The organism is Rhodococcus sp. Ni2 (assembly GCF_021352185.1).
In the GTDB taxonomy this organism is placed as follows: Bacteria; Actinomycetota; Actinomycetes; order Mycobacteriales; family Mycobacteriaceae; genus Rhodococcus_F; species Rhodococcus_F qingshengii.
In genome coordinates, this window is record NZ_WOXZ01000001.1 from 225,172 (window position 1) to 282,842 (window position 57,671).

General features: G+C 63.6%; 56 protein-coding genes (2 of these 56 only partly in view). 26 read left to right on the top strand and 30 right to left on the bottom strand.

Features of this window, described 5'->3' with window-relative positions; all coding sequences use genetic code 11:
- From GN300_RS00995 to GN300_RS01015, 5 genes are all read left to right on the top strand, one after another.
- A protein-coding gene (locus tag GN300_RS00995; RefSeq protein WP_003945111.1) for a hypothetical protein crosses the window boundary here: on the top strand, window positions 1-211 show its final stretch. The gene continues 539 nt to the left of window position 1, outside the view; only the last 211 of its 750 coding nucleotides appear in the window; its start codon lies beyond the left edge, outside the window; its stop codon occupies window positions 209-211.
- A 68-nt stretch (window positions 212-279) separates the two neighbouring features.
- Window positions 280-1,281 (top strand): ABC transporter ATP-binding protein, encoded by a 1,002-nt coding sequence (locus GN300_RS01000; RefSeq protein ID WP_063316846.1) that lies wholly within the window; start codon window positions 280-282, stop codon window positions 1,279-1,281.
- Window positions 1,278-2,051, top strand: coding sequence for an ABC transporter permease (locus tag GN300_RS01005; protein ID WP_007736136.1), 774 nt, complete (start codon window positions 1,278-1,280; stop codon window positions 2,049-2,051). Before GN300_RS01000 ends, GN300_RS01005 begins: the two co-directional genes overlap by 4 nt.
- 36 nt (window positions 2,052-2,087) lie before the next feature.
- A complete protein-coding gene (locus GN300_RS01010) occupies window positions 2,088-5,897 on the top strand; it encodes an ABC transporter ATP-binding protein (protein ID WP_063316845.1) in 3,810 nt (1,269 codons plus the stop codon).
- A gap of 175 nt (window positions 5,898-6,072) precedes the next feature.
- Window positions 6,073-9,834: a multifunctional oxoglutarate decarboxylase/oxoglutarate dehydrogenase thiamine pyrophosphate-binding subunit/dihydrolipoyllysine-residue succinyltransferase subunit gene (locus GN300_RS01015; protein WP_047268983.1), complete on the top strand. Its 3,762-nt coding sequence runs from the start codon at window positions 6,073-6,075 to the stop codon at window positions 9,832-9,834.
- Between the two features lie 72 nt (window positions 9,835-9,906).
- On the opposite strand, the gene GN300_RS01020 is transcribed toward GN300_RS01015, so the two are convergent.
- The gene (locus GN300_RS01020; RefSeq protein WP_007736130.1) at window positions 9,907-10,536 is read right to left on the bottom strand and encodes a TetR/AcrR family transcriptional regulator; all 630 of its coding nucleotides are present in this window, start codon (window positions 10,534-10,536) and stop codon (window positions 9,907-9,909) included.
- A 71-nt stretch (window positions 10,537-10,607) separates the two neighbouring features.
- Between GN300_RS01020 and GN300_RS01025 the strand changes: the two genes are divergently transcribed.
- The 3 genes from GN300_RS01025 (at window position 10,608) to GN300_RS01035 (ending at window position 14,014) form a co-directional block, all read left to right on the top strand.
- Window positions 10,608-12,182: an NAD(P)/FAD-dependent oxidoreductase gene (locus GN300_RS01025; protein ID WP_003945071.1), complete on the top strand. Its 1,575-nt coding sequence runs from the start codon at window positions 10,608-10,610 to the stop codon at window positions 12,180-12,182.
- Window positions 12,179-13,009 carry an SDR family oxidoreductase gene (locus tag GN300_RS01030; RefSeq protein WP_007736128.1) on the top strand — a complete coding sequence of 277 codons (831 nt, stop codon included), beginning with the start codon at window positions 12,179-12,181 and terminating at the stop codon, window positions 13,007-13,009. Before GN300_RS01025 ends, GN300_RS01030 begins: the two co-directional genes overlap by 4 nt.
- 63 nt (window positions 13,010-13,072) lie before the next feature.
- Window positions 13,073-14,014, top strand: a complete 942-nt coding sequence (locus tag GN300_RS01035; protein ID WP_063316844.1) for an alpha/beta hydrolase fold domain-containing protein — start codon at window positions 13,073-13,075, stop codon at window positions 14,012-14,014.
- A gap of 51 nt (window positions 14,015-14,065) precedes the next feature.
- Here the strand turns inward: GN300_RS01035 and GN300_RS01040 are convergent, their stop codons facing one another.
- Window positions 14,066-14,950: an ABC transporter substrate-binding protein gene (locus GN300_RS01040; protein WP_030536932.1), complete on the bottom strand. Its 885-nt coding sequence runs from the start codon at window positions 14,948-14,950 to the stop codon at window positions 14,066-14,068.
- 203 nt (window positions 14,951-15,153) lie between these two features.
- On the opposite strand from GN300_RS01040, the gene GN300_RS01045 reads away from it, so the two are divergent.
- The 4 genes from GN300_RS01045 to GN300_RS01060 are packed head-to-tail and all read left to right on the top strand — an operon-like array spanning window position 15,154 to window position 18,616.
- Window positions 15,154-16,092 (top strand): ABC transporter substrate-binding protein, encoded by a 939-nt coding sequence (locus tag GN300_RS01045; protein WP_003945094.1) that lies wholly within the window; start codon window positions 15,154-15,156, stop codon window positions 16,090-16,092.
- A 4-nt stretch (window positions 16,093-16,096) separates the two neighbouring features.
- Window positions 16,097-17,242: an ABC transporter ATP-binding protein gene (locus tag GN300_RS01050; RefSeq protein ID WP_003945084.1), complete on the top strand. Its 1,146-nt coding sequence runs from the start codon at window positions 16,097-16,099 to the stop codon at window positions 17,240-17,242.
- Window positions 17,243-17,246: 4 nt separating this feature from the next.
- Window positions 17,247-17,930: an ABC transporter permease gene (locus GN300_RS01055; protein WP_007736121.1), complete on the top strand. Its 684-nt coding sequence runs from the start codon at window positions 17,247-17,249 to the stop codon at window positions 17,928-17,930.
- Complete coding sequence (locus GN300_RS01060; protein ID WP_003945081.1) at window positions 17,927-18,616, top strand: ABC transporter permease; 690 nt, start codon at window positions 17,927-17,929, stop codon at window positions 18,614-18,616. The genes GN300_RS01055 and GN300_RS01060 overlap by 4 nt, the downstream gene beginning before the upstream one ends.
- A gap of 73 nt (window positions 18,617-18,689) precedes the next feature.
- On the opposite strand, the gene GN300_RS01065 is transcribed toward GN300_RS01060, so the two are convergent.
- From GN300_RS01065 to GN300_RS01080, 4 genes are all read right to left on the bottom strand, one after another.
- On the bottom strand, window positions 18,690-19,883 hold the full coding sequence (locus GN300_RS01065) for an NADP-dependent malic enzyme (RefSeq protein WP_003945072.1): 1,194 nt from the start codon (window positions 19,881-19,883) through the stop codon (window positions 18,690-18,692).
- Window positions 19,884-20,303: 420 nt separating this feature from the next.
- A complete protein-coding gene (locus tag GN300_RS01070; RefSeq protein WP_007736120.1) occupies window positions 20,304-20,696 on the bottom strand; it encodes a hypothetical protein in 393 nt (130 codons plus the stop codon).
- A gap of 3 nt (window positions 20,697-20,699) precedes the next feature.
- Window positions 20,700-21,314: a MarC family protein gene (locus GN300_RS01075; RefSeq protein WP_164490628.1), complete on the bottom strand. Its 615-nt coding sequence runs from the start codon at window positions 21,312-21,314 to the stop codon at window positions 20,700-20,702.
- Window positions 21,311-22,165, bottom strand: coding sequence for a PHP domain-containing protein (locus GN300_RS01080; RefSeq protein WP_042923377.1), 855 nt, complete (start codon window positions 22,163-22,165; stop codon window positions 21,311-21,313). Before GN300_RS01080 ends, GN300_RS01075 begins: the two co-directional genes overlap by 4 nt.
- A gap of 169 nt (window positions 22,166-22,334) precedes the next feature.
- On the opposite strand from GN300_RS01080, the gene GN300_RS01085 reads away from it, so the two are divergent.
- Together GN300_RS01085 and GN300_RS01090 are read left to right on the top strand one after the other, a co-directional pair.
- Complete coding sequence (locus GN300_RS01085; protein WP_007736118.1) at window positions 22,335-23,405, top strand: magnesium and cobalt transport protein CorA; 1,071 nt, start codon at window positions 22,335-22,337, stop codon at window positions 23,403-23,405.
- 134 nt (window positions 23,406-23,539) lie between these two features.
- Window positions 23,540-23,986 (top strand): SRPBCC family protein, encoded by a 447-nt coding sequence (locus tag GN300_RS01090; RefSeq protein WP_007736117.1) that lies wholly within the window; start codon window positions 23,540-23,542, stop codon window positions 23,984-23,986.
- Window positions 23,987-24,011: 25 nt separating this feature from the next.
- Here GN300_RS01090 and GN300_RS01095 read toward each other — a convergent pair whose 3' ends face one another.
- Complete coding sequence (locus GN300_RS01095) at window positions 24,012-24,596, bottom strand: suppressor of fused domain protein (RefSeq protein ID WP_007736116.1); 585 nt, start codon at window positions 24,594-24,596, stop codon at window positions 24,012-24,014.
- 71 nt (window positions 24,597-24,667) lie between these two features.
- Between GN300_RS01095 and GN300_RS01100 the strand changes: the two genes are divergently transcribed.
- Together GN300_RS01100 and GN300_RS01105 are read left to right on the top strand one after the other, a co-directional pair.
- Window positions 24,668-25,366: a metallophosphoesterase gene (locus tag GN300_RS01100; RefSeq protein WP_042923373.1), complete on the top strand. Its 699-nt coding sequence runs from the start codon at window positions 24,668-24,670 to the stop codon at window positions 25,364-25,366.
- Window positions 25,356-26,219 carry a hypothetical protein gene (locus tag GN300_RS01105; protein ID WP_063316843.1) on the top strand — a complete coding sequence of 288 codons (864 nt, stop codon included), beginning with the start codon at window positions 25,356-25,358 and terminating at the stop codon, window positions 26,217-26,219. Before GN300_RS01100 ends, GN300_RS01105 begins: the two co-directional genes overlap by 11 nt.
- Here the strand turns inward: GN300_RS01105 and GN300_RS01110 are convergent.
- Complete coding sequence (locus tag GN300_RS01110; RefSeq protein WP_063316842.1) at window positions 26,212-27,315, bottom strand: winged helix DNA-binding domain-containing protein; 1,104 nt, start codon at window positions 27,313-27,315, stop codon at window positions 26,212-26,214. The genes GN300_RS01105 and GN300_RS01110 overlap by 8 nt on opposite strands.
- Before the next feature lie 10 nt (window positions 27,316-27,325).
- Window positions 27,326-28,591 carry a sensor histidine kinase gene (locus tag GN300_RS01115; protein WP_063316871.1) on the bottom strand — a complete coding sequence of 422 codons (1,266 nt, stop codon included), beginning with the start codon at window positions 28,589-28,591 and terminating at the stop codon, window positions 27,326-27,328.
- Between the two features lie 126 nt (window positions 28,592-28,717).
- Between GN300_RS01115 and GN300_RS01120 the strand changes: the two genes are divergently transcribed.
- Window positions 28,718-28,954 carry a hypothetical protein gene (locus GN300_RS01120; RefSeq protein WP_007736112.1) on the top strand — a complete coding sequence of 79 codons (237 nt, stop codon included), beginning with the start codon at window positions 28,718-28,720 and terminating at the stop codon, window positions 28,952-28,954.
- A 3-nt stretch (window positions 28,955-28,957) separates the two neighbouring features.
- Here the strand turns inward: GN300_RS01120 and GN300_RS01125 are convergent, their stop codons facing one another.
- From GN300_RS01125 to GN300_RS01150, 6 genes are all read right to left on the bottom strand, one after another.
- A complete protein-coding gene (locus tag GN300_RS01125) occupies window positions 28,958-30,127 on the bottom strand; it encodes an ABC transporter ATP-binding protein (RefSeq protein ID WP_003945069.1) in 1,170 nt (389 codons plus the stop codon).
- 4 nt (window positions 30,128-30,131) lie between these two features.
- Entirely contained in the window at window positions 30,132-30,962 is an 831-nt protein-coding gene (locus GN300_RS01130; protein ID WP_003945075.1) for a carbohydrate ABC transporter permease, read from the bottom strand.
- A gap of 1 nt (window position 30,963) precedes the next feature.
- The gene (locus GN300_RS01135) at window positions 30,964-31,845 is read right to left on the bottom strand and encodes a carbohydrate ABC transporter permease (RefSeq protein WP_044480569.1); all 882 of its coding nucleotides are present in this window, start codon (window positions 31,843-31,845) and stop codon (window positions 30,964-30,966) included.
- 80 nt (window positions 31,846-31,925) lie between these two features.
- Window positions 31,926-33,263, bottom strand: a complete 1,338-nt coding sequence (locus tag GN300_RS01140; protein WP_030536939.1) for an ABC transporter substrate-binding protein — start codon at window positions 33,261-33,263, stop codon at window positions 31,926-31,928.
- A gap of 227 nt (window positions 33,264-33,490) precedes the next feature.
- Complete coding sequence (locus GN300_RS01145; protein WP_003945065.1) at window positions 33,491-33,985, bottom strand: general stress protein; 495 nt, start codon at window positions 33,983-33,985, stop codon at window positions 33,491-33,493.
- Window positions 33,986-34,092: 107 nt separating this feature from the next.
- Entirely contained in the window at window positions 34,093-35,055 is a 963-nt protein-coding gene (locus GN300_RS01150; RefSeq protein WP_003945087.1) for a CoA ester lyase, read from the bottom strand.
- Between the two features lie 72 nt (window positions 35,056-35,127).
- On the opposite strand from GN300_RS01150, the gene GN300_RS01155 reads away from it, so the two are divergent.
- From GN300_RS01155 to GN300_RS01175, 5 genes are all read left to right on the top strand, one after another.
- Window positions 35,128-36,414 (top strand): magnesium transporter MgtE N-terminal domain-containing protein, encoded by a 1,287-nt coding sequence (locus GN300_RS01155; protein WP_003945077.1) that lies wholly within the window; start codon window positions 35,128-35,130, stop codon window positions 36,412-36,414.
- Window positions 36,411-36,953: a DUF1003 domain-containing protein gene (locus GN300_RS01160; RefSeq protein ID WP_003945067.1), complete on the top strand. Its 543-nt coding sequence runs from the start codon at window positions 36,411-36,413 to the stop codon at window positions 36,951-36,953. The genes GN300_RS01155 and GN300_RS01160 overlap by 4 nt, the downstream gene beginning before the upstream one ends.
- 75 nt (window positions 36,954-37,028) lie before the next feature.
- Window positions 37,029-38,492: a lytic transglycosylase domain-containing protein gene (locus tag GN300_RS01165; RefSeq protein WP_225320098.1), complete on the top strand. Its 1,464-nt coding sequence runs from the start codon at window positions 37,029-37,031 to the stop codon at window positions 38,490-38,492.
- A 145-nt stretch (window positions 38,493-38,637) separates the two neighbouring features.
- Window positions 38,638-39,501 carry a lytic transglycosylase domain-containing protein gene (locus GN300_RS01170; RefSeq protein WP_003945171.1) on the top strand — a complete coding sequence of 288 codons (864 nt, stop codon included), beginning with the start codon at window positions 38,638-38,640 and terminating at the stop codon, window positions 39,499-39,501.
- Between the two features lie 24 nt (window positions 39,502-39,525).
- Window positions 39,526-40,662 (top strand): Mrp/NBP35 family ATP-binding protein, encoded by a 1,137-nt coding sequence (locus GN300_RS01175; RefSeq protein ID WP_003945178.1) that lies wholly within the window; start codon window positions 39,526-39,528, stop codon window positions 40,660-40,662.
- A gap of 64 nt (window positions 40,663-40,726) precedes the next feature.
- On the opposite strand, the gene tatB is transcribed toward GN300_RS01175, so the two are convergent.
- From tatB to sigE, 4 genes are all read right to left on the bottom strand, one after another.
- On the bottom strand, window positions 40,727-41,119 hold the full coding sequence (tatB, locus tag GN300_RS01180) for a Sec-independent protein translocase protein TatB (RefSeq protein WP_003945177.1): 393 nt from the start codon (window positions 41,117-41,119) through the stop codon (window positions 40,727-40,729).
- A 74-nt stretch (window positions 41,120-41,193) separates the two neighbouring features.
- The gene (locus tag GN300_RS01185) at window positions 41,194-42,672 is read right to left on the bottom strand and encodes a S1C family serine protease (protein ID WP_063316841.1); all 1,479 of its coding nucleotides are present in this window, start codon (window positions 42,670-42,672) and stop codon (window positions 41,194-41,196) included.
- Between the two features lie 75 nt (window positions 42,673-42,747).
- The gene (locus GN300_RS01190) at window positions 42,748-43,107 is read right to left on the bottom strand and encodes a hypothetical protein (protein WP_003945180.1); all 360 of its coding nucleotides are present in this window, start codon (window positions 43,105-43,107) and stop codon (window positions 42,748-42,750) included.
- A gap of 52 nt (window positions 43,108-43,159) precedes the next feature.
- Window positions 43,160-43,756: an RNA polymerase sigma factor SigE gene (gene sigE / locus GN300_RS01195; protein WP_029255812.1), complete on the bottom strand. Its 597-nt coding sequence runs from the start codon at window positions 43,754-43,756 to the stop codon at window positions 43,160-43,162.
- A 330-nt stretch (window positions 43,757-44,086) separates the two neighbouring features.
- Here sigE and GN300_RS01200 point away from each other — a divergent pair, with 330 nt between their 5' ends.
- Window positions 44,087-44,722, top strand: a complete 636-nt coding sequence (locus GN300_RS01200) for an O-methyltransferase (RefSeq protein ID WP_007736091.1) — start codon at window positions 44,087-44,089, stop codon at window positions 44,720-44,722.
- Here GN300_RS01200 and glgC read toward each other — a convergent pair.
- Window positions 44,719-45,933, bottom strand: a complete 1,215-nt coding sequence (glgC, locus tag GN300_RS01205; RefSeq protein ID WP_003945185.1) for a glucose-1-phosphate adenylyltransferase — start codon at window positions 45,931-45,933, stop codon at window positions 44,719-44,721. The genes GN300_RS01200 and glgC overlap by 4 nt on opposite strands.
- Before the next feature lie 132 nt (window positions 45,934-46,065).
- On the opposite strand from glgC, the gene glgA reads away from it, so the two are divergent.
- Complete coding sequence (glgA, locus tag GN300_RS01210; RefSeq protein ID WP_063316840.1) at window positions 46,066-47,238, top strand: glycogen synthase; 1,173 nt, start codon at window positions 46,066-46,068, stop codon at window positions 47,236-47,238.
- 6 nt (window positions 47,239-47,244) lie between these two features.
- On the opposite strand, the gene GN300_RS01215 is transcribed toward glgA, so the two are convergent.
- From GN300_RS01215 to dapE, 10 genes are all read right to left on the bottom strand, one after another.
- Complete coding sequence (locus GN300_RS01215; RefSeq protein WP_058228132.1) at window positions 47,245-48,084, bottom strand: putative RNA methyltransferase; 840 nt, start codon at window positions 48,082-48,084, stop codon at window positions 47,245-47,247.
- Window positions 48,085-48,201: 117 nt separating this feature from the next.
- Window positions 48,202-48,369: a DUF3117 domain-containing protein gene (locus tag GN300_RS01220; RefSeq protein ID WP_003945169.1), complete on the bottom strand. Its 168-nt coding sequence runs from the start codon at window positions 48,367-48,369 to the stop codon at window positions 48,202-48,204.
- A 151-nt stretch (window positions 48,370-48,520) separates the two neighbouring features.
- Complete coding sequence (locus tag GN300_RS01225; RefSeq protein WP_030536943.1) at window positions 48,521-49,090, bottom strand: DNA-3-methyladenine glycosylase I; 570 nt, start codon at window positions 49,088-49,090, stop codon at window positions 48,521-48,523.
- Window positions 49,090-49,467 (bottom strand): DivIVA domain-containing protein, encoded by a 378-nt coding sequence (locus GN300_RS01230; protein WP_003945181.1) that lies wholly within the window; start codon window positions 49,465-49,467, stop codon window positions 49,090-49,092. The genes GN300_RS01225 and GN300_RS01230 overlap by 1 nt, the downstream gene beginning before the upstream one ends.
- A gap of 32 nt (window positions 49,468-49,499) precedes the next feature.
- Complete coding sequence (locus GN300_RS01235; protein WP_003945188.1) at window positions 49,500-50,441, bottom strand: glucosyl-3-phosphoglycerate synthase; 942 nt, start codon at window positions 50,439-50,441, stop codon at window positions 49,500-49,502.
- Window positions 50,438-51,337, bottom strand: coding sequence for a dihydropteroate synthase (gene folP / locus GN300_RS01240; RefSeq protein WP_063316870.1), 900 nt, complete (start codon window positions 51,335-51,337; stop codon window positions 50,438-50,440). Before folP ends, GN300_RS01235 begins: the two co-directional genes overlap by 4 nt.
- 30 nt (window positions 51,338-51,367) lie before the next feature.
- Window positions 51,368-53,140, bottom strand: a complete 1,773-nt coding sequence (locus tag GN300_RS01245; protein WP_058037423.1) for a long-chain-acyl-CoA synthetase — start codon at window positions 53,138-53,140, stop codon at window positions 51,368-51,370.
- Between the two features lie 112 nt (window positions 53,141-53,252).
- Entirely contained in the window at window positions 53,253-53,810 is a 558-nt protein-coding gene (locus GN300_RS01250; RefSeq protein ID WP_063316839.1) for a TIGR00730 family Rossman fold protein, read from the bottom strand.
- On the bottom strand, window positions 53,804-54,607 hold the full coding sequence (locus GN300_RS01255) for a TIGR00730 family Rossman fold protein (RefSeq protein WP_003945176.1): 804 nt from the start codon (window positions 54,605-54,607) through the stop codon (window positions 53,804-53,806). Before GN300_RS01255 ends, GN300_RS01250 begins: the two co-directional genes overlap by 7 nt.
- Window positions 54,608-54,623: 16 nt before the next feature.
- Window positions 54,624-55,694: a succinyl-diaminopimelate desuccinylase gene (gene dapE, locus GN300_RS01260; RefSeq protein WP_030536946.1), complete on the bottom strand. Its 1,071-nt coding sequence runs from the start codon at window positions 55,692-55,694 to the stop codon at window positions 54,624-54,626.
- A gap of 49 nt (window positions 55,695-55,743) precedes the next feature.
- Here dapE and dapD point away from each other — a divergent pair, with 49 nt between their 5' ends.
- Window positions 55,744-56,697, top strand: coding sequence for a 2,3,4,5-tetrahydropyridine-2,6-dicarboxylate N-succinyltransferase (gene dapD, locus GN300_RS01265; RefSeq protein ID WP_019749368.1), 954 nt, complete (start codon window positions 55,744-55,746; stop codon window positions 56,695-56,697).
- Window positions 56,697-57,671: the 5' portion of an amino acid permease gene (locus GN300_RS01270; RefSeq protein WP_063316838.1), read on the top strand. Its footprint extends 408 nt past the window's final position; only the first 975 of its 1,383 coding nucleotides appear in the window; the start codon lies at window positions 56,697-56,699; its stop codon lies beyond the right edge, outside the window. Before dapD ends, GN300_RS01270 begins: the two co-directional genes overlap by 1 nt.

Consider the following 57,671-nt stretch of genomic DNA (forward strand, 5'->3'; position numbering starts at 1 on the left):
CGCACTGATCCTCGGCAAGCTCGTTCCGGCCGGAATCGGTGCGGTCATCGGCGGTGCGGGCAACCGTGCAATCGGCAAGGGCGTCGTCAAGAATGCGCGCGAAGCCTTCGGACCGGCACCGGCCAGGTGGACCGACCACCTGATCGTGATGCCTGCCGACGATGCCGCAGTGCTTCCCCAGACGGAGACACGCCGGGCCATCCGCAGATAGCCGTCCGGGCCGTAGGCTCGCATCACGTATTCGCCGCCGACCCGGGAGCAGCATTGACGAACACCGCAATGGGATCCTTCTCTGCCCCCATCGAGATTCGTGGGTTGACGAAGACGTTCAAGGTGGCGCGCGCGGTCAACGACCTGAGCTTCGACGTTCAGGCGGGCTCGATCACCGGGTTTCTCGGCCCGAACGGTTCGGGCAAGACGACCACGTTGCGGATGCTCCTCGGACTGGTGTCACCGACGTCGGGATCGGCCACGATCAACGGCACCCCGATGCGTTTGCTGCCCAACCCGGCTCGGACCGTCGGCGCAGTACTCGACGTCGGCAGTCTCCATCCGAAACGAACGGCGCTCGGACACCTCGAGATCTACGCGGCCGCTATCGGCATGCCGACTCAGCGCGCGGCGCAGGTGCTGGACATGGTCGGTCTGAGATCGGTCGGAGTCCACAAGACCGGCACCTTCTCGCTCGGAATGCGCCAACGCCTGATCCTTGCCACCGCGATGCTCGGTGATCCCGAGATCCTCGTGCTCGACGAACCCGCGAACGGACTCGACCCCGAGGGCATGGCGTGGCTTCGTCAGTTCCTGCAGACCTTCGCCGGTTCCGGCCGAACGGTTCTGATCTCGAGTCACGCGCTTCGTGAAGTGGAAGCGACCGTCGACAGCGTGGTCATCGTCAGCGCCGGCTCACTCGTCTACCAAGGGACCATGGACGAACTTCGCCGCTCGCAGCGCAGTCGACTGCTCGTCTCGTGTTCCAACCCAGCGCTCCTCGCCACGGCATTGGCCGCTCGCGGAATCATCGACGCCCAGATCACGCAGGACGGACGGCTCGCCGTGGGCGGCACCGACACGTCGGTGCTCCCACCGGTGGCATCCGCCGCCGGTGTCACGATCTTCGGCGTCGCAACCGAAGGCGCAGATCTCGAGCAACTGTTCCTCGCGATGACAACACCGCAGTACGCGGTTCCCCAGGTCGGATACCACCGCCCACCCGGTCCCGGTTCCGGACCGGGCTATTACGGCCCTGCCGCATACGGACCTTCCGGAGGACACCGATGACCACGCTCGTGCGCGCGGAGACACTCAAAGTTCTCACCCTGCGCTACTGGTGGGCACTGGCCATCGCACCGGTCGTCGTGGCCGTGCTGATTGCTGCCTCCACCAGGACGTTCGTCGAAGCCGTGGCCGATTCGGCAGACACCACCTTCGACGTCGATGTCGTGTCCACCGGCGTCAGCCTCGGTGTCTCCAACACGCTTGTCCTGGTGTTCGCGGCTGTCTTCGGAGCACTCACCGCCGGATCCGAATTCGGCTACAAAACTCTCACCACGACGTTCCTCACAGCTCGCGGCCGTGACGGAGTTCTCGGCGCAAAACTTGCCGTCGTCGCGGTATTCGCCGTCGGCTACGCGTTGGCGGTCGAAGTAGTCAGCATCGGCGCGATGTTGCTCTTCGGCCGGGACTTCAGCTTCACCACCGATCTCTTCGCCATCTGCGCCGCAGGCATTCTGGCGTGCGCTCTGTGGGCGCTGCTCGGCGCCGGGGTGGCACTGCTCACCGGTTCGTCGATGGCCGGTGCCCTCTCGGTCATCCTGTGGTTCGTCTTCGGTGAATGGATCGTCCGCGCAGTGCTGCTCGCGATGGATCTCGGCGGGGTCGGGGCCGCGCTTCCGGTGTCGGCCACGATCGGCACGATCATCAATGCGGCCCCGTCGATCGACGTCGATGCGTTTGCGTCCTGGCCGAGCGGCCCGATGATGCTGGCAGCTTGGGTGGTTCTGTTCTGCGGGCTCGGTTGGCTGCGGACCAGGACCCGCGACATCACCTGAAAAGGCTGTCTGGGGCCGGGTCTACCGTGGATCTCGATGAACACGATCAACACGGACAGTCCGGTAGCTGGAGAGGTCGATCGAGCTCCGGGCTGGATCCGCCGCTTGGCGCACGCATGCTGGTTGCACCGAAGAGTTGCCATCGGCGCGCTTCTGGTGACCGTCATCGCTTCGGCGATCGACATCTCGTTTCCTCTTCTGACCCGCTATGCGCTCGACGCCGCAAGCCAGGAGAACCCAGGCAAGGTGATCGGGTTCGTCGCGCTGGCGATCGCGCTGCTCGCGGTCGTCCGCTTCGCGTGCCAGTACGGCCGACGGATGCTTGCCGGCCGACTCTCGCTCGATGTTCAACACGACTTGCGGCTCGCCTTGCTCGGCTCGCTGCAACGCCTCGACGGACGCGGGCAGGATCAGATCCGCACAGGCCAGGTGGTATCCCGGTCCATCACCGATCTACAACTCGTCCAGGGTTTGCTCGCGATGGTGCCGATGTCCGCGGGTGCGCTCCTGCAATTCGTGCTCGCGATCGGCATCATGGCGTGGCTCTCGCCGCTGTTGACTCTCGTCGCTGTCGCCGTCATCCCCGCAGTAGGGCTGGTGGTGTTCCTGATGCGACCGATGCTCTTCGCCGCAACATGGTCCGCGCAGCAGCGGGCCGCCGACCTCGCCCAACATGTCGAGGAAACCGTCACGGGCGTGCGCGTCGTCAAGGGATTCGGGCAGGAACAACGAGCCGTCGACCAACTCGAAAAGCACAGCCGCACGTTGTATTCGGAGCGTCTTCGCGCCGCGTGGTTGAACGCGAAATTCGCGCCGACCATGGCCGCCTTGCCCCAGCTCGGGCAGGTGGGAGTGATCGCTCTCGGCGGGTATCTCGCACTGCACGACAAGATCACCGTGGGAACGTTTCTCGCGTTCGCCACCTACATCGTGACGATGACCGGAGTCACCCGAACTCTGTCGTCGGTCATCGTCATGGCGCAGCTGGCGCGCGCCGCTGTCGAGCGTGTCTACGACGTCATCAACGCTCAGCCGGACATCGCCGATCCAGACCATCCGGTGGACCTGCCCGACGGTCCTCTCGGAGTCACCTTCGACGACGTGGCATTCGGATTCGACACCGAACGCGACGTCCTGACCGGGCTGAACCTCCGCATAGAACCGGGCGAGACCGTCGCCGTCGTGGGGCCGGCCGCGTCGGGCAAGACCGCGTTGTCCTTGCTTCTCCCCCGGTTCTACGCCCCGACTTCGGGTGTAGTGACCGTCGATACCGCGGGCGAGACGTTCCCCATCGGCGAACTGCGCACAGAACAGCTTCGTGCCGCCGTCAGCCTGGTCTTCGACGAACCTTTCCTGTTCTCGGACACCATCGCCGCCAACATCGCACTGGGGCGCGAGGACGCCTCCGACGAGGACATCCGCGCCGCAGCTGCATTGGCACAGGCAGACACCTTCATCGAGGCACTCCCGGACGGATACGACACCGTTGTCGGTGAACGAGGTCTGACGCTGTCGGGCGGCCAGCGTCAGCGCATCGCGCTTGCCCGAGCCCTCCTCGTCGACCCGCGGATTTTGGTCCTCGACGACGCCACCTCCGCGGTCGATGCGGCAACCGAGGCTGCGATCTTCGACGCGTTCCGGGCCAGACGACGGCAAACCACGCTGATCCTCGCGCACCGGCGATCCACCTTGACGCTGGCAGATCGCGTCGCGGTTCTCGACGGCGGACGGATCATCGACTCCGGAACCGTGGACGAACTGGAAGCGCGATGTCCGCTCTTTCGCGCCCTGTTCTCCTCGCCGCCGGAACTACCGGCCGAACTCGACGACGTCGACTCCGATGCTTTCGGACGTGACCGCAGCGAGCCGACAACCGAGCAGTTGTGGCCGCAGGCACCGGAATCCGAAGCCGACAGCACAGCCGCTACCACGCAGGGTGCGGGCGGACCGATGGCCGGAGCGCTCAGCGGAATCGCGGTGACTCCGTCTCTGCGGGCAGCAGTCGACGCTCTCCCACCCGCACGCGAAGACCCCGGAATCGCTCCTGAGAGCCTGCGCGAATCGAATCCACAGTTCTCACTACGACAGATTTTGAGGCCGGTCCGCTGGGTTCTACTGGCGGTTGTCGTGTGCCTTGCCCTGGACTCCGCAGCGGCGATCGCATTTCCCTCCCTCGTCAGATACGCGATCGACCACGGAGTCGTGACCGCGGACAGCAGCACGCTCTGGATCGCGACGGCATTCGGCGCGCTCCTGGTCGCAGCGGACTGGGTCGTCGTCGCGGTCATGACGGTGCTCACCGCCCGGGCCGGCGAACGCGTGTTGTTCGGGCTCCGCGTACGCAGCTATGCACACCTGCAGCGCCTGGGTCTGGACTACTACGAACGGGAATTGTCCGGCCGCATCATGACGCGTATGACCACCGACGTCGACGCGCTCTCGTCGTTCATCCAAACCGGTATGTCGACGGCGATCGTGAGCGTCCTGACCGTCGGCGGAATTTCGATCGCCCTCCTTGCGACCGACGTGACGCTCGGCCTGGTGGCGCTGGCCGTCATCCCACCGCTCGTGGTTGCGACCGTGATCTTCCGCAAGATCTCCTCGGTTGCCTACAGCCAGTCCCGCGAACGGATCTCGCTCGTCAATGCCGACTTCCAGGAGAACATCGCCGGTCTGCGAGCAGCTCAGGCCTACCGCCGCGAAGAAGGTGCGGCGCGTAGGTTCGCAGAACGCTCCGAGAGCTACCGCCGATCGCGGATGCGGTCGCAGCGAGCCATTTCGATCTACTTCCCTTTCATTTCGTTCCTGTCCGACCTCGCGTTGGCCGCGGTCGTGTTCGTCGGTGCGCACCAGATCGCCAACGGATCGACTTCGCCCGGCGTACTGATCGCTTTCGTGCTCTACCTCGGTCTGCTGTTCGGACCGATTCAGCAACTCTCACAAGTGTTCGATGGTTACCAACAGGCAAACGTCGGATTGCAACGAATCGGCGACCTGCTGCGCACTCGCAGTTCGATCGAGACTGCCGACAGCGAGGATTTGATCGCGATCTCCGGACGACTCGACGGCGCCGTCCATCTCGACGGGGTCGGGTTCCGGTACTCGGGTGCGGACGTCGACGCCCTCTCCGATTTCGATCTGCAAATCCCGCCGGGCACGACCGTCGCTCTGGTCGGCCGAACCGGTGCCGGGAAGTCGACGGTCGTGAAGTTGCTCGCCCGCTTCTACGACCCGACGTCCGGATCGGTCGACGTGGACGGAACCGACATCCGGAACTTCCACCTCTCGCAGTACCGACGTCGCCTCGGCGTGGTCCCACAAGAAGCCCATCTGTTCACCGGCACGGTCGCCGACAACATCGCGTACGGCAGGCCGTCGGCGTCGCACGCGGAGATCGAGGAAGCGGCACGTTCCGTCGGCGCACTGAATTCGATAGCCGACATGCGTGGAGGCATGAATCATCCCGTCGGCGAGCGCGGCCAGGGGCTCTCGGCGGGCCAACGCCAACTGATCGCATTGGCCCGTGCCGAACTCGTCGACCCGGACCTTCTGCTCCTCGACGAGGCGACCGCGACGCTCGATCCCGCGACCGAACGAATGGTGCTCGAAGCAAGTCGGTCGGTCACCCGGAAACGGACTTCCGTCGTCGTAGCTCACCGCCTCGCGACAGCTGCCCGAGCGGACCTCGTTGTCGTAGTTGACCGGGGACGTATCGTTGAATACGGCCCGCACGATGTTCTGCGGTATGCCGGTGGTCACTACTCGGGACTCTGGGATGCATCGCAGGCGCGTGAGGGGAATAATCTGACGTCGAGAACTGTCATCGAAGGCAACCCCGTCGCGTGACAGTCGGCACGGATTTGTACCGCCGAGAGAAAGTGCGCGATCGCAAGATCACGTACTTCCGTGAGACAGCTCACAAATTGTGTGCCGCACAATTGCTCGTCACACGCTCGGGCTAATCTCATGTATATAGGCGCTCTGATCGGGTACCGAAATAGAAACGAGGCGAACACCTGCCGTGAGCAGCAGTTCTACATCCCAATTCGGACAGAACCAGTGGCTGGTTGACGAGATGTACCAACGCTTCCAGGACGATCCGTCGTCCGTGGATCCCAGTTGGCACGAATTCTTGACCGATTACTCGCCGGACTCGGCGAACACGGGAGGTGGAAACGGGACTGCCTCGAACGGCAACGCGGCTGCACCCGCCGCTGTTGTAGCTCCGCCTGCTGCTCCCAAGGCCACGCCTCCCGCCCCCAAGACCGCACCTCCTGCACCGGCTGCCAAGGCTGCCGCTCCGGCCCCCGCGAAGACGGCAGCGCCCGCCGCCAAGGCCGCCCCGGCCCAGCCCGCAGCAGCCAAGCCCGCGGCCGCTACTGCGAAGCCCGCCCCTGCCGGCGGAGCCGAGGAAACCAAGGTTCTCCGCGGCGCCGCAGCCGCAGTCGTCAAGAACATGTCGCTCTCGCTCGAGATCCCGACTGCAACCAGCGTGCGTGCCATCCCCGCGAAGCTGATGTTCGACAACCGCATCGTCATCAACAACCACCTCGCGCGTACCCGCGGCGGCAAGATCTCGTTCACCCACCTCTTGGGTTACGCGATCGTCCAGGCAGTCAACGCGTTCCCCAACATGAACCGGCACTTCGCCGAAATCGACGGCAAGCCGAACGCGGTCACGCCCGAGCACACCAATCTCGGACTCGCGATCGACCTTCCCGGAAAGGACGGCAACCGCTCACTGGTAGTTGCCGCCATCCGGAACACCGAGTCGATGAACTTCGTCCAGTTCCACGCGGCATACGAGGACATCGTCCGACGCGCCCGTGAAGGCAAGCTCACCGGCGAAGACTTCACCGGCGTCACCATTTCGCTGACCAACCCGGGCGGTATCGGCACGGTTCACTCCGTTCCTCGCCTGATGAAGGGCCAGGGCGCCATCATCGGTGCCGGCGCGATGGAATACCCCGCCGAGTTCCAGGGCGCCAGCGACGAGAAGCTGGCCGAGATGGGCGTCGGCAAGTTGATGACTCTCACCTCGACCTACGATCACCGCATCATCCAGGGTGCCGAGTCGGGCGATTTCCTGCGCACGATCCACAACCTGCTGATCAGCGACGAGTTCTACGACGAGATCTTCCACGCGCTCGGCAACCCGTACGAGCCGGTGCGGTGGCGCAAGGACGTGCCGGAAGGCGCTGTCGACAAGAACACCCGCGTTCTCGAACTGATCGCTGCATACCGTGACCGCGGCCACCTCATGGCCGACACGGACCCGTTGCAGTTCGTCAAGGACAAGTTCCACAGCCACCCCGACCTCGACGTCATCAGCCACGGCCTGACGCTGTGGGATCTGGACCGTGAGTTCAAGGTCGGCGGCTTCCACGGTCAAGAGAAGATGAAGCTGCGCGACGTGTTGAGCGTGCTGCGCGACGCGTACTGCCGCCACGTCGGCGTCGAGTACACGCACATCCTCGAGACGGATCAGCGTCAGTGGATCCAGGACCGCGTCGAGGGCCATCACGCCAAGCCTTCGGTCGCTCAGCAGAAGTACATCCTGAGCAAGCTCAACGCCGCCGAGGCCTTCGAGACGTTCCTGCAGACCAAGTACGTCGGCCAGAAGCGCTTCTCGCTCGAAGGCGCCGAAGCCGTCATCCCGATGATGGACGCCGTGATCGACCAGGCCGCCGAGCACCAGCTCGACGAGGTCGTCATCGGCATGCCGCACCGTGGCCGTCTCAACGTGCTTGCCAACATCGTCGGCAAGCCGTACTCCAAGATCTTCACGGAGTTCGAGGGCAACATGAACCCGGCAGCCGCTCACGGCTCCGGCGACGTGAAGTACCACTTGGGTGCCAGCGGAACGTACATCCAGATGTTCGGTGACAACGACATCGCTGTCTCCTTGACCGCAAACCCGTCGCACCTCGAGGCCGTCGACCCGGTTCTCGAAGGCCTGGTCCGCGCCAAGCAGGACATCCTCGACAAGGGTGAAGAAGGCTTCACCGTCCTGCCGCTCATGCTGCACGGTGACGCTGCATTCGCCGGTCAGGGCGTTGTCGCCGAGACGCTCAACCTCTCGCTGCTTCGCGGTTACCGCACCGGTGGCACCGTGCACATCGTCGTGAACAACCAGGTCGGCTTCACCACCGCTCCGGAACATTCACGCTCGTCCGAGTACTGCACCGACGTCGCGAAGATGATCGCCGCACCGGTCTTCCACGTCAACGGCGACGACCCCGAGGCTTGCGTCTGGGTTGCTCAGCTGGCCGTCGACTTCCGTGAGAAGTTCGGCAAGGACGTTGTCATCGACCTCATCTGCTACCGCCGTCGCGGTCACAACGAGGGCGACGACCCGTCGATGACCCAGCCGGCCATGTACGACGTCATCGACACCAAGCGCAGCGTTCGTAAGAGCTACACCGAGTCCCTCATCGGCCGCGGTGACATCTCGCTCAAGGAAGCCGAAGACGCACTTCGCGACTACCAGGGCCAGCTCGAACGGGTCTTCAACGAGGTCCGTGAACTCGAGAAGTTCCAGCCCGAACCGTCCGAGTCCGTCGAACTCGACCAGACTCCCCCGGCTCGCCTGACCACGGCTGTCGCTCCCGAGGTCCTCGAGCGCATCGGTGATGCGTTCGTCAACGTCCCCGACGGCTTCACCGTTCACCCGCGCGTCAAGCCGGTTGCCGAGAAGCGCCGCGAGATGGCCCGTGAGGGACATGTCGACTGGGCGTTCGCAGAATTGCTCGCGTTCGGCTCGTTGGCCGAGCAGGGTGCCTTGATCCGCCTCGCGGGTCAGGACTCCAAGCGAGGAACGTTCACGCAGCGTCACTCGGTCCTCATCGACCGCAAGACCGGCAACGAGTACAGCCCGATCGCCAAGATCGCTGCCGACGCCGAAAACGGCGGCAAGTTCATGGTCTACGACTCCGCACTCACCGAGTACGCAGGTCTGGGCTTCGAGTACGGCTACTCGGTCGGTAACCCCGACGCTCTGGTCCTGTGGGAAGCGCAGTTCGGTGACTTCGTCAACGGCGCGCAGACCATCATCGACGAGTTCATCTCTTCGGGTGAGGCCAAGTGGGGTCAGCTCTCCGACGTCGTGCTGCTCCTGCCGCACGGTCACGAGGGTCAGGGTCCGGACCACACCTCCGGTCGCATCGAGCGTTTCCTTCAGCTGTGTGCAGAAGGCTCGATGACCGTTGCGGTTCCGTCGACTCCGGCCAGCTACTTCCACCTGCTGCGTCGCCATCACCTCGACGGCATCCGCCGTCCGCTGGTGGTTTTCACGCCCAAGTCGATGCTGCGTAACAAGGCTGCCGTCAGCAACGTCGAGGACTTCACGACGGGCAAGTTCCGTTCGGTCTTCGAGGAGCCGGCATACGAGAGCGGCGAAAGCGCACGCGAATCGGTCAAGCGGGTTCTGCTGGTCAGCGGCAAGCTGTACTGGGAACTCCTGGCGAAGAAGCACAAGGACGAGCGTGACGACATCGCCATCGTGCGCATGGAGCAGCTCTACCCCGTGCCGAAGCGTCGCCTCAAGGAGACCCTGGACCGTTACCCGAATGCGGATCAGTTCCGTTGGGTCCAGGAAGAGCCCGCAAACCAGGGTGCGTGGCCGTTCCTCGGGCTGGCTCTGCCGGACCTTCTGCCGGAGACCTTGACCGGTATCAAGCGCATCTCGCGTCGTCCGATGTCCGCTCCCTCTTCGGGATCGAGCAAGGTCCACGCGGTGGAGCAGCAGGAGATCTTGGACGAGGCGTTCCTGCCGACCAACTGATCTCAGTAATTTGACAAGGGCCGGGCCCCACATTCCGCAAGGAGTGTGGGGCCCGGCCTTTCTGCGTTCACGTCAATTCGATTGCAGCAGACCCAGATCCGGCCCGGCATCGAAGCCGACGGCGGCCAGTGCCAACGCAGGTAACGACTGAACCGTCAGGTCGATCAGTTCCTCGCGGGTGATGGCGGGCGCTCGGAGCCAACTGATGGTGGCTTCCTCGACAAACGCGATCCAACCGCGAACGGCCAACTCCACCTGAGGTGTTCGAGTCAGGCCGATCTTCGGGAGCTGATCGAGGGTTCTCTTGGCCATGATGTCGCGAGTCTGCTCGAACACCTCACGCATCTGCGGATCCCCGCTGGCGGTCCCCCGGAGCAGCGAGACGTAGGTATTGCGGTTCTCGGTCACGTAGTCGACGTACGACGCCAGCACCGAGCGGAGGGTGAGCATCGGATCGTCCGACTCGCTCGGCTCGGTGCGCTGGAGCATCTGTTCACTGCTGTGTCGGACGATCGCCAGATGGAACTCGCTTTTCGACGCGAAGTAGTGGAACAGAAGCCCCCGCGAGACACCAGCCTGATCGGCGATGTCCTCGACGGAAATCTGTTCGAGCGGCCGTTCGGCCAGCATCCGCGCCCCGAGGTCGATGAGTTGCGCTCGGCGTTGCGCAGGGTCGAGCCGTGTTCGCTTTACTGCGTCCATGCCCAACAGACTACTGAATATTCGTCAATAAGCTATTGACCGTGACTCAATAAAGGCATATCGTTCCCTACATGAGTCTTCCAGTTACAGATACCTCAGCACCTGCCGCGGATACTCGCCACGTCGGCACACTGATCATCGGCAGTGGTTTCGCCGGTCTCGGTGCGGCGATCAAACTGGCACAGGCCGGCATCACGGACTACGTCGTTCTCGAGCGCGGCAACGACGTCGGCGGAACCTGGCGTGACAACAGCTACCCGGGCGCCGCGTGTGACGTGCCGTCGCATTTGTACTCGTACTCTTTTGCACTCAATCCGGAGTGGACGCGCTCCTTCTCCACTCAGCCCGAGATCTACAAGTACATCCAGTCGGTGGCCAACCGCCACAAGGTGCTCGACAAGCACATCTTCGACTGCGATGTTCTCTCCGCACGCTGGGACGAGGCGTCTGCTCGGTGGCACGTCAGCACCAACAAGGGCGAATTCGTCGCAAAGATCGTCGTCTCGGCCGTCGGCGCATTGTGTGAGCCTTCACTTCCGGACATCAAGGGCATCGACGGCTTCAAGGGCGAGATCTTCCACTCCTCGCGTTGGAACCACGACGCCGATCTGACCGGCAAGCGTGTGGCCGTCATCGGAACCGGCGCCTCGGCCATCCAGATCGTGCCGGCCATCGGCAAGAAGGTCTCGCATCTCGACGTGTACCAGCGCACGGCGCCGTGGATCCTGCCCCGCGCAGACCGCGAGTACACCAAGATCGAGCACCTCGCGTTCAAGTACCTCCCCGGCTTCCAGAAGTTGTGCCGCACCGGTATCTACTGGATGCGAGAGACGCAGGTCGTCGGCCTGGCCAAGGCGCCGGTCTTCATGAAGCCGCTGCAGTTCGCCGCCGAGCGTCACCTGAAGGCCCAGATCAAGGACAAGGATCTTCGCAAGAAGGTCATGCCCAACTTCCAGATCGGCTGCAAGCGCATGCTGATCTCGAACAACTACTTCCCCACCCTCGCCCAGGACAATGTCGACCTGGTGACCGAAGGCATCGAGGAGGTCACCGCCAACGGGATCGTTTCGAAGACCGGCACCACGCGTGAGATCGATGCCATCGTCGTGGCGACCGGATTCCACGTCACCGACTCCCCCACCTTCGCGGGAATCTTCGGCAAGGACGGACGCTCGCTCGCCGAGGTCTTCGAAGAGACCGGCATGCAGGGATACAAGGGCGCGGCAGTTGCCAACTTCCCCAACATGTTCTTCCTCGTCGGACCCAACACCGGCCTCGGACATTCATCGATGGTCTTCATGATCGAGTCGCAGATCAACTACCTGGTCGACGCGATCGCCACCATCGACAAGTACGACATCGGCACCATCGAGGTGCGCAAGGACAAGCAGGACAAGTACAACAAGGACCTGCAGGCAGCTATGTCCAAGAGCGTGTGGAACAACGGCGGTTGCGCCAGCTGGTACATGGACAAGCACGGAAACAACACCACCCTGTGGCCTGGCTTCACCTTCCAGTTCCGCAATGCCACCAAGCATTTCGACCTCGCGGCATACCGCAGCGTCGCCACCTCGGATCTTGGCGCCGTCGGCACCGCGACCACTTCACAGATCGACCTCGACGACGAGAAGGCAGTAGCACAATGAGTGATTTTGCAGGCAAGGTCGTAGTCATCACCGGAGCGGGATCGGGCATCGGTCGCGCACTAGCACTGAACCTGGCCGGCCAGGGCGCCAAGTTGGCAATCTCCGACGTGGACACCATCGGGCTCGCCGAGACAACGCGTCTGGTGGAAGCCATCGGCGCCGAGGTGAAGTCGGACCATCTCGACGTCACCCAGCGCGAAGCGGTTCTCGAGTACGCCGACGCGGTTGTCGCCCATTTCGGCAAGGTCAACCAGATCTACAACAACGCCGGAATCGCCTACCACGGCACTTTCGAGAAGTCCGAATTCAAGGACTTCGAACGTGTCATGGACGTCGACTTCTGGGGAGTTGTCAACGGCACCAAGGCATTCCTCCCCCACGTCATCGCATCCGGCGACGGGCACATCGTGAACGTGTCGAGCCTCTTCGGTCTGCTGTCGATGCCGGGTCAGAGCGCATACAACTCGGCCAAGTTCGCCGTTCGCGGTTTCACCGAGTCGCTTCGCCAGGAAATGCTGATCGCCAAGCACCCGGTGAAGGTGACCTGTGTGCACCCGGGCGGAATCAAGACCGCCATCGCACGCAACGCCACCGCAGGCCCGGGTGAAGATCTTGCGGTCTTCTCCGAGTTCTTCGACCGCAAGCTCGCGCGCACCACACCGGAGGACGCCGCCAAGACGATCGTCAACGGTGTTCGCAAGAGCAAGCCGCGAGTTCTCATCGGGATGGACGCAATCGCACTCGACGCCTGGGTTCGCCTCGTAGGATCGGGCTACCAGCGCATCGTCGCGATCGTCGCCGGCCGAATGATGCCCAAGTCCAGCTGAGTTCGTTTCACAGCGCAGTTCGTTTCACAGCGCAGTTCGCACAAAGAGTCAGGAGCCCTGCCGGTGAGCACGTTCACCCTTCCGCTGCCCGTGGTCGCATTCTTGTTGAAGCCGTACTTCCGTCTGGCTTTCAACTCGCGGCTGCCGTATCGGATTCAACGTCTGTTGCTCGAGGCCGGGGCACCGCTACAGCAGGTTCCAGCGGGCGCCGTCGTGCGCCCGCTGGAGCTGGCTTGCCGACCGGCAGAGAAGATCACCGTCGGCGCAACCGAGCGCCCCACCGCAGTTCTCTACCTGCATGGCGGGGCGTACACGCTGGGTTCGCTGTCCACACACCGTTCTCTCGCAGCTCATCTCGCCCGTGAGTCGTCCAGTGCGGTCTTCACCTTGGACTACCGTCTCGCGCCGGAGAATCCGTATCCCGCCGCTCTCGACGACGCGGTCTCAGCCTTCATGCAGTTGGTCACCGAGTTCGACTATTCGGAAGACCGCGTTGCCATCGCCGGCGATTCGGCCGGTGGCGGCCTGGCCGCGGCGACCGCTATCCGTCTGATCGAGCGTCACGGCGTGACCCCCGGCGCGCTTGCCCTGATCTCACCGTGGGTCGATCCCGGCGATCGGAGTGCTACCAAAAAGGCCGACCTGGTGGTCAACACAGCGTGGTCCTTCGACGCCGCCGACGCCTACCTTGCCGGAGGCGACCGTACTGATCCCGGCTACGCACCGATGCATGGCAAGCTCGACGGGTTGCCACCCACCAGGATTCACGTCGGTTCCGAGGAAGTCCTCTACCCGCAGATCATGACGTTCACCGACAAGCTCTCCGCTGCCGGCGTCGACGTGTCCCTGGTGGAGTACGCGCGACTGTGGCACGTGGCTCACGCACAGGCGTCACTGGTGAAGGAAGCAGCAGACGCCGTTTCCGACCTCGGCCAGTTCATCGCATCGAAACTGATTCGTGCCAAGGATGATTCGAGTTCAGCAGTGGGCTCGAACAGTCACTGACGGGTGGCCCACTCCGTCCATGTCACTGACGGGTGGCCCACTCCGTCCATGTCACTGACGGGTGTCCCACCAGGTGCGGGCGACTTCCGAGGCTGACGCCTTGCCGGTCCGCACCTGCTCGATCATTGCGGCGAGATCGGTGGTGGACAGTTCACCGGCAACGACGCTGAGCGCCTTGACAGCCGAATCTCCCAGTGCGCCCGCTCGAAAGAGCGGAACGACATTCTGCGCAGCCAGAACGTGATTCGAATCAGCGAGCACTGTGACGGCATCGGATTGTGCCAACGCCGACAGCGTCGTGGTTCCGAATACTTGTGCACCGGGTACGTCTGCCGGCGTTGCCTGATCGACACCGGCGAAGACACACTCGGCGCCCTCGGCCAACTGTTCCACTGCCCCGTCCTCGACGAATCTCGCGGAGACGAGCGGCCTCGCCGCGGCACACGAAGGAGCAAAGGCTTCTATCGTCTTCGCTCCCAACGACTGTGCGTATCCGGTGTCGAGTGCGAGGACCGCACGATCTTCGGCCATCGCATAGTCGGAGACCGAAAGACCCTCCGGCAGAGAGCGACTCAAGGCTTCGAAGACGTCGTCGGCCTTGCGGGCCGGGGATGACGGGTCGTAGTGATCGAGCAGCGCGCCAGTGAACTCGGGCACCAAAGTGACTCGCGCTGCGTCCAGAGCCTCGAGTGATTGGTTTCGGCCACCACCCACCGATTCGACGCGAGCCGACAGGCCGGAGGAGGAGAGCACCGTCGAATACACCTCGGCCAACACCGAACTCTCCACCGATGCGTCAGCAGCCACCACGATCTGGTCACGAGACTCCGCTTCGGCACCCTCTACCACCGAATCGCCGTTTGCGCATCCGCTGAGAATCGGCAGGACCATCAGTGCTGCAACAACAGTCGAATACTTCGTGCGTGTGCTCTTCACCGAAATCCTCACATCCAATCCCATGGATCGAAAACCGTGCCATGTCGGTACCTATCGTTACACTTGTCGGGCGATGCGCGGTAACCAGTCCTGACGCAGCCACTCGGTGGCGGCGCCGTCGAAGTCACTCGGGTGGCTTCGCCACAAGGGAATGGTTTCCGACGCCCGAAACACGGGACGCCCGAAAAACCGGAAGGACGCTCATGCGCACCTCACGATTTCGTTCCAACCGTTGGCTCGTAGCCGCGGCAACCGTTGTCTCTCTGACTGCACTGACAGCGTGCGGTAGCAGCGACGGTGACTCCAACAGCGATCCCAACGCGATCGTTGTCGGCTCCGCCAACTTCACCGAATCCGAGACGATCGCCAACATCTACGCCGAAGCACTGCGTGTCAACGGGTTCGATGTGTCCACGTCGTTCAACGTCGGCAGCCGCGAGGCGTACATTCCGGCACTCAAGGACGGGTCCATCAGTGTCATTCCGGATTACACGGGAAACCTCCTGCAGTACTTGGATCCCGACAGCACGGCCACCAGCTCCGCTGACGTCCTCGCTGCTCTTCCCGCAGCTCTCGGGTCGGAATTGGCAATTGCGACGCCTGCATCCGCCGAGGACAAGGACGCCGTCGTCGTCACGAAGGAAACCGCTGACAAGTGGAACCTGAAGACGATCGCCGATCTGGCTCCGCATTCCGCCGAGGTCAAGTTCGGTGCTCCGGCCGAGTTCCAGGAACGTCCAGCCGGATTGCCCGGTTTGAAGTCCAATTACGGCCTCGACATCTCGGCAGCCAACTTCGTTCCGATCGCCGACGGCGGTGGACCGGCAACCGTGAAGGCTCTCTCCTCCGGTGACATCACCGCGGCAAACATCTTCACGACGTCGGCCTCCATCCCGGAGAACAACTTCGTGGTTCTCGAAGACCCGAAGAACAATTTCCCGGCTCAGAACGTGGTGCCGGTGCTGCGCGCGTCGAAGTCTTCCGACAAGTTGAAGACAGTCCTCGATGCGGTGTCCGCCAAGCTCACCACCGAAGAGTTGTTGGCACTCAACGTCCAGGTGTCCGGCGACACCAAGACGGAGCCGGCAGCGGCGGCCAAGGCGTGGGTGACGGCGCAGGGCCTCGACAAGCCGGTCTCGTAGTCACGTGATCACCTTCGAGGGCGTCACCAAGCAGTATCCGGACGGCACCACCGCCGTCGACCGTCTCGATCTCACCATCGAGGCCGAGTCGTTCACGGTGTTCGTGGGGCCGTCCGGGTGCGGCAAGACGACGTCGATGCGCATGATCAACCGGATGATCACACCGACGTCGGGCAAGATCTTCGTCGACGGTCGTGACATCGCCCAGACCGACGCGGTGAAACTGCGTCTCGGTATCGGGTACGTCATCCAGAACGCCGGCCTGCTTCCGCACCGCACCGTGATCGACAACGTCGCAACGGTTCCGGTGCTGCGCGGTGAGTCCCGCCGCGCCGCCCGTAAAGCCGCGTTGGGTGTGCTCGAACGAGTCGGTCTGGACATCTCACTTGCCACCCGCTACCCCGGGCAACTCTCGGGTGGACAGCAACAGCGTGTGGGAGTTGCGCGTGCATTGGCGGCCGATCCGCCGATCCTGTTGATGGACGAGCCGTTCAGCGCCGTCGACCCCGTCGTGCGTGAGGATCTGCAGACCGAAATGCTCCGTCTGCAAAGCGAACTGAAGAAGACGATCGTCTTTGTCACCCACGACATCGACGAGGCAGTCAAACTCGGTGATCACATTGCCGTCTTCGGTCCCGGCGGGCGGCTTCAGCAGGTGGCGGCACCTCGCGACGTGTTGGCCGCTCCGGCAACGGATTTTGTCGCCGGATTCGTCGGACGCGATCGCGGCTATCGGGGATTGTCGTTCCGCGCTGCCGACGAGGTTCCGTTGCACCCTGTACGCACGGCCGTCGAGAACGAATTGAAGGCTCTACGTCTCGAATTGGGCGAATGGGTTCTCGTGGTCACGGACAACGGAACTCCGCAGGGATGGATCGACGTGACCGGCGTCGAAGGCCTGCGCTCGGGACGAACCCTTGCTCAGTCGACGTCTGCCGGTGGTTCGCTGTTCTCCCCCGGCGGCGACCTCCGCCAAGCACTCGATGCGGCGATCTCGTCGCCTTCCGGTATCGGCGTTGCCGTCGACGGCGAGGGCGCGGTCATCGGCGGGATCCTCGGTTCCGAAGTCGTTGCGAAATTGGCAGATCAGCGTCGACGCGAGGACGAGGAACGCAACCGCGTCGCCTTCACCGAGGGATTCGGGTCGTAGCGGCATGCGCTGGCTCATCGACAATTTCTCGACGGTCGTGGATTACTCGAAGACCCATCTGTATCTGGCACTGCTTCCTTTGCTGATCGGTCTCCTGATTGCCGTTCCGGTCGGAACAGCGATCCGCAACGTCAGATGGCTGCGCCGAATCACGTTGACCCTGGCGAGCATTGCGTTCACGATTCCGTCGCTCGCGCTGTTCGTCACCATCCCCCAGTTGTTCGGACTCAAGACCCTTGATCCTCTCAACGTCGTGATCGCACTCAGCGTGTATGCGACGGCACTGCTCATCCGGGCAGTACCCGAAGCACTCGACTCGGTGCCGGACAACGTCATCGACGCCTCCACCGCCGTCGGTTTCACACCACTACGACGCGCTCTGACGGTCGAGTTGCCATTGGCGCTGCCGGTGATGATCGCGAACATCAGAGTTATTGCCGTTACCAATATTTCGCTGGTGTCAGTCGGATCTCTGATCGGAATCGGCGGGCTTGGAGTCCTGTTCAAACAAGGCTACGACCGCGACTATCCCGACCAGATCGTTGCGGGCATCATCGCGATCGTCGTGCTGGCACTGGCGCTCGATCTGATCCTGTATCTGATCGGCCGATTCCTGACCCCGTGGACCAGAACGTCGACCTCGTCGAAGGTTCCCGCCGTCCTGTCAGCCGAGGGGGAACCCGTATGAGCATCTTCACCGGGGCCTGGGACTTCATCGTCGATCCCGGAAATTGGAGCGGCGACACCGGAATCGGCACCCGCATCCTCCAGCACCTCTGGTACAGCGTTCTGGCCGTGGCACTTTCGGCTGTGATCGCGGTGCCCATCGGATTACTCATCGGCCATCTGCGTCGCGGTGAGATCGTGGTCGTCAGTCTGGTCAACGCACTGCGGTCACTGCCCACTCTCGGCCTGCTGACCTTCCTCGTTCTTCTCATGGGTCTGGGAGTGATGCCGCCGATTCTCGCCCTCGTCATTCTTGGTATTCCCCCACTACTCGCCGGCACGTACGCCGGAATCGCCAGCGTCGACCGCGGCGTCGTCGAGGCCGCACGGGCGATGGGTATGACCGAACTCCAAGTGCTCTTCCGCGTCGAGATACCCAATGCGCTGCCATTGATTCTCGGCGGACTGCGTAACGCGACACTACAGGTGATTGCCACGGCAACGGTCGCCGCCTACGTCAACCTCGGCGGCCTCGGCCGGTACATCTTCGACGGTCTCGCGCTCTACAAGTACGACCGAGTGGTCGTCGGCGCAATCCTGGTCGCGGTTGTGGCTCTCGTCGTGGACGGCTTACTGGCGCTGGTGGTCTGGGCATCGGTTCCCGGGACCGGCAGGCTGCGCCGAACACCCGACCTCACTCGTCTGTAGCTCTCGGTACACACGAAAAAGCCCCGATCGGAACCTTGTGTGCGGGTTCCGATCGGGGCTTTCGTAGTCCCTCTTAGCTGGTCACGCCCTCAGCATGCGCTGCGGCCGCGACGGCTTCCGCTACTGCGGGTGCCACGCGAGGGTCGAGTGGGCTGGGGACGATTTTGTCCGCCGCCAACTCGTCGCCGACCACCGACAGGATTGCCTCGGCGGCAGCGAGCTTCATACCTTCGGTGATGCGACGGGCGCCGGCGTCGAGCGCGCCCTTGAAGACACCGGGGAAGGCAAGAACGTTGTTGATCTGGTTCGGGAAATCACTACGGCCCGTCGCCACGATCGCCGCGTACTTCGACGCGGTTTCGGGGTGAATCTCCGGGTCCGGGTTGGAGAGTGCGAACACGATCGACTCGGGAGCCATCGAAGCGATGAGCTCCTCGGGGATCTTGCCCGCCGAGACACCAAGGAACACGTCAGCACCTTCGAGAGCCTCGATGGCACCACCATGCAGGTCACGGGGATTGGTGCGGGCCGCGAGTTCTGCCTTCACGTCGTTGAGGTCGCTGCGCTCACCCGAGATGATGCCCTTCGAGTCCAGCACGATGACGTCGCTGATTCCGGCGGCGAGCAGGATGTTCGCGCAGGCAACACCCGCAGCGCCGGCGCCGGAGATGACGACCTTGAGTGTGGTGATGTCGCGGCTCTGGACCTTCACGGCGCCCTTGAGTGCCGCGAGGACCACGATGGCGGTTCCGTGCTGATCGTCGTGCATGACGGGGCAGTCGAGAGCTTCGATGACGCGCTTCTCGATCTCGAAGCAACGCGGCGCCGAGATGTCCTCGAGGTTGACCGCGCCGAAGCTCGGACGCAGTCGGATGAGTGTCTCGACGATCTCGTCGGGATCCTTGGTGTCGAGAACCAGCGGAATGGAGTTCAGTCCGGCAAAGTTCTTGAACAGCGCCGACTTGCCCTCCATGACGGGCAGCGACGCGCGAGGGCCGATGTCGCCGAGTCCGAGAACCGCGGTGCCGTCGCTGACCACGACGACGAGTCGGTTGGTCCACGTGTATCGATCGGCGAGGGTTTCGTCTGCAGCGATGGCGCGGCTCACCTGAGCAACACCCGGCGTGTAGGCGATCGAGAGGGCCCGCTGCGTATCGAGCGGTGCTGTGGTCTCGACCGAGAGCTTGCCACCGACGTGAGCGGCAAAGATTTCTTCGTCGGTCAACTCGACCTTGGGTACGTTGATGGCTTCAGTCACGAGGGACACGATGACACTCCTGATTAGTCCAGCCTCAAGCGGGGCTGGGTTACTGGGAAGTAATCCTTCGGACCGCTGCGAAACCACGTTCACAACGGTCAGAGATCATTTCTTCCGCGAACGACTACTGAGAAGAAGAGCATTCGGCGTGCGCGAGAAAGTGGGCCGCAATACATCCGAAGCGTCATGGTGTGGGGCGGGTGAGCCCTGGCGTATCCATGCAATCTAGGTTTCGGGAGAAATTCTGACGAAACCTGCACTTCGGGGCCGGGCTGTGGCGCCGCCTCGAAGTAACTCCAGTTTGCCACCAGAGTCGGATCACAATCAAATCCTCCAAGCGGTCGGATTCCTCACCACACTCGAAACCGAGCCGTCATCCCCACCGTGTCATCCCCACCCAGTCATCCCCACCGTGTCATCCCCACCCAGTCATCCCCACCACTGCGTCACCAACAACAGCCCCGCCACCACGAGCACGACCACCGATCCGGCAACCGCCGCGATACCCCGCCTGCGGTCGCACCAGATCTGCGCGGCGAGAGCAACCACCGAGGCCGCAATGTGCGCGGTGATCGACGTTGTTCCCGGACCTGGGAATCCGCGGTTGCCGCCCAGATATGCCGAACCGATGATCACGAGTGTCAAGACCACGATTCCGGCCGCCACGGTGCCGCTCAGGGCGCGTAGAGCGCGGACCAGCAGCCATTGTCGTTTGTCGGCGGGATAGTCGTAATCGTCTTCGTACTGATAGTCCTGATATTCCTGGTACTGGTAGTCGTCCTCGTACCTGTCGTTCCGGTCGTACCTGTCGTCGTATGTCATCTCTTACGCTCCCGCGACGAATCCGCGGACTGATTCCGCAATGAGTTGAACCGCGATGGCGGCGAGCAGAAGACCGGCGATGCGTGCCAGCAGACTGATGCCACCCTCGCCCAGTATCCGGATCAGTGCGGTCGAGAAGCGCAGGACCACGAACAGCACGAGGTGGATGGACAGAATCGCCAACGCGATCGCCAGATACGACGCCGCTTCACCGTCGGCCTGGGCGACAAAGACGATGACGGCCGCTATCGCACCGGGACCGGCCATCATCGGCGTTCCCAGAGGAACGAGTGCGACGTTGACGTCGTCGGCTCCCTGCGGACGGTTGGAGGCCTTTCCGGTCAGCAGTTCGAGTGCGATGAGAAGCAGCAGCAATCCGCCGGCGCCCTGCAACGCCGGAATGCCGATGTGGAGGTAGTTGAGGATCGCCTGACCGCCGATGGCAAAGACCGAGATGACCGCCAGGGAGACGGCGGGGGCCTGCCATGCCGCTCGATTGCGATCTTCACGGCTTTTACGTCCGACGAGTGACAAGAACACCGGGATGACTCCGGGCGGGTCCATGATCACGAACAGCGTGATGAACACGGTGAGGTAGAGCGTGGTGTCGAGCATCAGCGCCCCAGTACCTCCACGCCGGTGGCAGCCGAGACGAGTTTGTCGAACTCGGCTTCGTCCGTGAGCTCGTCGCCGAGTCCGATCGTCTTGTTCTCGCCGTGGTAGTCAGAGGATCCGGTGACTGCCAAACCGAGGTCGACAGCCAGGCGGCGCAGGACGTCACGATCGTCGCTGCGATGGTCCGGGTGATCGACTTCGAGGCCCCCGAGACCCAAATCGGCCAGATCGCGGATGTGGTCGAGCGCAAGCAATCCGCCGCGCGAACGGGCCCGTCCATGCGCAAGGACGGTCACTCCCCCGGCGGCTGCCACCAGTTCGACGGCGTACTCGAGCGGAGTGTCGTACTTGGGAACGTCGTATCGTCCTCGACTGGACAACAGGTCGGAGAAGGCCTCACTGATGCTCGACACCACTCCCGCTCGCATCAAGGCCGCTGCGACGTGCGGGCGTCCGACGGACGGACCGGCGTCGGCGAGGATCTGATCGGGATCGACGGGCAGACCGTCACGCGCCATCATGGTCGTCATCACCCGGATACGTTCGACGCGTTCGGCGCGCAGTCGCTCACGTTCTTTTGCGAATTCGGGGTGCGTCGGATCGAACAGGTACGCAAGCAGATGTACAGCGACCGGCCAACCACGCTCACCTCGACCTTCGCACGACATCTCCATCCCACGAACCAGGCTGACGCCGGCCGGCAAGGCCTGCGCCGCCTCGGCCCAGCCCGAAGTCGTGTCGTGATCGGTGATGGCGACGACGTCGAGTCCGGCGTCGGCTGCGGCGCGCATGAGGGCAGCCGGGGTGTCGGTGCCGTCCGATGCGTTGGAGTGGGTGTGAAGGTCTATTCGCACTGTTCCAGTGTGTCAGCAATCGGCAACTTCATCGCGCTCCGGTGGGCGAGCCGGAAGCTGACGTACGATTACGCCGCAGCGGCAGCGCAATTCGATCAGGTGTCTCTGTAGTGCCGTTCCCCTGCCGTTCCACTGCATTACAGACCGAGAAGGAGCGAGCGTGCCAACCATGCCGTCACTGCCGAATTGGTCGAACGGCAAATCGACGCAAGCCGATGCGCCCAAGATCCCCGTTCCGGCTGCCCGCGCGATCGTCGACTGCGCGGTCTACGTGGATGGCGTGCGGTTGCCGGGCAAGTACACGCACCGCGCCGCGTTGGCCGAGGTTCGTAGTCGCGACAACGCGTTCGTCTGGGTGGGCATGCACGCTCCCGACGAAGGTCAGATGCAAGATGTCGCAGCAACTTTCGGACTCCACGAGCTGATGGTCGAGGATGCCGTCCATGCACACGAGCGCCCGAAACTCGAACGCTACGACGACGTCATGTTCCTGGTGCTGCGCACGGTCGTCTACGTACCGCACGAGTCCGTCGCGACGGCGAGCGAGATCGTCGAAACCGGCGAGATCATGGTGTTCGTCGGCCCCGACTTCGTGGTGACCGTCCGGCACGGGGATCACTCCGAACTGGCAAGCGTGCGCAAGTCACTCGAGCAGAACCCCGAGCGCCTCACCATGGGCCCGTTCGCGGTGTTGCACGCGATCACCGACCACGTCGTAGACAGCTATCTCTCCGTCATCCAACTCGTCGAACAGGACGTCGACAGCATGGAAGAGTTGGTGTTCAACCCGCGGAACACCGTTGCCGTCGAGCACATCTACCTGCTCAAACGTGAAATCGTCGAACTACGACGCTCGGTCACTCCACTCGGATTGCCACTGCTCCAGCTGACCCAGCCCGCGGGCGGCCTCGTCCCGAAGGAGATCCGGCGATACTTCCGTGACGTACGAGATCACCACACGATCGTGGCCGAACGTATCTCGGAATACGACGAGGTGTTGAGTTCGCTGGTCGACGCCGCACTCGCGAAGATCGCGGTGCAGCAAAACACCGACATGCGCAAGATCTCCGCGTGGGTCGCTATCGCCGCCGTGCCGACCGGCGTTGCCGGTATCTACGGGATGAACTTCGAGAACATGCCGGAACTCGGTTACAAGTACGGCTATCAGTCCATCCTGTTCCTCATCGCGTCGGTGTGTGTCGGCTTGTTCTTTCTCTTCCGTCGCAACAACTGGCTGTGAACCTCGCACGCTGACTCCCTGTACTTGCCACCGTCGCAGGCGGACAATGGATATGGGTACGCATTTTCATTCCGTTCCCGAAATCCATTTTGCGACAAGCAAATTCAGATCCAAGGAGAAGTGGAGGAGCAACCATGCCTACAGTCGAGCAATCCGTGGAGATCGCGTTGCCACCCAAGGACGTCTGGGAGTACATCGCCGTCGCCGAGAACTGGCCCAACTGGGAGAATTCGATGGTCGAGTGCAAACAGATCACCGACGGCCCGATGGGCGTGGGAAGCCGCTGGCACGGTGTCTCGCGAATCCTGGGCAAGCGTCTCGAGTGGACATCCGAATTCACCGAGTACGACCCACCGAGATCTTCGAAATCGACGTCCGTCGAAAGTCCGGTCAGCTTCTCGCAGACCACGACCTGCGAAGAAGTCGGTGACGGCACTCGGGTCACCTACCGACTCGACAGCGAAAGCGGCCTGGGAGGAGTATTCGGCAAGATGGCCGACCCGATCGTCACGAAAGCATTTTCACGGACGGTTCGGGTAAGTCTCGAGAACTTGGCGGACATCCTCGTGCACGCCGAATGATCTGACGGACAAAGCGCCAGCGCAGCTAGAGCGAGGCAGCGGAACGGTGCGGATCGCGGATGTCGATCCCCGCCTCGGTCCACGCTTCCCTCAGTGCCTCCGCGCCGCGCAGACGCACCCAGGCGGCTTCGGTACCGGTCAGGGGGACCACACCAAGGAAGCGCACCGGGTCGAACGGCTCCGGCAGCGTCAGGTCTTCGATCCCGCTGTCACCGAGAAGCACCGCCGTGAACGCAGTGTCCTTCCACAGCGGCTCGCCCAGGTCCAACAGTGCGTCCTCGAGCAGCACGACGCCTTCGACGGACGGCGCCGCGGCCAGCACCGCGAGCGTCCTGGCCACACCTGACGCCACACCGGTGCCACCGCGCAGCGTGAGTACCAACTCGGCGCGGGGTCCGCGTGTGGGGTCTGCGACCAGTTCGTTGGGGTCGCCCATCGGATGACGCGAGCACCCCAGTGTGACGTAGCGGACCAGGCCGTCGGGTGATTCGAAACGCAGCACGTCCAGCGGTTCGACACCGAGGAACGTCACCGAGGCCGCGGTGGGGTCCGGCCCCTCGATGCTGCTGACGAGATGGGCCCGGACGGAAGATACGACGCTGTCTGACACTCGTCCATCTAAACACCGTGCCCGCGAGGTTCGCAGCGCAGATACCTCGCGGTGGCGGTAGCGTCGTCGAAATGGTCTCCGTTCTCGCTGTCAGCGACGAGACCGTCGAATTCCTGTGGAGCAGTCAAGTTCGTTCACTCGGAGTCGACGTGATCCTGGGCGCAGGCGATCTGCCGTTTGCGTATCTGGAGTACCTGTCTGACCAACTGAATGCGCCTTGCGTGTTCGTTCCCGGAAACCACGACGCCGATCTGTCCGGATATTCGAACAAGAGATCGGGTTGGACGCGGGCCGGGATGCCTGCGCAGTGGCCGGGGCCTACCGGCGCAGTCAACGCCGACGGACGCATCGTGACCGTCGCCGGTCTGCGGATCGCGGGCCTCGGTGGTTCCATCCGATACAACACGGGTCCCAATCAATGGTCCGAGCGCCAGCAGAGCCGACGCGCTCGCTCGCTCGCTTGGCGAAACGCCTGGCAATCGCGACTTCCCGGCGGCCGGGCGGGCGTGGATGTGCTGCTCACCCACAGCCCCGCCCGCGGTGTCGGCGACGCCGAGGATCGGCCACATCGAGGGTTCGAATGCTTCACGCCTTTGATTCACAACCTCGATCCGACGGTGATGGTCCACGGACACATCCACCCGCACGGGCGAACCCCTCTCGATCTGGCGGTAGGCCGGACTATCGTGCTCAATACCGTCGGCTTCACGCTGATGGAGATTTCCCCAGGTACTCCGCCGACGATCGTGAGGCGCCGACATGGCTCGTGACACCGGATTTCCCACAGCCGACGCGGAAAACGACTTCGCTCGTCAGCGTCGACGCGCCGACGTGGCACGTCTGGTCAGTTGGCTACGACGCGAACCGGACGACGTCAACGCGATCCTGCCGTTCGACGAGGTTGTCGCAGCTCTGGGCAAGGTCGGCGAGAAGTCTCTGGGGCTGCAGGTCGTCACCATCGAATCGATAGTCGGAAGTGTCGACCGCACAGGTGATTTCGACAGGTACTTCCGTCCGACGTCCACTCATTCGCGCGCTCGTTGGGAGCGACTTGCGGTGGCGCAACGACGCGGCGAATCGGTGCCACCCGTCCAGTTGTATCGGGTCGGCTCCATGCATTTCGTGATCGACGGGCACCACCGAGTGTCCATTGCTTGTGCGATGCACCAGAAGACAATCGACGCGTACGTCACCGAGATCATCACGCGTATCTCGCCGGAAGGCATCACTCAGCGCGCTGATCTGCTCATCAAGGATCATCGCCGACTCTTCCTCACCCGCGTTCCGCTGCAGGGTTCACAACGCGAAGCCGTCCAGGTCACCGACCCGTGGGAGTACGCCGAACTCAGTGAGTGTGTGGAGGCGTGGGGTTTTCGGCTCATGCAGGAGAAGGGTGAGTTCCTCGGCCGAGACACGGTCGCCCGCCGCTGGTTCGGCGAGGAGTTTCTGCCCGTCGTGCGAATGCTGCGGGGCGCCGAGATGTTGCCCGAGCACACCGACGCCGAGGCCTACTTGTGGATCGCACGAGAGCGGTACCGGTTGGTGCGGCGCCACATGTGGAACGACGAGATCGTGGCCGAACTGCGCGATCGAGCACCCCGAAAGCACAAGCCCGCTACGTAGATACAGTGAAGTGAACCTCGCGGTTCGGGATCTTCGGGTGCATGAACTTCAGCAACGAACGCGCTTCTTTCTCGATGGACGCGAGGGCGGTCTTCGGTTGCTGTGCAAACAGAGTCGCACCCAACTCGACCGTCTCCTTGGCCGGCGTCACCGTCGCGAATCCCACCACCTTTCCGCGCACCAGGATGGCGGGCTTGATGATGCCGTTGACGGTGAAGACGCGAGTTCGATACTGCTCGTCCATGATTCGCGAGCGGTCGGCGTGCGAGAGCAGGATGTTGTCGAACGGAGCAAGGATTCTGACCGGCGGTGTTCCGGAGGTCGGTCGTGGCGCGTCCGGCAGGTCGAACACCTCGGCCCCTTTCGCGTTGACAAAGGTGATCAAGCCGGGACGTAGCCTCTCGAAGACTTCGGCGAGTCTCGTGAGCCCTGACCACGCTTGCGCATCTTTCACACTGGCGGGCCCGAAGGCCGCCAGATAACGAAGCACCATCGCATCCGGATCCGGCGATGAACTCACTTCCGTGCCAAGCCAATTCTCCAAGGTCGTCAGTGCCGGTACTCCGGATCGTCCCCACAGGCCTCGCGGTGGGACCTGCACCATCGGCAGAAGTCCTCGAACTCCGTGCGCCAGTCCCTCGGCCGCGTGACCGGGAAAGCGCTCTGCCAGTATCGGTCTCATCTGCATCTGGGTGAGCGGCCCGTCCGCTACGAGGTCCCGTCCCGCCCGCGCCAGAGCGTCGAGATCCAACCCGGTGAGCGCCGCACGCTGTGTGCTGTTGGTGTGGAGATCGCGTTCCATGATCGTCTGAACCGTGGCCCGGAAGGGGCCCGCATCCGCGGCCGAGAGAGCAAAAACCGTGCCCCGCATGGCAACCAGCCGCACCACCTGGCGCTTCTCCACAAGGGTGGAGAGGTCTTCTGCTGCAAAGTTCTTCAGCCGCGCCCACAGTGCCAGATAGGGAGGCGTCGGCGCCTGGGCTTGCAGACCCGCCAGGTGCTCGATCGCATCCAACGCGCTGACCTCGGCCCTCCGCAGCAGGAACTGCCTCGCCAGTGTCGCCAGGTTGAGCTCGCGATCGGTGATCAGTGTCATCGACAACTCCTCAGCGCTCGTGGTCGGATTCGGTGACGATCTGGAACGGTATCTCGACTCGCGCGAGGGTTCCGGACTCTTCACCCGGCCCGACCGAGAACGAGCCACCCGCAGCAACCACCCGCAACTCGTGCGAGAGCAGCCCTATGTGGCCGGCGGCCCGTCGTTCGGCAATCCGATCGACGCTGATCCCCCGGCCGTCGTCCGAGACCACCAGCACCGCACGGTGGTCCAGTCGTGCGAGCTCGATCCGAACATTTTGCGCACCGGCATGTTTGACGACGTTGGCCAGCAGCTCTCGTGCGGCGCCGAACAGGACGTCGTCCGCGGACGTGCGCAGATCGTCGTTCCAGCCCGAAGTGTCGACGTCGACCACTACTCCGCCGCGTCCCTGCGCCGATCGCGCGAGGTCCCCGATCGCGCGGGCAAGGCCCACGTGGACGAGAACTGTGGGATGCAGTTCCGAGACGGACGATCTCAGCAGCGTTGTCGCTTCACCGAGCGCTTTCCCAGCTCGCGCCAACGCGACAGGCTCCGCACTGTCTGCCAATTCGTCGAGATCCATCCGCGCGGCGAGAACGTACTGGAGCGCCCCGTCGTGCAACTGCTCGGACAGTTCCGTGCGCTGTCGCTGCTCGAGCCCCATGAGTTCGGCCAGAAGGCTCGTGCGATGCCCGACGAGTTGTCCGATGGTCAACACGCGTGATCTTTGAATCCGAGTCAGTCCGATTGCGCCTGCGCCCACTCCGGCCAAGGCCATGGTGCTCAGCAGGATCGACGGCCACGGCTCGGAGTTCGAAGTCATCGTTGCCCAGCTGGAAACGAAGAACACCCCGATCGTGCAGGCAACGACGCCGACACACACGTCCGTCCGCAGTTGCGTACACGCCAGAACCGGAATGACGAAGAGCCCGTTGCTCAAGATATCGGCGGTCCAACTCTGCTCGGCCGCGAGACCGGTCAGCAATGTCAGAGTTGCGAGCACGGCGAGGTCGACGAACAAGCCGAGCCAGATCATCGTCACCGGGCCGGTGCCGCCTTTGCGGATCCACAGCGCCACGGCTGCCGACCAGAGGGCATAGGCGCCCAGAATCGCGAAACACCATCCCGCGTCGTTCATCGGCGGGACGAAGATCAGTGTCAGGGCGATGAACAGCACCAGAGCGCCGCGCACCGTCAGTTGGAGGTACGCACCGCGGTAGGCGTGTTCGCGCATGATCCGCTCGAGGTCCGGGCCGCCGGGCAGGTGCTCGGTTCGTACCGAGGATTCGTTCATCTGTCCTCCTGTGCCGCCCATCCCATTTCCCTGTGAATGAGCTTCGCACACGAGATTTCACAATCAACCCGCAATACCGTGAATGGCACAGCATTCACCGAACCTCGAAACCACGCAGGAGTGCTCATGATCTCGACCCGAGCAAGCAAGCGCCGCATCGCCACTCGATTTGCCGTCGCCGGCGCCCTGGCAGCGGCGCCGATCGCCGTGGTGGCCGGGACAGCGCAAGCCGCCCCGGCCTCCACCCATCACGAACAATTCGGCCGCCTGGTCCCCCTACCCGAGCCGGCCGACGCAGCGCCCGGCCCCGAACAGGTACCGCTGCCCTGGGGCGCGACGTATTCGGTCACCTTGCCCGGGTAAAGGTCACAGCAGCAGATTGGCTCCCGTACCGCCGTCGAACACTGCGATCTTGGCGGGATCGAACCAGAGATCGACAGACCTGCCCTGGGCCACCGTGGACTCGGACGAGAGCCTGGCAACCAGTTGACCGCCACCAGCGACGGCCGTTCCCGAATCGGCGGCGAGTTCCTCGAGTTCACGAGAGTTGACGGCGGGGCCACCAGCGAGGAAATACGCGTACTTGTCCGAACCCATCGATTCCAGCACGTCGACGTCGACGGTGAACGTCCCACCGTGCGGCTTCTGCGCTGCATCGACCAGCGCCACGTCCTCGAAATGTTCCGGCCTGATACCGACCACGACGTCCTTGCCCGAGCCGCTGCCCGAGATCTTCGACTGCGCCGCCGCGGGCAGGCGAACATCGCCGATCGGCGTGCTGACGCCGTCGGCCGTCAACTGTCCGGGGAAGAAGTTCATGGACGGGGACCCGATGAACCCCGCCACGAACAGATTGTTCGGTCGATCGTAGAGTTCCTGCGGCGCACCGATCTGTTGCACGATTCCGCCGCGCAGCACGACTACCCGATCGCCGAGCGTCATCGCCTCGGTCTGGTCGTGGGTCACGTAAATCGTTGTCGTACCGAGTCGCTGCTGCAGACGGGCGATCTCCGTCCTCATCTGCACGCGCAGTTTGGCGTCCAGGTTGGAAAGCGGCTCGTCCATGAGAAACGCCTTCGGGCTGCGCACGATTGCGCGTCCCATCGCCACACGCTGACGCTGACCGCCCGACAGGTTCGCCGGTTTGCGATCGAGATGCTGGGTGAGGTCGAGGACCCGCGCAGCGTCGTCGACCTTGGCGTTGATCTCGTCCTTGGACATCTTCGCCAATGTCAGTGGGAAAGCGATGTTCTGGCGCACCGTCATGTGCGGATACAGCGCATACGACTGGAACACCATCGCGATGTCGCGGTCCTTGGGGGCGCGTTCGTTGACGCGTTCACCCGCGATCCGCAACTCACCGGTCGAAATGTCTTCCAGCCCGGCAATCATGTTGAGCGTCGTGGATTTTCCACAACCGGACGGGCCCACGAGAATGATGAATTCTCCGTCGGCGATGGTGATGTCGACATCACTGACCGCCTTGGCTCCGTCCGGGTACAGCTTGGTCACCTTGTCCAGCACGATCTCGGCCACAGGCTTATCCCTTCACTGCGCCGGAAGTAAGCCCGGCCACGATACGACGTTGGAAGAACAGAACAAAGATGATGATCGGAATGGTGATGACCATGGCGGCCGCGGCGATCGACCCGGTGGGCTCCTCGAATTGTGAAGCGCCGGTGAAGTTCGCGATGGCCGCGGGGGCGGTGATGGAGCGTTCGGTCGACGTCAGCGAAATCGCGAACAACAGGTCGTTCCAGCAGAAGATGAACACCAGGATTCCCGCAGTGACGATGCCGGGCGCGGCCAGTGGAGCCACCACCTTCCGGAACGCCTGCCCCGGCGTCGCGCCGTCCATCTGCGCCGCCTTTTCGAGTTCCCAAGGAATCTCTTTGAAGAACGCCGAGAGCGTGTAGATCGCCAACGGCAACGCAAAGGTGATGTACGGCAGGATGAGTCCGGCCCAGGTGTCGAAGAGCCCGAGCCGTCGTTCGATGTCGAACAGCGGGCTCACCAATGAAATCTGCGGGAACATCGCGATCAGCAGGGCAACAGCCACCAGCAGCTTCTTGCCCGGAAAATCCAGGCGCGCAATCGCGTAAGCAGCCATGGTTCCGATCACCACGGCGATGACCGTCGAGATGAGTCCGATGCCGATGGAGTTGATCAGAGCACTGGTGAAGGCGCTGGTGTCGAAGATTCCTCGGTAGTTGTCCAGGGTCCACTTCTCCGGAATGAACTTGCCGTCCTTGATGGTTCCGGCGGGCTTGAAGGACAGGCTCGCAATCCACAGGACGGGAACCAACGCGTACAGCAAGACCAGAAGGTTGACGACGGACCAGCTGATCTTGAGTCTGGGAGTCACGGTCATGTCAGCGTCCTTCCGTATCGGATCCGGGAGCCGAAGCACCGAAAAGTTTGATGAAGATGAACGCGATCACTGCCACACACACGAAGATCAGCACGCTGATCGCGGATCCGATACCCAAGTTGAATGCCTTGAACAGATTGTCGTAACCCAGAATCGACACCGACCCGGTGTCGTTCGCTCCCTTCGTCAGCACGTAGATGTTGTCGAAGATGCGGAACGCGTCGAGTGTGCGGAACAGCAGAGCGACGAGGATGGCGGGCTTCATCAGCGGAAGGATGATGCGTACCAACCGGGTCCACGCACCGGCGCCGTCCACCTGAGCCGCCTTGAGAAGGTCATCGGGCACGAGCGCCAGGCCGGCGAGCAGGAGCAGCGCCATGAACGGCGTCGTCTTCCAGACCTCGGCAAGGACGATGATCGCGAGCGACGGGATCTGGTCGGTGAGCGGCGCACTGCCGTCGGGCAGGAGATTGGCGAGGTAGCCGGTCCCCGGCGTCCACGCGTAGTACCAGCTGTATGCCGCCGCGACGGTGACGATGCCGTACGGGATGAGCACAACGGTGCGGACGAGCCCCTTGCCCACGATCGTTCGGTGCATCACCAGTGCGATGGTCAGTCCGAGAACGAACTCGATGACGACCGAGACAACCGTGATCGACGTCGTCACCGCGAACGCTTGCCACCAGTAACCGTCGGTCAGCACCGACACGTAGTTGTCGAACCACACGAACTTTCGTTGATCCGGGAAGCGCAGGTCGTAGCGCTGCAAACTCAGCCACACGGCGTAGACCACCGGATATGCGGTCACCGCGATCATGAGAATCGCGGCCGGGGCCACCAGCCAGAGACCGAGGCGACGCTCGGCCGCCTTTCCGTCCGACATCTTCGACTTCGCGGAGTGCTTCGGCTCCGGCGATGCCGTCGCGACTGTTGGTGCAGCTCCCGAATTTTCGCTGTCGATCGTCACGGAATCAGCCCCTCGGAATTGACTGCCTTGCGTACCTGCTCGGCAAGATCGTTCACGGTCGATTCCGGATCGATGTTTCCCACAGGGTTCAGCGTGGCAGTGATGAGCGTCGAAATACTCTGATAGGCAGGAGAAACCGGACGAACCGAAGCGGTGTCCAGGCTGTCGCGAACCTCACGCCACGCCGGGTACGCCTCCTGAAACGCCGGGTCGTCGTACAGGCTCTCGAGAGTCGGCGGAACGCCACCGGCTACCGCGTTGTTGCGCTGATTCTCCTCGTTACGCAGACAGGTGAGCGCATCGAAAGCGAGGTCCGGATGCTGGCTGGTCTTGGCCACCGCTACGTTGAAGCCGCCGATCGTGACCTCGGCCGGCTTACCCTCGATCACCGAGGGATACGGAGCGGCAAGGAAATTCCGTTCTCCGTTCACCGTGAGCACCGTGTTTCCGGTGTTCTCACTGGTGACGTTGCCCTTGTCGTCGATGTACGGCAGATCGCCCTTCTCGGCGTTCTCCATGATGCCGGGCAGCACGAACGGCCAGTTGACCTGGAAGGCAGATTTGCCGCTCTCCATACCCAGTCGCGACGACGCTTCATCCCCCTGCGAGATCGAGGGATCCGCACCCTTGGCGGTAGCGACGCGCTTCATGACGGTCAGCGCCTGTTGGGCAGCATCACCGTCGGCCACCGTCACGGTTGTTCCGTCCGGCCCCACCACCGATCCGCCGGCACTGGCGAGAAGGGTGTTGAACCAGACCATCAATCCTTCGTACTGCTTGCCCTGCACACCGATCCAGCTGGGGCGCCCCTCCGCGGCCAGGCCTTCGGAGATGTCGATCATCTGATCCCAGGTCTGGGGTGGTTGCCCGTCCGGCATCAAATCCTTTCGATACCAGAGCAATTGGGTGTTGGTGTTCAATGGCGCCGCATAGAGTTGGTCCTGCCACTTCGCCGACTCCAGCGGACCCTCGAGCGTCCCGTTGCTGACCTCGGCCGCCACGTCGTCAGGAAGCGGCAATGCCCATCCCGCTTCGGCGAATTCGGCAGTCCACACCACGTCGAGCGTCATCAGATCGAGTGACTTGTCGTTGCCGGTCAGACGCCGGGCCAACTGAAGTCGCTGGTCGTCGGCACCCTTGGGCAGAGTTTTCTGCTCGACCCGGTACGCGCCGTTCGACGCCGCCGAACAATTGGCGGCGGCCTCCGCATACTGCTCGGCGCCGTCGGCAGCGGTGTAGAAGGACAGCACCACGCCGTCGTCATTGTCCGATCCGCACGCACTGAGCAAGGGCGCCAACAACAATGTTGCCGCGCCGAGCAGCCCCGCCCGCAATTTCTTCTTTTGTCCCGCCCGCGATCTCTCGTTCTGCACAGCCGTCCTCCTCGGGCGGCGAGACGGCGCAGTCGTTACGGCTGGCCGACGCACCACACATCGGCACTTTTGCCGGAGAAGGGACCTATTTCCTTGTCCGGCAAACGGTCACGGGAAGCGAGTACTACCTCGCCCGCGTGTACATAAAGTAACCGAGATCACATAAATTGGCAGCCCGAGTGAGAATGTCAGATAGCGAGCTTGGCGAGCAGGTCGCGCGCCGACTCCGCCGTCTTGGGCTCACACAGTACGTCGTAACGTCCGGCGACCAACTGCATCGTCGAGGCGAAGTCCCGCTGCCCACGCGTCGCGGCGTACGGAATCGTCGTGGAGATGACACCGAAGATGATGCCGCCCACGATGCCCGCGATCAGCGGAGCGAGGAAACCACCGGTGACGATTCCGAGCACCAGGCCGAAGAAGACACCGAGCCACGCGCCGGAGACGATGCCGCCACCGATCACCTTGGCCCACGTCAACCGACCGAGAACTCGCTCGACCTGCATCAGGTTCACGCCGACGATCGTGACGTCCTGAACCGGGAATTCCTGATCGGAGAGGTAATCGACTGCGCGCTGCGCCTCGGCGTAGGTGGGGTACGACCCGATGGGCCATCCCGAAGGCGGTGTCGGCAACGCTCCACGGCGCGACCCATTCGACGATTGACCGAGCGGATTGGACATGGCTGGCTGCGCTCCTCTTTTCGGGCACGTCATCCACGCGGATGACGCAAGTACATCTACCCCCTATTGTGCCCTTTACAGACCTGATTCGTTCGGCTATGCGAGCGTCAGGCGTGTTCGGGCGGCGTGAATTCCGAGGTGCGCGTCATCCCCGCGGCGCGGCCCTTGGCCGAAATCACCAGTGCCATCTTGCGACTCGCCTCGTCGATCATCTCGTCGCCGAGCATGACGGCGCCCCGCCCTCCCCCGGCAGCCGAGGTGTGGAACGCGTACGCGTCCAAGATGAGTTCCGCACGGTCGTAGTCGGATTGGCGCGGACTGAACACCTCGTTGGCCGCCTCGATCTGCGTGGGGTGCAGAACCCACTTGCCGTCGAAACCGAGCGCTGCCGTTCGCGCAGCCGACCGAGTGAAAGCCTCGACGTCGCGGATCTGCAGGTACGGCCCGTCGATGGCCTGGACGCCGTGCGCCCGCGCGGCCATCAAGATGGTCATCAGGATGTGGTGATACGCGTCACCGCGGTCGTAGCCGTCCGGTTGCTCACCGACGACCAGAGTTCGCATGTTCAAGCTCGCCATGAAGTCGGCCGGGCCGAACACGAGCGCCTCGACGCGGGGACTCGCGGTGGCGATCGCGTCGATGTTGGTCAAGCCGATCGCGTTCTCGATCTGCGGTTCGATCCCGATCCTGCCGACCTCGAGACCGTTGGCCTTCTCGACCTGCGTCAACAACAAATCGAGCGCCTGGACGTGACTCGCATCGGGAACCTTGGGCAGCAGAATGGCGTCCAGATGCGCTCCGGCGCGGCCCACCACCTCCACGACGTCGGCATACGTCCATTCGGTGGTCCAGTCGTTGACCCGGACCACCTTGACCTGTTTGCCCCACCCGTCCTCGGCCAACGCGTCGCCGATCGACTCCCTGGCCGCCTGCTTCGCCAGCGGCGCCACCGCATCTTCGAGGTCGAGAAAGATCTCGTCGGCGGGCAATCCCTTCGCCTTGTCGATCATCTTCCGACTGCTGCCGGGAACTGCCAATACCGATCGACGGGAACGGTTGCGTGAAGTCATTGCGGACTGCCCTTCTCGATTTTCGGTGGCGCCGTTGCAGATTTTGACGCTGGACGAATTAGCCTTGCAATCATGGCAGCAGCAGGCAAGGTATTTGCAGCCAGGCTTGCCGGCCTGGTTGTACTCGGCCCGGACGGCGAATCGATCGGTCGTGTGCGCGACGTCGTCATCACGGTCCGCATCGGACGCCAGCAACCCCGCGTTCTCGGTCTGGTGATCGAAATGTTCACGCGCAAACGCATTTTCGTTCCGATGTTGCGTGTGACAGCAATCGAACCGAGTGCAGTCACCCTCACCACCGGTAACGTCAGTCTGCGGCGCTTCAACCAGCGCCCGGGCGAAGTGCTCGCTCTGGCGCAGGTACTCGATTCGCATGTGCGCGTGGACGACCCGGAACTCGAGGAGCTTCACGGCGTCGACACGATAGTCGTCGATCTCGGAATCGAATCGACGCGGACGCGAGACTGGGTGGTCTCCAAGGTCGCGGTTCGCGGCCATCGCGGACGCCTCGGTCGACGCGCGGCGATTCACATCGTCGACTGGCAGCACGTCGCCGGCCTCACCCAGAGCGACCTCTCACTCCCCGGCCAGGGCGTAGCTCACCTGCTTCTCCAGTACGAAGGCATGCGACCCGCCGATGTGGCCAACGCCATGCGCGAACTGCCGGAGAAGCGCCGCCACGAACTGGCCGTGGCGCTCGACGACGAACGCCTCGCCGACGTCGTGCAGGAACTGCCGGCGGACGACCAGACCGATCTGCTGATGCACCTGGAAGTCGAACGCGCCGCCGATCTACTCGAAGCGATGGATCCCGACGACGCCGCCGACCTGTTGGGCGAGCTGCCCGAAACCGAGGCCGAGTCACTGCTTCAGTTGATGGACCCGCAGGATTCCGAACCTGTTCGACGCCTGCTCGAGCATTCCCCGGACACTGCCGGTGGTCTGATGACGCCCGAACCGGTGGTACTGACGGCCTCGACGACGGTCGCGGAGGCCCTTGCCCGCGCCCGCAACTACGACGTGACCCCGGCGCTGTCGAGCATGGTCTTCGTCGTACGTCCGCCGACGGCGACTCCGACCGGGCGGTATCTCGGCTGCGTCCACTTGCAAAAGCTTCTCCGCGAGCCTCCCGCCAGCCTGGTAGGCGGACTACTCGACACCGACATGCCCCGGTTGGCCCCGGACGACTCGTTGGCGTCGGTCACCCGATATTTCGCGACGTACAACTTGGTATGCGGGCCGGTCGTGGACGACGAGAACCACCTGATCGGGGCCGTGACGGTCGACGACGTGCTCGATCACCTCCTGCCGGAAGACTGGCGTGAGGATTACTCCGACGACGAGGAACTACTCCGATGAGCGAACGGGCGTCGAGCACGACCGCACGGCAACGACTGGAAACGCCTCGCGGAAGCCGCCGGTTCAATCTCGATTTCGACGTCGAAGCTGTCGGGCGCGTCAGTGAACGCATCGCCCGCTTCCTCGGCACCGGGCGTTATCTCGCAATCCAGACGATCATCGTGATCGTCTGGATCCTGATCAACGTGTTCGCGGTGGCCCTGCAGTGGGACCCGTACCCGTTCATCCTGCTCAACCTGGCCTTCTCCACCCAGGCCGCCTACGCGGCGCCGCTGATCCTGCTGGCCCAGAACCGTCAGGAGAACCGCGACCGGGTCTCGCTCGAGGAGGACCGCTCACGCGCCGAGCAAACCAAGGCGGATACCGAATTCCTCGCCCGAGAACTCGCAGCTCTGCGTATCGCCGTCGGCGAGGTTGCCACCCGCGACTACCTGCGACGGGAGCTCGAGGAGATCAAGTCGATCCTTGCTGCCGACGGCGAACCGACCCCGAAGAAGAAGCACCGTGACTCGAATACTGCGAAACAAAGTCACAACTAGCTGAGCGTTCGCTGAGTTTTGCTGCACGCACCGTGACCGATATGTAACGTAAGTCACAGCAATATGGATATCACGGTGGGTACTCCGGAGCGGGAGCGCCAGCAAAGGGGAATCGTGCGAGTACGCGGAATGATTGCAGCATCCACACTGGTGGGGGGACTGCTCGTCGTCACAGGTCCAGCGGCCCTCACTGCCGGAAGCGCACCGACCGGAGGGTCACAGGTTCCGATCGCACTGGCGGGCTCCGCCTCGATTGCGCAGCCGGACTCTGTCGACTTCCTCCCGACGCCCCGCACGGTCCGAACGCAAAGATCGGCCCCGCCCAGCGATACGGTCGCCGGCGCCCCGGCAGCGCCCAACGCTGCGGCCGTCGTCCTCACCTCTCTGGGCATCCCCGAGATCGTCCTGAACGCGTACCGCTCCGCGGAGCTGGTGATGATGACCGAGGCACCGGGATGCGGAATCCCCTGGCATCTTCTGGCCGGCATCGGACGCATCGAATCCGGTCACGCCAACGGCGGCAAGACGACCTCGGTGGGTACGACGGTCACCCCGATCCTCGGCCCCGTCCTCGACGGACGGCTGGCAGGCAACGAAGTCATTCGGGACACCGACAAGGGCGCGATCGACGGCGACCCCACTCACGACCGCGCCGTCGGGCCGATGCAGTTCATTCCGGCCACCTGGGCCGGATATGCCAGCGACGGCAACGGGGACGGAATCAAGGACCCCAACAACGTCTTCGATGCGGCGCTCTCGGCAGCGAAGTACCTCTGCAGCGGCGGACTCAACCTGCGCGATGTCGCCCAGGAGACCAAAGCTGTTCTGCGATACAACAACTCGGCCGCTTACGCAGCAAACGTGATCATGTGGTCGACGGCATACAAGAACGGTGTCATTCCTTCCGGTCAGCTGCCGTACACCTCGGGCATCAACACCGGCAGCTCCGCGATCAACGCCGCCGCCTCGGCAGACTCCGCCGCTTCGGCCGTACTCGCCGCGGCTGCGGCTACCGATCCGGCGGCCGGCGACAAGGAATCAGCGTCGACGACGCCGACCCCGACCACCACTCCCCTCTTCCCGGGTCTGCCGGACATGCCTGCACTCTCACCCGAGATCCAGGCACTGATCCCGCCGGGCGTCATGCCGACCAGCCCCGCTCCGGGACCCAACGCCGCCCGGAACGCAGCTCCCGGTCCGATCATCCCGCTCCCCGTCCTCACATCACGGGGTCTCGTGTGGCCGATTCTGACGGCCGAGGGATGGCGCTGGCCCGACGACATGTGTGTGATCCTTCCGGACCCCGCAGCCCTCGACGCCTTGCAGGACGGCATCCTTCTGCCGTGCACGATCCCGGGCATGGCAGTGGCCGCCACGGCACCCGCCACCACCGACGCGGCTCCCGCGGAATCCTCTCCACCCGCCGCCCCCTCTCCGGAGCCCGCACCGGCACCGGCACCCGCACCGGAGCCCGCTCCGGCCCCGGCTCCGGCATTCGTGCCGTTCTTCCCGGGCCTGCCCGGCATGCCCGCTCTGTAACCGAAAAATCACGAAAGAACAGTGCATATGCCCCAAACTGCCCTTCTAGATCACGGTTGAATAACGGAAACGCAACAAATCAGGTAGCCTCGACTCCGTCAGTTGAACGGAAAACCTCCTCGCGGAGGTTCAGGAGGCATACACAGTGGGTCGGCACAGCAAGAAGACAGATTCGCACATCCGTCGAAATTCGGTCATCGCGCTCACCGGACTCATCCCTATCGGACTCGTCACCGCAGCTAACACGGCCGGCGCCGCTCCCAAGGTCCCGTTCTTCAACACCAGCTCCGCCGAAACGGTGGACACCGCCGCACAAGCCACGCAGGAACCGCAGGCGCAGATTCTGCCCGCCGTCGAAGCAATCGCCGAGCCGGCTCCCGCCCCCGCGCCGGAACCCGCGCCGCTGGCTCCCGTGCAGGCAACTCCCCCGCTCCCCGCCTCGATGGCCGAGGGCGCACTCGGAATCCCGAGCGTGAGCGTCGCCGCCTACCAGAACGCCGAGCGAATCCTCGCTGTCGAGAAGCCCAACTGCAACATGCACTGGACGCTCCTCGCCGGTATCGGCCGCGTCGAATCCGGCCACGCCAACGACGGCAAGGACGCCGACGCGAACGGCAACCTCTACAAGCCCGTGATCGGCCTGCCACTCAACGGCAGCCTCCCCGGCCAGGCCGTCATCATGGACACCGACGGCGGCGCCCTCGACGGCGACACCGTCTACGACCGCGCAGTCGGCCCGATGCAGTTCATCCCGTCCACGTGGAACCAATACGCCGGTGACGGCAACGGTGACGGAATCGCCGACCCCCAGAACCTTTTCGACTCCGCACTGACCACCGGCAAGTACCTGTGCGACGGCGGACTCAACATGCAGGACGTCACCCAGGTTGCCTCCGCGATCCACCGCTACAACAACTCGGCCGCCTACGTCGCCAACGTTCTGGCCTGGTCGCTCGGGTACTCCACCGGCATCGTGCCCGCCGCATCGGACCTGCCGCGCATCCACTGACCTACCTGGACTTACCATGGAGTCATGTCTGTACTGACCGAGTCCGACGTTCGCTCCGCGCTCGCGCGAGTTCTGGACCCAGAGATCCGCAAACCCATCACCGAACTGGGGATGGTCAAGGGGATCTCCCTCTCCAGTGACAACAGCGTCGACATCGGCATCTATCTCACGACCGCCGGCTGCCCGATGCGCACCGAGATCACCGAACGCGTCACCAAGGCCGTCGCCGATGTCGCCGGGGTCGGCGCGATTCGCGTCGAACTCGACGTCATGGACGACGCTCAGCGAACCGAGCTTCGCAAGTCGCTTCGCGGCGATTCCGCCGAGCCCGTCATCCCGTTCGCCCAGCCCGGTTCACTCACCCGCGTCTACGCCGTGGCCTCCGGCAAGGGCGGAGTCGGAAAGTCCAGCGTGACAGTCAATCTCGCGGCAGCAATGGCCGCGCGCGGACTGTCCGTGGGTGTACTCGACGCGGATATCTACGGCCACTCGATCCCCCGCATGCTCGGCACCGACGCCAAGCCGACTCAGGTCGAGCGCATGATCATGCCGCCCGTCGCCCACGACGTGAAGATGATCTCCATCGCGCAGTTCACCCAGGGCAACACACCTGTCGTCTGGCGCGGACCGATGCTGCACCGCGCGCTCCAGCAGTTCCTCGCCGACGTGTTCTGGGGCGATCTGGACGTGCTGCTGCTCGATCTGCCGCCCGGCACCGGTGACATCGCCATCTCGGTGGCTCAGCTCATCCCGAGCGCCGAGATCCTGGTCGTCACCACACCGCAGCAGGCTGCTGCAGAGGTCGCCGAGCGCGCGGGCGCCATCGCCCTGCAGACCCGCCAGCGCGTCGCCGGCGTCGTCGAGAACATGTCCTGGCTCGAACTTCCCGACGGCACCCGTATGGACGTCTTCGGCGAAGGCGGCGGGCAGACCGTCTCCGATCGCCTCACGAAGGCCGTCGGCGCCAAGGTTCCGCTTCTCGGACAGATCCCGCTGGATCCGTCCGTCCGCGAGGCAGGCGACGCCGGGACGCCGATCGTCCTCAGCGCTCCCGATTCACCCGCAGCCATCGCACTCAAGGACATCGCCGACAAGTTGGCCGTCCGTCAGCGCGGGCTGGCCGGAATGTCGCTCGGTATCAACACGGTTCGCAACCTGTAGAACCCCCTCATACGGAAGGGCGCCTGTCACCGATCGGTGACAGGCGCCCTTGCGTATGTCGAATCTAGGTGGCGTCGAAGTCCACAGGAGGACGTTCGCCGGCGGTGAGTGGCTTGTCCTTCGACAGCGTCTTCGGCTCCTGCACTCCGCTCTGCGGCTTCTTGTCGAAGTTGCCCGTGAAGATGGAGTCGTCGCCGTCGAGGAGGTGCTGGGTGATCACAGCGCGCGGCGTCATTCCGCGCAGCTTGTTCAGATCTGCGAGCGGTTTACGCAGATCCTCGAAATCGGTGCCCAGTTCTTCCTTGAGCTGATTGGAAGCGCCCGAAGCATATTCGCGCACCTGCCTCAGGGATTTCGTGACCCAGGAGACCGCACCAGGAAGCCGCTCAGGTCCCAAGATGACCAGAGCCGCTACGAGGAGGATCATGAACTCGCCCCAACCGATGTTGCCAAACACAGGGTCAGCCTACTGTGTGCTCGCTCGGTGCGCGCATGTCCGGATCAACCTCACAGGAAGATCGCAGGGTCCGATCAGTCCGACACCGGCGTGACCGAAATGTCGACCTGCCGTCCGTCGCGGATCAACTGAACGTTGACAGGCTGATCGACGGTCGTCGCGTTGACCGCAACCACCAATTCGTCGGCGCTTGTCACCGGTCGGTCACCGACCTTGACGATGACGTCACCCTCGACGATCCCCGCACGTTGAGCGGGGCTGCCGTCGCGCACGTTGGCCACCGCAGCACCACTGGTCGCGTCATTGACCGCGGTGCGGGCATTCACGCCGATGTCGGGGTGATGAACCTTGCCGTCGCGAATGATGGTCTGCGCCACCTCGGTGACCGTGTCGATCGGAATCGCGAAGCCGAGCCCGACCGAACCACCGGACTCACTGAGCATTGCGGTGTTGATGCCGATGACGCGGGCTTCATCGTCGACGAGCGCACCACCGGAGTTGCCGTGATTGATCGCCGCGTCGGTCTGGACGGCGTCGATGACGGCGTTGGTGTCGGTGCCTTCACCCGACAACCGCAGAGGCCGGTTCAGTGCACTGACGATTCCGCGGGTGACGGTCTTGCTCAATCCGAGCGGTGAGCCGACGGCGACGACGTCGTCGCCCACCTGAACATCCTCGGATTTTCCGAGCTGAGCGACCGTCAGATTGTTCGCCGACACCTTGAGCACTGCGAGGTCTGTCTTGACGTCACGTCCGACGATCTGGGCGTCGGTCTTGGTTCCGTCGGAGAAGATCACCTGGATCTTCGCGTCCTGAGCGGGCGGAACGGCCGAGGAGATCACGTGGTTGTTGGTGACGATGTATCCGGCGCCGTCGATGACCACACCGGAACCCGTGCTGCCCTGGTCGCCGACGGCGACCTGAATCGACACCACGGATGGCAGTACGGCGTCGGCGACTTTCGCCACCTGAGACTCCGGCTGTTCCCCACCGCCGGATTGAACGAGCGTGACACGTGAGCTGGTGAGTGAACTGCGATCGGCAGTGATGACAGTGGCAAGCAATCCACCGACGAGAGCGATGACAAGCGCAATGCCCGCAAGCGCGGCCAGTGCCGAGGGGGCGACCTTGCGACCGAACAACAGCTCACGCACGTCGAGTTTCTGGGCGGGAGGCAACTGCACCGGCGCCTCGGACTCTGCGGGCTTGCCCAGCGAGACGGCGGATTCAGGATCACGCCACGGATCACTCGGCGTTTCTTCGTCGGGTGTGTTGTTCGCCGACGCCTCGGGATCGCGACCGATCGACTCGGTGGCGTCTGCCGGTCGACCGAACGCTTCGGCCAGAACCGGGTCCGGATTCCCGATCACGACGTCGGAAGACGGGGTCGATCGCGTGGCAATCGGAGTGAACGAGCCCTCGACTCCACTCGGCCGACCGAACACCTGGCGCGAGGCCGGATCGATCTGGGGTCGATAGACCGGACGGGGGTCGAGAACCGGCGCATCTGCCGGTCTGTCCACCGAACCGTTTGCCGAAGAATCCGAACTCACTCCGGAGTGCCCCCTTTTTCCGTCAGTCACATGGTCCAGTATCACTGATCCGCGCCGGGAAGCTGGCGCGCGGCGTCATTTGCGCCAGCGACGGGACAACCTCTTGCTGATGGTGGAGAAGCCGGCGGGTTGATTACCGACGGAACTGTCGGCGTTTTCCGAATTCGGCCCGGTAGTCGGACTGTTGCACGAAGGAATCTGGCTGAGAAGTCCCACCAGGGACAACGGCATCGTCATCTCGCCGCTTCGACGCAGCGCACCACGTGCCTGCTGCTGAGCATCGACGGCCGCAGCGCACTCGGCGCAGATCGAGATGTGATGCGAGGCCCGCAAGTAGGCCTGCATTCGGAGTTCTCCGTCGACGTAGGCAGCGATTGCCTCGCTGGCCAGATGTTCGGTCGAACCGAACTGGCGATGTGCCCGCGCCTCCGTCATTCGTCCCTCCAGGTGATTGACCACGTCCCGCTCTGTAGCTCGAACCCGACCGTCAGAAACCGACGAGTTCGGATTCGGCTGCGCGCTGCGCTGCCAGATGATCACGAATCGCCTGTCGCCCACGATGGATACGGCTACGAACCGTTCCGAGCTTCACTCCCAGTGTGGCACCGATTTCCTCGTACGACAGACCTTCGATGTCACAGAGCACGACAGCGGCACGAAATTCAGGTGCGAGTGAGTCCAGTGCGGCCTGCAGACCTGCGTCGAGGCGCGCGTCGTGGTAGATCTGCTCGGGGTCGGGACCGGGCGAGGGAACGCGGTCGTAGTCCTCGGGCAGCGCTTCCATACGGATGCGATTGCGTCGGCGAACCATGTCGAGGAACAGGTTTGTGGTGATGCGGTGCAACCAGCCCTCGAAAGTTCCGGGCTGATAATCGGAGAGCGAGCGGAACACCCGGATGAAGGTGTCCTGCGTCAAGTCCTCGGCGTCCTGGGCATCGCCTGACAACCGGTAGGCCAGGCGGTACACCCGGTCACCGTGCTGACGCACGAGTTCGTCCCAAGACGGCATGGAGGACTTCTCACCAGTTGCATCGAACACAGCAGTGCCGATCAATTCGGAATCCACAGCCGATTCCGTCGTCAAAACTTCCGACTCTCGAGGGCGAGGCTCGTCGTTGACCTGGTAAATAAGTTGATCCTCCTGCTCGGGATCGCGTAGTTCGATCACCGCGTTGTCCGAATCACGTGATGCGCGATATTCGGGAGAACCAGCCGATGCTGTGATTTGTTCCCGATCACCGAGCTGCGAAAGATCAACTTGGTAGAAATCGATACCGCCGTGCGATCTTCGATCCGGCGATGTATACACCTTTTCTCATCGCGGTGTGCACGCCATATGAGGAGCCTGAGGGATTCCTGAGAATCCTGGTGACTGCGCGCCTTGCAGCGACAATCCGAACCGCCCGATAACCTCATGAGCGTGACCCACGCCGAACAGATACTCCGCCACGTCGAGGACGTAGTTTCCGAGGACGAGATTTTGACCGCGGCGCGAGATCGAGCGCTGGATCTCGGAGCCCATCCGGTGACGCCCGCCGTCGGTGCGACGCTCGCGATGTTCGCGAGGATGCTCGACGCGAAGACGGCCGTCGAGGTGGGTACCGGAGCCGGCGTGAGCAGCCTGTGGCTTCTGCACGGAATGCGCGACGACGGCGTCCTGACCACGATCGACAGCGAACCCGAACATCAGCGGGCCGCCAAGCTGACCTTCCGCGAAAGCGGAATCGCTCCGGCACGCACTCGCCTGATCAACGGACGGGCTCTCGACGTGCTTCCCCGGCTCGCCGACGGCGGCTACGACCTGGTATTCGTCGACTGCGCCGCGATCGACCACCCGCACTACGTCCGCGAAGGTGTCCGCCTGCTGCGCTCCGGCGGTGTCATCGTTCTGCACAACGCCCTGGCCGACGGCCGCGTTGCAGACAGCTCCGCACGCGACGCGACAACGGTTGCGGTCCGAGAAGCGGCAAAGGCCGTGACCGAGGACGAGCGACTCATTCGAGTCCTCCTCCCCCTCGGTGACGGCCTCCTCTGCGCGAGCAAGCTCTAGATCCAGACGCCCTTACCGATGGCGACGACGCCACCCTGACTGACGGCAAATCGTTCGCGGTCACGTTCGAGATCGACGCCGATGATTTCGCCGTCACCGACGACGACGTTCTTGTCGAGGATCGCTCGCCGTACGACGGCACCCTTGCCGATGCGCACACCCGGCATCAGCACGCTGCCCTCGACGGTCGCACCGTCCTCGATCATCACGTTGGAACTGAGTACCGAATTGCGCACGGTCGCCGCGGACAGGATCGACCCCGCACCGACCACCGATTCCTGCGCGAGTCCGCCCTTCACGAACTTTGCGGGCGCGAGATTCTCGGTGGCGCCGCGGATGGGCCAGCGACGGTTGTAGAGATTGAAGATCGGGTGCACCGACACCAGGTCCATGTGAGCGTCGTAGAAGGCGTCGAGGGTACCGACGTCACGCCAGTAGCCGCGGTCTCGATCGGTGGCACCGGGAACGACGTTGTCCTTGAAGTCGTAGACCGACGCCTCACCCGCGGCGACCAAGGCGGGAATGATGTCGCCGCCCATGTCGTGATCGGAATCGGAATTCTCTGAATCAGCGCGGATGGCGTCCACGAGTACCTTGGTGGTGAACACATAGTTACCCATGGACGCGAACGTCGAATTGGGGTCGTCCGGTGTCCCGGGAGGATGGGCGGGCTTTTCCAGGAATTGGGTGATGCGTCCGGACTCGTCACTGTCGATGCAGCCGAAAGCAAAAGCCTCACTTCGCGGTACACGAATACCCGCGACCGTCACGCCTGCCCCGGATTCGATGTGGTGCTGAACCATCTGTTCCGGATCCATCCGGTACACGTGGTCGGCACCGAAAACCACGATGTACTCGGGGTCCTCGTCGTAAACGAGATTGAGCGACTGCAGGATTGCGTCGGCACTGCCGGTGTACCAGCGCGGCCCGAGTCGCTGCTGGGCCGGGACCGGGGTGATGTACTCACCCGCGAACCCGGACAATCGCCACGTCTGCGAAATGTGGCGGTCGAGTGAATGTGACTTGTATTGCGTCAACACACAAATACGCAGATATCCCGCGTTGACAAGGTTGCTCAACACGAAGTCGATAAGTCGATATGCACCTCCGAAGGGCACTGCGGGCTTCGCTCTGTCCGCGGTCAGCGGATACAAGCGTTTGCCCTCGCCCCCGGCGAGCACGATTCCAAGCACATGCGGCTGGCTTCTCACACCGCTAACCTATCCGCACTGGTGAACTCCCGCTAGCGAAGCAGTCCGAGAGGTCCGATCGTGTCCCCCTCCGAACGGTCGGGGATAACGTGATCGGTAGCCGGATCGACCACGGGCGGTTAGGTTTAGCGCGTGCGAGTCGCGATGATGACCAAGGAATACCCGCCGGAGATCTACGGCGGCGCAGGAGTACACGTAACCGAGCTCGTCGCTCAGATGAAACGGCTGTGCGAGGTCGACGTGCACTGCATGGGCGCCCCGCGCGAAGGCGCGACCGTCCACTCTCCCGACCCCGCTCTCGCCGGATCCAACCCGGCCCTGACGACGCTCTCCACCGAACTGCGCATGGCGGACGCCGCGGCCGGTGTCGACATCGTCCACTCCCACACCTGGTACACCGGACTGGCCGGGCATCTCGCGTCGGCTCTCTACGACGTGCCGCACATCCTCACCGCGCACTCACTCGAGCCCAGACGCCCGTGGAAGGCCGAACAGCTAGGCGGCGGCTATCGGATCTCGTCGTGGTCCGAACGCAACGCCGTCGAGCACGCAGACGCGATCATCGCCGTCAGTTCCGGTATGCGACTCGACGTCCTCGACGCGTACCCCGCTGTCGATCCGAGTCGCGTTCACGTAGTCCGCAACGGAATCGACACCGAGGTATGGCATCCCGGGGGATCTGCGCCGGGAGCACAGTCCGCACTCGCGTCGATCGGCGTCGACCCGGCAAAACCCATCGTGGCCTTTGTCGGACGCATCACGAGGCAGAAGGGCGTCGGGCACCTCGTCGCGGCAGCCCACCACTTCGACCCGGAGATTCAGCTCGTGCTTTGCGCCGGCGCTCCCGATACGCCGGAGATCGCCGCCGAGACGGAGAAGGCGGTGGCCGAACTCGCCCGGCACCGGGGCAATGTCTACTGGGTGCGCGAGATGCTCCCGACCGAGCAGATCAGGGAAATACTTTCGGCAGCAACGGTATTCGTCTGCCCTTCGGTGTACGAACCCCTCGGGATCGTCAATCTCGAAGCCATGGCGTGTGAGACCGCCGTGGTCGCTTCCGACGTCGGCGGCATCCCCGAGGTGGTCGCCGACGGCGTCACCGGTCGACTCGTGCACTACAACGCCTACGAGCCGAACGCATTCGAGGAATCGCTCGCGGCCACCGTCAATGCCGTTGTCGCCGACCGAGAAGGCGCCGACGCGATGGGTCGTGCGGGCAGGATCCGTGCGATCGACGAGTTCTCCTGGGCCGAAATCGCCAAGCAGACGCTCGAGGTCTACGCGGACGCCGTCACGAGACGCTGATCCGCGTCAGATCTTGCGATAGGTCGAGACCGTCGCCGACGCGGTGACGGTACTCGGCTGCGGCAGCTTCTCCACGGCGGCAGCCAGATCGGCGGGCGTCAGGTGTCTCGCCGACGGTCCCATCCCCACCAAGTCGAGGACGTCCTGGTGTGAGAGTGACATCGTGAACTCGACCTCGTCGCTACTCACACGCTCGAAGTATCCGGCCATCGACGATTCGAGACGTTCCACTTTGCGGTCGTCGACCCGGACCATCGCGAGAATGTCGATCAGCTCGCGCAGATGCCTGTCGGTGGGCGTCAGGACCACCAGAGCGCCGTCTTCGGCGAGAACTCGATGGGACTGCGGACCGTTACGAGGAGCGAACACACAGAGCACATGAGAGAGCGCTCCGCCGCGTATGGGCAGTGGTTGCCAGACGTCTGCGACGATCGAACCGATTCTTTCGTGGACCTTCGCGGCACGCCGGGCCGCGAACTTGGACACGTCCAAGGCTATCGCCCGAGAATCAGGCAGCGAATCCACGACGTGTGCGAGGTATTGTCCTGTGCCTGCGCCGATTTCGACGATCCGCGCGGGATCCGACCCCGCCGTCGTCGCGCAGGCCCGGGTGACGGCATCCATCAGCGGGCCGAAGTGGCCGGCGCCGAGCAATCGTGCACGCGCGGCAATCATCTCGGCACTGTCGCCGGTGAACTTCGTGGCACCGCCACTGATCAGGCTCACGTAACCCTGACGAGCGATATCGAATCGATGTCCGCGGTCGCACTCGGCGGCGCCGTCCACCAATTCCAGATCAGCAGCACACTGTGGGCAGGACAGAAGATCGATCACGGCGGCAAGCATTGATCCGTCCTTTCGGCTACCGGCGGTGCGCACACACTTCAGGCCCCGTACCGAAACGGATACGGAGCCTGCGTGCAATCACGTGCTGTTGTTCGTACTGCTACAACCTGGACCCGACTAGCTGGTGACGTTCGTGAGTTCCACACCGAGCGCTGCAGCTTCATCCGGGGTCAGCTCGACGACGAGGCGTCCGCCACCCTCGAGTGGAACCCGCATGACGATTCCTCGTCCCTCTTTGGTTGCTTCGAGGGGACCGTCCCCGGTCCGGGGCTTCATGGCCGCCATCCTCTGCTCCCTCCAGATCTGCGCTGCATTGCTCTGCGCCTCGACTAACGGTGCGCCCCGCCAACAATCAGCGAGGCTCGTACCCTCCATTGTTCCCTATGGATGCGGGAACCGGGAATCTGAGTCACATTTAGGGGTGTTCAGTCGACCGTCACACCTGCACCGGAACCCAGCAATCAGCCACGTGATCATCGACCATTCCGGTAGCCTGCATGAGCGCATAAGCCGTGGTAGGACCCACAAACTTGAACCCGCGCCGCTTGAGTTCCTTAGCCATGGCAGTCGACTCGGGAGTGACCGCGGGAACCTCTGCAATTGATGTCAGTCTTCTGGTGCGTCGAGGCGGCGAGAACGACCAGAGTAACGAATCGAGGTCCAGATCGGGCGAATTCACGAGCACTCGGGCGTTGGAAATCGTCGCCTCGATCTTCGCGCGATTGCGGACGATCGCGGCATCGGAGAGCAATCTCTCGACATCCGCAACTCCGTACGCTGCGACCTTGTCCGGATCGAACCCGTCGAAGGCTTCGCGGAACGCCTCGCGTTTGCGCAGAATCGTGATCCACGAAAGTCCCGATTGGAATGCTTCGAGGGCGAGTCGTTCGAACAGTTCGTCGCGCCCGTGCAGCGGACGCCCCCACTCCTCGTCGTGATAGTCGCGGTAGAGCGTGTCGCCGGGCGTCTCGACCACCCAGCCGCACCGAACCAGTCCGTCGGCCATCAGCCCTGGGAATCCTTCGATTCGGATACGGTCTCAGGCTCCTCCTGCGATGCTTCTGCCTTGGCCGGAGCATCCGCTTTCACCAGGACCTCAGACCGCTCGTCACGGCCCAGTTGTGCACGCAGAGAATCGATTTCCAACCCGAGGCGATGCAGGGCCCAATCCACTTCACTCGCCTTGTAGCCACGCAGCACCTGCTGAAAACGCAGCGCGTCGACATCCGCCCCGGTGACGTCCTCTGCCGGGAGTACGGTCGCCGTCGTGCCAGGAGGCAGCGGCGGCAGCTCTTCCGAGCGCCCGAACACAGCGCTGGCGGCGAGGAAGATCATCGCGCCGACCAGAGCCATGACAATCAGGTACAGGAGGATCGTCATCATGGACCGATACTCCCATACCCGAGTGTGAGCGGTCAGACCCCCGCGGTGCGCACTATCGAATTCATCGGGGGTCGATCGAGTAGCGAAACCTCGGTGGTCTCGGGCACGAAAGAATCGCCGTCGACCAGGAATTGGGTCAACCCGGCACCCGAATCCTCGATCCCGCACCGCCTGAGCATCGTTCCGATGATCTGCCGGCTCATCACGCCGAGGTCGGCGAGCGGCCGGTTGCGATGCTTGCGCACGCCGAGATTGACCTGACCGATCGCCGCCAGCCCCAACGTGTCGTACGTGTCGAGCAGCAAACCGATCTCGACGCCGTAGCCGGGCGCGAACGGGACAGCGGACAGCAGCTCACGGGTGCCCGCGTATTCACCGCCAAGCGGTTGCAGTACCGACGTGAGTTCCGGCCGCAGCGCGGCCAACATGGGCCGCGCAACCAATTCCGTGACTCGCCCGCCGCCGTTGGCATCCTCCGTGCCGCTCACGCGCAGCGGACGGCGGTAGTAGCCCTTCACCAGATGGATGCCGTCAACCGTGAGCAGTGGCCCCAGCAGTTTGGGCACGAACGCCGGATCGGGATTGATGAGATCGGAGTCGACGAATGCGATCAGATCACCGGTCGTTGCGGCGACCGAACGCCAGAGCACCTCACCTTTGCCCGCAGTCGGCGGGATGGACGGGACCGCGCTCTCACGACTGATCACCGTTGCTCCAGCAGCGCGAGCACGCTCGGCGGTTCTGTCGGTCGAACCGGAATCGAGAACGATCAACTCGTCGACCAGGCCACCGAGCAACGGATGAATGGTGTCGACCACCGCGGCAACGGTGTCCTCTTCGTTGAGTGCGGGCAACACCACCGAGACGGTTCGGCCACCCTTCGCCCGTTCGAGCTCGGCGACCGTCCAACTCGGATGGTCCCAACTGTTGGCGTCTGCCCATACGCGGGTCGGGCCCGCACCGGTGATGCTCATGCCAGACCTCGAACCGTACGTACCGGGGCACGGCGTCCCTGGATCGCGGCCACCATGTCGACGACTCGACGGGTGGACGCCACCTCGTGAACACGGAACACCCGGGCGCCGCCCGCCGCGGCCATTGCTGTCGATGCCAATGTTCCCTCCAACCTCTCGGAAAGCTCCACACCAAGAGTCTCCCCGATGAAGTCCTTATTACTCAGCGCCATCAGCACTGGCCACCCGGTGTTTACAAGAACGTCCACTTTCCGCAACAACTCGAGCCCGTGAAAGGTGTTCTTACCGAAATCGTGGGTGGGATCGATCAGGATCGCGTCACGCGGAACCCCGAGTGCCAGGGCGCGCTCTGCCGCCGACACGACCTCGGTGACCACATCTGCGACGACGTCGTCGTAGCGGACACGATGCGGGCGGGTGCGCGGAACCGCGCCACCCGTGTGCGAGCAGACGATCCCGGCACCAGTCTCGGCAGCAACCAGGACGAGGTCGGGATCCGCACCCGCCCACGTGTCGTTGATCAGGTCGGCGCCTTCGACGCGTGCCAACCGCGCGACGCCGCTCCGCCAGGTGTCGACGCTGATGATCAGCTCGGGGTACTTGGCTCTGATCGCGGCGACGAACGGAACGACTCGCCTGACCTCTTCGTCGGCGTCGACGAGGTCACCGGGCCCAGCTTTCACTCCCCCGATGTCCACCAGATCGGCGCCCTCGTCGACGGCCCTGTCGACGGCAGCCATCGCTGCCGAATCCGAGAACGTCGCGCCTTGGTCGTAGAAGGAATCGGGAGTGCGGTTGACGATGGCCATCACCAGTGCACGGTCGACCGCGACCGGACGCCCACACAGGGTGGGCGCCGGACCTGGCTGCGCGGTAGAACCGGGGAGTGAAGACATGTCACTCATACTGGCATGACGGAACTCGGTCTAGCCCTTGGGTACCGAGCCCGCCGCGACCTTTCCGACGTATTCGTCGTACGAGTCCACGTAACCACCCTCACGGCCTTCGAGAACGTGCAGAGTGTCGGCGCCGACGTCGTAGCCCTCGTTGCGCAATTCCACCTTGCGCGACTTGAAAGTGCTGGTGTGTTCGAGTGAGTCGACGATGCGGATGAACAGCGGGACCGCGTAGTTGGGAAGCTTGCCGTAGAGATGAGCCGCGACTTCGCTGCCCTCGAAACTCTGACTGTCACGTAACTTCACCGCAGCCATGCCCGCGCGCCCGTCGGTGCCCGGAATCTCGACGCCGTAGACAACTGCTTCCTCGACGGCCGGGTGCGAACTCAGCGCGCCCTCGACCTCCGTGGTGGCGACGTTCTCTCCCTTCCAACGGAAGGTGTCGCCGAGACGGTCGACGAAGGCGACGTGGCCCCATCCCTGCTTGCGCACCAGGTCTCCGGTGTCGAACCAGGTGTCGTCGTCCTTGAATCCGCCGCGCACCAGTTTGCTGTTGCTCGCCGCTTCGTCGGTGTAACCGTCGAAAGGCGCCCGGTCGGTGACCTTCGACAGCAGGAGTCCGACCTGACCCGTGGAAACCTTGCGGAGTCGACCGTCGGCTCCACGCAACGCTTTTCCGGTGTCCTCGTCGAACTCCACGACGGCGTGCGGCAACGGGCAGATGCCTGCCGTCTTGTCGACGTTGAGTGCGTTGACGAACGCGATGTTGCATTCGCTCGCACCGTAGAACTCGGCGACGCGGGGTATGCCGAACCGCTGGGTGAATTCGGCCCAGATCTCAGGGCGCAGACCGTTACCCACCATCAGCCGAACAGCATTGTCGCTGTCGGTCGGCTTGACCGGCTGGTTGAGCAGATAGCGGCACAGTTCGCCGATGTAGGTGAACGCGGTCGCCTTGTTGAGTGCGATGTCGTCCCAGAACCGCGAGGCCGAGAACTGACGTCCGATCGCGATTGTCGCACCGGACGCGAGCACCGAGGACAGCGAGACCGTCAACGCGTTGTTGTGGTAGAGCGGCAGGCAGCAGTACAGGGTGTCCGAGCCGCGCAAGCGCACGCCCATCAACCCGAGCCCCGACATCGACTTCAACCAACGGAAGTGAGTCATCAAGCTGGCCTTGGGCATTCCGGTGGTGCCCGAGGTGAAGATGTAGAACGCCTTCTCCTTTGCCAGCACCTCGGCGGTGACCGCGGGGTTGGACGGATCAGCCGTCTTCGCAAGATCCGCGAGTTCGCTGACGAGAAGTTGGTTCGGTCCGCTAAATCCGGCGGGCAACGATTCGAGGGCTTCTTCGCACTCGTCGGCGACCACCAGGACCCGCGCATCGAGGAGAGTAAGGCTGTGTGCCAGAACGTCGTCGCGCTGGTTGTAGTTCAGCATGCCCGCTGCCGCGCCGAGTTTTACCGCGGCCAAGGCGATCAGCAGCGCTTCGGGAGTGTTCTTTGCCAGCACTCCGACGACGTCTCCGCGGTCGACTCCTCGGCCGCGGAGAACGTCCGCGTAGCGGTTCACCAGTTCGTTGGCTTCCGCGTAACTGGTCGCGTGGCCCTCGAACCGGATGAACGGGCGCGACGGGTGCGCGTGCGCGGCCTTCTGGAAGATCAACCCGATCGATTCCTTGGCCGAAGGCTTACGGGTGAGCCCGGCGGCCCCCCGCGCCAGGATCGGCACCTCGGTGATCATCGACGGCAGTTTTGCCGCCAGATCGAGCAGGCCGACGGTCGAACGGGCTTCCGAACTCATGGCTCCCCTAACACGTATCCGGCGCCCATTCGGCCGCCCAGTCTGCGGCCACCTTACTGCACGGTAATAAAGCCCGCCATGCCCCAGGTCAGGGTTTCACGCACGCGTCTGATCAGCATTTGACGCACGCGTCGAGCGCGGCCTCGACGTCCGTCCTCACCAGCAGAGTGTCCAGCGCCTGACGCCCGACGAAGCCGGTCCCGTCGAGCTTGTTCAACCACTCGAGCAGGCCGGTGAAGTGGCCGACGGGATCGAGCATCACGACAGGTTTCTCGTGCATTCCCAGGTAGCCGGCTGTCCACGTCTCGAACAACTCTTCCAGCGTCCCGATTCCGCCGGGCAGCGTGATGAACGCGTCGGCGTGGTCTTCCATCAGCTTCTTGCGTTCGCGCATGGTGTCCGTGACGATCAGCTCGTCGGCATCGACGTCGGCAACTTCCTTGTGGACCAAGGCCTTCGGGATGACGCCGACGGTCCAGGCACCCGCCGCGCGAGCGGACTCGGCGACAGCGCCCATCATCGACACGTTGCCGCCACCCGAGACCAACTGCCATCCGCGTCGACCGATCGCGGTTCCCACCTCGGCAGCCAACGCCAGGAACGATTCGTCCACCGGACCCGACGCGCAGTAGACGCAGATCGAGTACTTCTTGTCGGAATCGGTCACCATTCTTCTTCTTTCCCCAGATCTGCGGCCTCGTCGACGCCCTTGTCGGCGTTGAGGACGATTCGTACTGCTTCTTCCACGCTGTCGGTGACGTGCAGCAAGTTCACGTCACCTTCGGAAATCTTGCCGTCACGCTCGAGGGTGCCGCGGATCCAATCGACGAGTCCGGACCAGTACTCGGTACCGAACAGGACGATCGGGAAGCGCGTGACCTTGTGGGTCTGCACCAGGGTGAGTGCCTCGAACAGCTCGTCGAGTGTTCCGAAGCCACCCGGCAGGCAGATGAATGCCTGGGAGTACTTCACGAACATCGTCTTGCGTGCGAAGAAGTACCGGAAGTTGATTCCGAGATCCACCCACTCGTTGAGTCCCTGCTCGAACGGCAACTCGATGCCGAGGCCGATCGAGTACCCGCCGGCCTCGCTGCAACCGCGGTTGGCAGCTTCCATCACTCCTGGCCCACCACCGGTGATGACGGCGTACCCGGCCTCGGCCAACGCCGTTCCCAGCTCGCGCCCGGATTGGTACTCGGGATGATCGACCGTGGTGCGGGCCGAACCGAACACCGTCACCGCACGCGGGACCTCGGCGAGTGCGCCGAAACCTTCGATGAATTCGCTCTGGATACGCAGCACACGCCACGGATCGGTGTGTACCCAATCCGTGGGTCCGCGCTTGTCGAGCAAGCGCTGATCCGTCGTGGTCTTCTCGTCCTTGCGCTTGCGTCGAAGCTGAACCGGCCCGCGGTGCTTGATCGACGAGCTCTGCTTCTTCGAAGCCGAATTCTTCTCTGGTGCCATGCGGCAAGGCTAACGGTCAGGCCGACAGATACTTCCTCAGCACGGCCGCGACGTCGGTGATCTGCTGCACCGGAACGTGCTCGTCGCGCTTGTGCGCGAGGTTCGGATCACCCGGTCCGTAGTTCACGGCAGGAATGCCGAGCGCCGAGAACCTGGACACGTCGGTCCACCCGTACTTCGCACGGAACTGACCACCGGCCGCCTCGATCAGGGCGGCAGCGGACGGGTTCGCCAAGCCGGGCAGCGCGCCGGGCGAGGAGTCGGTGACCTCGAATCCGAGGCCCAGACCGTCGAACACTTCGCGCACGTGCGCCTCGGCTTGTACCTCGCTGCGATCGGGCGCGAATCGGAAATTGACGTCCATCTCGGCTTCGTCCGGGACGACGTTTCCGGCGACGCCACCGGAGATCCGCACCGCCGACAAGCCCTCGCGGTAGCCGCAACCGTCGATGTCGACCGAGCGCGGCTGGTAACTCGACAACCGCTCCAACGCTCCGCCGAACTTGTGAATGGCATTGTCCCCCAGCCAGGACCTGGCCGAATGGGCGCGAGTTCCCGAAGCCGTCAACCGCACCCGCATCGTGCCCTGACACCCGGCCTCGATGAAACCGGCCGTCGGCTCACCGAGAATTGCGACGTCCGCCGCGAGCCATTGCGGGATCTCGCGTTCGATCCGTCCCAGGCCGTTGTACGTTGCGGCGATCTCTTCGCAGTCGTAGAAGACGAGGGTCAGATCGTGGGCCAGGTTCTCGATGGTGGCCGCAAGGTGCAGGAAGACCGCGTCGCCCGACTTCATGTCCACGGTCCCGCAGCCGTGCAGGATGTCGCCGTCACGCCGCGAAGGAACATTGTCCGCGATCGGCACCGTATCCAGATGTCCGGCGAGCATGACCCGACTGGGCAAACCACGCGACGTACGCGCCAACACGGCATTGCCGTTGCGGATGATCTCGAAGCCCGAAGTCTGCTCACGCAGCGCATCCTCGACAGCCTGCGCAATGACGGATTCGTCGTGCGAGACGCTGGGGATGTCGACCAGGGCGGCCGTCAAGTCGATGGGGTCCGAAGCAAGATCGAGGATGCTCACACGCACCAGCCTAGGCCGGTGCACCCACCACCCAGTAATCTCTAGTTCCGTGAGCGCACAGGGAGCAACAGCAGTAGGTATCGCCAACGTGACCGCGGACGGAACCGTCCTCGACACCTGGTTCCCGGCACCGGAGCTGGGAACATTCGACAAGACCGGTACCGAGAACGTCGAGGGAACAGATATTCCTTCCGATCTTGCACTGCTGGCAGGCACTGACGACGCTCGCGAGGTATCGCAGGTCGTCGTGCGCACCACCATCGCCGATCTCTCCAAGGCGCCGGTCGACGCACATGACGTCTACCTGCGCCTCCATCTCCTCTCGCACCGTCTCGTCGCACCCCACGGTGTCAACCTCGACGGCCAGTTCGGCCTGCTCAGCAACGTCGTGTGGACCAACTTCGGCCCGTGCGCCGTCGAAGGTTTCGAGCAGGTTCGCTCGCGTCTGCGCATCCGCGGCGTCGTGACCGTGTTCAGCGTCGACAAGTTCCCCCGCATGGTCGACTACGTCGTGCCGTCCGGAGTTCGCATCGGTGACGCGGACCGTGTCCGACTCGGTGCACACCTCGCCAGCGGAACGACCGTCATGCACGAGGGCTTCGTCAACTTCAACGCCGGCACCCTCGGCAACTCGATGGTCGAAGGCCGCATCTCCGCGGGCGTCGTCGTCGACGACGGATCCGATGTGGGCGGCGGCGCCTCGATCATGGGCACCCTCTCCGGTGGAGGCAAGGAAACGATCTCCCTCGGCAAGCGCTGCCTCCTCGGTGCAAACGCCGGCCTCGGCATTTCGCTCGGCGACGACTGCGTCCTCGAAGCGGGCCTCTACGTCACCGCCGGCACCAAGGTCACCGGCCCGGACGGAACCGTCGTCAAGGCCAAGGAACTGAGCGGCAAGTCGAACCTTCTCTTCCGTCGTAACTCGGTCTCGGGTGCCGTCGAGGTCGTGCCGTGGAAGGGCACCGGCGTCGAGCTGAACGCTGCTTTGCACGCTAACGACTGATGAGTAGCACCGACGTCTCCGACGGAACAACCACTGCTCTCGGCCACGGTCTCAAGGTCCGCCATCTGACGATGATGGGCTTGGGCTCGGCCATCGGCGCCGGCCTGTTCCTCGGAACCGGCGTCGGTATCGCCAAGGCCGGCCCGGCCGTCCTGATCTCCTACATCCTTGCGGGCGCCGTCGTGGTGTTCGTGATGCGAATGCTCGGCGAGATGGGCGCCGCGATCCCGGCCAGCGGTTCCTTCTCTCATTACGCGCGCCTGGGGATCGGCGAGTGGGCCGGCTTCGTGATGGGCTGGCTCTACTGGTTCATGCTGATCATGGTGCTGGGCGCCGAGATCACCGGGGCTTCGGCGATCGTGAACGACTGGGTGCCGTCGATCCCGCAATGGGTTGTCGCCCTGGTTTTCGTGGTGTTCTTCGCCGTGGTGAACCTGGCGAAAGTCAGCAACTTCGGTGAGTTCGAGTTCTGGTTCGCCGCAATCAAAGTCACCGTCATCATCGGCTTCCTGATCATCGGTGTACTGCTGGTGTTCGGCCTCCTGCCCGATACCGACCCGGTCGGTACGAGCAATCTGTTCGGCCAGGGCGGCTTCATGCCCAACGGGCTGTCCGGCATTGCCGCAGGACTTCTCGTCGTGGCATTCGCCTTCGGTGGGATCGAGATCGTCACCATCGCCGCAGCCGAATCCGAGAATCCGGAACGCTCCATCGCCGTCGCTGTCCGGAGCGTCGTGTGGCGCATCAGCGTCTTCTACATCGGCGCCATCTCGATCATGGTTCTGGTGCTGCCCTGGAACGACCCCGAACTCGAGAGCGGCCCGTTTGTGGCCGTCCTGAACAAGGCGAACATTCCAGGCGTTGCCGGGTTCATGGAACTCGTCGTAGTGGTGGCGTTGCTTTCCGCCTTCAACGCCAACATCTACGGCACCTCTCGCATGGCGTTCTCACTTTCGCGCCGCGGCGACGGACCC

Coding starts and splice junctions, on each gene's coding strand:
- GN300_RS01105 (WP_063316843.1), top strand. CDS start 25,356: ATGGCTCGTGACACCGGATTTCCCACAGCCGACGCGGAAAACGACTTC.
- GN300_RS01025 (WP_003945071.1), top strand. CDS start 10,608: ATGAGTCTTCCAGTTACAGATACCTCAGCACCTGCCGCGGATACTCGC.
- GN300_RS01150 (WP_003945087.1), bottom strand. CDS start 35,055: ATGACTTCACGCAACCGTTCCCGTCGATCGGTATTGGCAGTTCCCGGC.
- GN300_RS01120 (WP_007736112.1), top strand. CDS start 28,718: ATGATCTCGACCCGAGCAAGCAAGCGCCGCATCGCCACTCGATTTGCC.
- folP (WP_063316870.1), bottom strand. CDS start 51,337: ATGTCTTCACTCCCCGGTTCTACCGCGCAGCCAGGTCCGGCGCCCACC.
- GN300_RS01000 (WP_063316846.1), top strand. CDS start 280: ATGGGATCCTTCTCTGCCCCCATCGAGATTCGTGGGTTGACGAAGACG.
- GN300_RS01055 (WP_007736121.1), top strand. CDS start 17,247: ATGCGCTGGCTCATCGACAATTTCTCGACGGTCGTGGATTACTCGAAG.
- GN300_RS01235 (WP_003945188.1), bottom strand. CDS start 50,441: ATGAGCATCACCGGTGCGGGCCCGACCCGCGTATGGGCAGACGCCAAC.
- GN300_RS01250 (WP_063316839.1), bottom strand. CDS start 53,810: ATGGTGACCGATTCCGACAAGAAGTACTCGATCTGCGTCTACTGCGCG.
- GN300_RS01215 (WP_058228132.1), bottom strand. CDS start 48,084: ATGCTTGCCGCCGTGATCGATCTTCTGTCCTGCCCACAGTGTGCTGCT.
- GN300_RS01155 (WP_003945077.1), top strand. CDS start 35,128: ATGGCAGCAGCAGGCAAGGTATTTGCAGCCAGGCTTGCCGGCCTGGTT.
- GN300_RS01010 (WP_063316845.1), top strand. CDS start 2,088: ATGAACACGATCAACACGGACAGTCCGGTAGCTGGAGAGGTCGATCGA.
- GN300_RS01245 (WP_058037423.1), bottom strand. CDS start 53,140: ATGAGTTCGGAAGCCCGTTCGACCGTCGGCCTGCTCGATCTGGCGGCA.
- GN300_RS01045 (WP_003945094.1), top strand. CDS start 15,154: ATGCGCACCTCACGATTTCGTTCCAACCGTTGGCTCGTAGCCGCGGCA.
- GN300_RS01230 (WP_003945181.1), bottom strand. CDS start 49,467: ATGATGACGATCCTCCTGTACCTGATTGTCATGGCTCTGGTCGGCGCG.
- GN300_RS01060 (WP_003945081.1), top strand. CDS start 17,927: ATGAGCATCTTCACCGGGGCCTGGGACTTCATCGTCGATCCCGGAAAT.
- GN300_RS01090 (WP_007736117.1), top strand. CDS start 23,540: ATGCCTACAGTCGAGCAATCCGTGGAGATCGCGTTGCCACCCAAGGAC.
- GN300_RS01145 (WP_003945065.1), bottom strand. CDS start 33,985: ATGTCCAATCCGCTCGGTCAATCGTCGAATGGGTCGCGCCGTGGAGCG.
- GN300_RS01020 (WP_007736130.1), bottom strand. CDS start 10,536: ATGGACGCAGTAAAGCGAACACGGCTCGACCCTGCGCAACGCCGAGCG.
- GN300_RS01115 (WP_063316871.1), bottom strand. CDS start 28,591: ATGAACGAATCCTCGGTACGAACCGAGCACCTGCCCGGCGGCCCGGAC.
- GN300_RS01100 (WP_042923373.1), top strand. CDS start 24,668: ATGGTCTCCGTTCTCGCTGTCAGCGACGAGACCGTCGAATTCCTGTGG.
- GN300_RS01220 (WP_003945169.1), bottom strand. CDS start 48,369: ATGGCGGCCATGAAGCCCCGGACCGGGGACGGTCCCCTCGAAGCAACC.
- GN300_RS01175 (WP_003945178.1), top strand. CDS start 39,526: ATGTCTGTACTGACCGAGTCCGACGTTCGCTCCGCGCTCGCGCGAGTT.
- GN300_RS01030 (WP_007736128.1), top strand. CDS start 12,179: ATGAGTGATTTTGCAGGCAAGGTCGTAGTCATCACCGGAGCGGGATCG.
- GN300_RS01225 (WP_030536943.1), bottom strand. CDS start 49,090: ATGGCCGACGGACTGGTTCGGTGCGGCTGGGTGGTCGAGACGCCCGGC.
- GN300_RS01110 (WP_063316842.1), bottom strand. CDS start 27,315: ATGACACTGATCACCGATCGCGAGCTCAACCTGGCGACACTGGCGAGG.
- GN300_RS01085 (WP_007736118.1), top strand. CDS start 22,335: ATGCCGTCACTGCCGAATTGGTCGAACGGCAAATCGACGCAAGCCGAT.
- GN300_RS01135 (WP_044480569.1), bottom strand. CDS start 31,845: ATGTCGGACGGAAAGGCGGCCGAGCGTCGCCTCGGTCTCTGGCTGGTG.
- GN300_RS01005 (WP_007736136.1), top strand. CDS start 1,278: ATGACCACGCTCGTGCGCGCGGAGACACTCAAAGTTCTCACCCTGCGC.
- GN300_RS01255 (WP_003945176.1), bottom strand. CDS start 54,607: ATGGCACCAGAGAAGAATTCGGCTTCGAAGAAGCAGAGCTCGTCGATC.
- GN300_RS01070 (WP_007736120.1), bottom strand. CDS start 20,696: ATGACATACGACGACAGGTACGACCGGAACGACAGGTACGAGGACGAC.
- GN300_RS01160 (WP_003945067.1), top strand. CDS start 36,411: ATGAGCGAACGGGCGTCGAGCACGACCGCACGGCAACGACTGGAAACG.
- GN300_RS01130 (WP_003945075.1), bottom strand. CDS start 30,962: ATGACCGTGACTCCCAGACTCAAGATCAGCTGGTCCGTCGTCAACCTT.
- GN300_RS01190 (WP_003945180.1), bottom strand. CDS start 43,107: ATGACGGAGGCGCGGGCACATCGCCAGTTCGGTTCGACCGAACATCTG.
- GN300_RS01200 (WP_007736091.1), top strand. CDS start 44,087: ATGAGCGTGACCCACGCCGAACAGATACTCCGCCACGTCGAGGACGTA.